The organism is Pantoea cypripedii (genome assembly GCF_002095535.1).
Lineage (GTDB): Bacteria > Pseudomonadota > Gammaproteobacteria > Enterobacterales > Enterobacteriaceae > Pantoea > Pantoea cypripedii.
The window spans coordinates 2,878,518-2,936,188 of the sequence record NZ_MLJI01000001.1; the positions used below are offsets into that span (position 1 = coordinate 2,878,518).

Annotated in this window: 40 protein-coding genes, 1 tRNA gene and 6 pseudogenes (2 of these 47 cut by a window edge); 21 read left to right on the forward strand and 26 right to left on the reverse strand. The window is 55.1% G+C overall.

Going from position 1 to position 57,671, the window contains the following annotated elements; translation table 11 throughout:
• The 3 genes and pseudogenes from yejM to HA50_RS13275 form a co-directional block, all read left to right on the forward strand.
• Positions 1-718, forward strand: a pseudogene (yejM, locus tag HA50_RS13265) (LPS biosynthesis-modulating metalloenzyme YejM); it begins 1,038 nt to the left of the window's first position.
• Between the two features lie 72 nt (positions 719-790).
• Positions 791-867: transfer RNA gene (locus HA50_RS13270), tRNA-Pro, on the forward strand.
• Between the two features lie 544 nt (positions 868-1,411).
• Entirely contained in the window at positions 1,412-2,440 is a 1,029-nt protein-coding gene (locus tag HA50_RS13275) for a glucosyltransferase domain-containing protein (RefSeq protein WP_244193582.1), read from the forward strand.
• 96 nt (positions 2,441-2,536) lie between these two features.
• Here HA50_RS13275 and HA50_RS13280 read toward each other — a convergent pair whose 3' ends face one another.
• Positions 2,537-4,492 (reverse strand): glycoside hydrolase family 127 protein, encoded by a 1,956-nt coding sequence (locus HA50_RS13280; RefSeq protein ID WP_084876080.1) that lies wholly within the window; start codon positions 4,490-4,492, stop codon positions 2,537-2,539.
• 10 nt (positions 4,493-4,502) lie between these two features.
• Positions 4,503-5,903 (reverse strand): MFS transporter, encoded by a 1,401-nt coding sequence (locus HA50_RS13285; RefSeq protein WP_084876081.1) that lies wholly within the window; start codon positions 5,901-5,903, stop codon positions 4,503-4,505.
• Positions 5,904-6,142: 239 nt separating this feature from the next.
• On the opposite strand from HA50_RS13285, the gene HA50_RS13290 reads away from it, so the two are divergent.
• Positions 6,143-6,961, forward strand: coding sequence for an AraC family transcriptional regulator (locus tag HA50_RS13290; RefSeq protein WP_084876082.1), 819 nt, complete (start codon positions 6,143-6,145; stop codon positions 6,959-6,961).
• A 9-nt stretch (positions 6,962-6,970) separates the two neighbouring features.
• Here the strand turns inward: HA50_RS13290 and HA50_RS13295 are convergent, their stop codons facing one another.
• Positions 6,971-7,759 carry a helix-turn-helix domain-containing protein gene (locus tag HA50_RS13295; RefSeq protein WP_158087405.1) on the reverse strand — a complete coding sequence of 263 codons (789 nt, stop codon included), beginning with the start codon at positions 7,757-7,759 and terminating at the stop codon, positions 6,971-6,973.
• A 290-nt stretch (positions 7,760-8,049) separates the two neighbouring features.
• Between HA50_RS13295 and HA50_RS13300 the strand changes: the two genes are divergently transcribed.
• The 3 genes from HA50_RS13300 to fhuB are packed head-to-tail and all read left to right on the forward strand — an operon-like array spanning position 8,050 to position 13,047.
• Positions 8,050-10,200 (forward strand): TonB-dependent siderophore receptor, encoded by a 2,151-nt coding sequence (locus HA50_RS13300; protein ID WP_084876084.1) that lies wholly within the window; start codon positions 8,050-8,052, stop codon positions 10,198-10,200.
• 4 nt (positions 10,201-10,204) lie between these two features.
• Complete coding sequence (locus HA50_RS13305; protein WP_084876085.1) at positions 10,205-11,077, forward strand: ABC transporter substrate-binding protein; 873 nt, start codon at positions 10,205-10,207, stop codon at positions 11,075-11,077.
• Positions 11,074-13,047: a Fe(3+)-hydroxamate ABC transporter permease FhuB gene (gene fhuB / locus HA50_RS13310; protein ID WP_084876086.1), complete on the forward strand. Its 1,974-nt coding sequence runs from the start codon at positions 11,074-11,076 to the stop codon at positions 13,045-13,047. Before HA50_RS13305 ends, fhuB begins: the two co-directional genes overlap by 4 nt.
• A 42-nt stretch (positions 13,048-13,089) precedes the next feature.
• On the opposite strand, the pseudogene HA50_RS32130 reads toward fhuB, so the two are convergent.
• The 3 genes and pseudogenes from HA50_RS32130 to HA50_RS13315 form a co-directional block, all read right to left on the reverse strand.
• Positions 13,090-13,299 (reverse strand): annotated as a pseudogene (locus tag HA50_RS32130) (putative T6SS immunity periplasmic lipoprotein); the annotation flags it as partial.
• Positions 13,284-13,508 (reverse strand): putative T6SS immunity periplasmic lipoprotein, encoded by a 225-nt coding sequence (locus tag HA50_RS32135; protein WP_420851464.1) that lies wholly within the window; start codon positions 13,506-13,508, stop codon positions 13,284-13,286. The gene HA50_RS32135 and the pseudogene HA50_RS32130, both read right to left, overlap by 16 nt.
• A 189-nt stretch (positions 13,509-13,697) precedes the next feature.
• Positions 13,698-14,249 carry a GNAT family N-acetyltransferase gene (locus HA50_RS13315; protein ID WP_084876087.1) on the reverse strand — a complete coding sequence of 184 codons (552 nt, stop codon included), beginning with the start codon at positions 14,247-14,249 and terminating at the stop codon, positions 13,698-13,700.
• Between the two features lie 213 nt (positions 14,250-14,462).
• Between HA50_RS13315 and HA50_RS13320 the strand changes: the two genes are divergently transcribed.
• A complete protein-coding gene (locus tag HA50_RS13320; RefSeq protein ID WP_013509840.1) occupies positions 14,463-14,666 on the forward strand; it encodes a hypothetical protein in 204 nt (67 codons plus the stop codon).
• A gap of 74 nt (positions 14,667-14,740) precedes the next feature.
• Positions 14,741-15,466, forward strand: a complete 726-nt coding sequence (locus HA50_RS13325; RefSeq protein ID WP_084876088.1) for a 4'-phosphopantetheinyl transferase family protein — start codon at positions 14,741-14,743, stop codon at positions 15,464-15,466.
• Positions 15,467-15,565: 99 nt separating this feature from the next.
• On the opposite strand, the gene HA50_RS13330 is transcribed toward HA50_RS13325, so the two are convergent.
• From HA50_RS13330 to apbE, 3 genes are all read right to left on the reverse strand, one after another.
• Positions 15,566-17,218 (reverse strand): multidrug ABC transporter permease/ATP-binding protein, encoded by a 1,653-nt coding sequence (locus tag HA50_RS13330; RefSeq protein ID WP_084876089.1) that lies wholly within the window; start codon positions 17,216-17,218, stop codon positions 15,566-15,568.
• Positions 17,219-17,304: 86 nt separating this feature from the next.
• Entirely contained in the window at positions 17,305-17,946 is a 642-nt protein-coding gene (gene alkB / locus HA50_RS13335) for a DNA oxidative demethylase AlkB (protein ID WP_084876090.1), read from the reverse strand.
• 14 nt (positions 17,947-17,960) lie between these two features.
• Complete coding sequence (gene apbE, locus HA50_RS13340; protein ID WP_084876091.1) at positions 17,961-18,998, reverse strand: FAD:protein FMN transferase ApbE; 1,038 nt, start codon at positions 18,996-18,998, stop codon at positions 17,961-17,963.
• Positions 18,999-19,394: 396 nt separating this feature from the next.
• On the opposite strand from apbE, the gene HA50_RS31545 reads away from it, so the two are divergent.
• Complete coding sequence (locus HA50_RS31545) at positions 19,395-19,544, forward strand: hypothetical protein (protein WP_167379249.1); 150 nt, start codon at positions 19,395-19,397, stop codon at positions 19,542-19,544.
• An 8-nt stretch (positions 19,545-19,552) separates the two neighbouring features.
• Here the strand turns inward: HA50_RS31545 and HA50_RS13345 are convergent, their stop codons facing one another.
• Positions 19,553-20,008, reverse strand: a complete 456-nt coding sequence (locus tag HA50_RS13345) for a nuclear transport factor 2 family protein (RefSeq protein WP_084876092.1) — start codon at positions 20,006-20,008, stop codon at positions 19,553-19,555.
• Between the two features lie 92 nt (positions 20,009-20,100).
• Here HA50_RS13345 and HA50_RS13350 point away from each other — a divergent pair, with 92 nt between their 5' ends.
• Positions 20,101-20,664: a TetR/AcrR family transcriptional regulator gene (locus tag HA50_RS13350; protein ID WP_084876093.1), complete on the forward strand. Its 564-nt coding sequence runs from the start codon at positions 20,101-20,103 to the stop codon at positions 20,662-20,664.
• A 27-nt stretch (positions 20,665-20,691) separates the two neighbouring features.
• Here HA50_RS13350 and ompC read toward each other — a convergent pair whose 3' ends face one another.
• Complete coding sequence (gene ompC / locus HA50_RS13355) at positions 20,692-21,798, reverse strand: porin OmpC (RefSeq protein ID WP_084876094.1); 1,107 nt, start codon at positions 21,796-21,798, stop codon at positions 20,692-20,694.
• Positions 21,799-22,875: 1,077 nt separating this feature from the next.
• On the opposite strand from ompC, the pseudogene HA50_RS13360 reads away from it, so the two are divergent.
• The 3 genes and pseudogenes from HA50_RS13360 to rcsB all read left to right on the forward strand — a co-directional run bounded on the left by HA50_RS13360 (position 22,876) and on the right by rcsB (position 27,364).
• Positions 22,876-24,031: pseudogene (locus HA50_RS13360) on the forward strand (MFS transporter).
• A gap of 23 nt (positions 24,032-24,054) precedes the next feature.
• Positions 24,055-26,712, forward strand: a complete 2,658-nt coding sequence (rcsD, locus tag HA50_RS13365; protein WP_084878527.1) for a phosphotransferase RcsD — start codon at positions 24,055-24,057, stop codon at positions 26,710-26,712.
• A gap of 1 nt (position 26,713) precedes the next feature.
• Positions 26,714-27,364 (forward strand): response regulator transcription factor RcsB, encoded by a 651-nt coding sequence (gene rcsB, locus HA50_RS13370; protein WP_013509853.1) that lies wholly within the window; start codon positions 26,714-26,716, stop codon positions 27,362-27,364.
• Positions 27,365-27,549: 185 nt separating this feature from the next.
• Here rcsB and rcsC read toward each other — a convergent pair whose 3' ends face one another.
• Together rcsC and gyrA are read right to left on the reverse strand one after the other, a co-directional pair.
• Positions 27,550-30,408 carry a two-component system sensor histidine kinase RcsC gene (gene rcsC / locus HA50_RS13375; RefSeq protein ID WP_084876095.1) on the reverse strand — a complete coding sequence of 953 codons (2,859 nt, stop codon included), beginning with the start codon at positions 30,406-30,408 and terminating at the stop codon, positions 27,550-27,552.
• Positions 30,409-30,575: 167 nt separating this feature from the next.
• Positions 30,576-33,215 (reverse strand): DNA topoisomerase (ATP-hydrolyzing) subunit A, encoded by a 2,640-nt coding sequence (gyrA, locus tag HA50_RS13380; RefSeq protein WP_084876096.1) that lies wholly within the window; start codon positions 33,213-33,215, stop codon positions 30,576-30,578.
• 177 nt (positions 33,216-33,392) lie between these two features.
• Here gyrA and ubiG point away from each other — a divergent pair, with 177 nt between their 5' ends.
• Positions 33,393-34,124, forward strand: a complete 732-nt coding sequence (gene ubiG, locus HA50_RS13385; RefSeq protein ID WP_084876097.1) for a bifunctional 2-polyprenyl-6-hydroxyphenol methylase/3-demethylubiquinol 3-O-methyltransferase UbiG — start codon at positions 33,393-33,395, stop codon at positions 34,122-34,124.
• A gap of 705 nt (positions 34,125-34,829) precedes the next feature.
• Here ubiG and lsrG read toward each other — a convergent pair.
• The 5 genes and pseudogenes from lsrG to lsrA all read right to left on the reverse strand — a co-directional run bounded on the left by lsrG (position 34,830) and on the right by lsrA (position 39,733).
• Positions 34,830-35,121: pseudogene (lsrG, locus tag HA50_RS13390) on the reverse strand ((4S)-4-hydroxy-5-phosphonooxypentane-2,3-dione isomerase).
• Positions 35,122-35,132: 11 nt separating this feature from the next.
• Entirely contained in the window at positions 35,133-36,140 is a 1,008-nt protein-coding gene (lsrB, locus tag HA50_RS13395; RefSeq protein WP_084876098.1) for an autoinducer 2 ABC transporter substrate-binding protein LsrB, read from the reverse strand.
• 5 nt (positions 36,141-36,145) lie between these two features.
• Positions 36,146-37,159 carry an autoinducer 2 ABC transporter permease LsrD gene (lsrD, locus tag HA50_RS13400; protein ID WP_084876099.1) on the reverse strand — a complete coding sequence of 338 codons (1,014 nt, stop codon included), beginning with the start codon at positions 37,157-37,159 and terminating at the stop codon, positions 36,146-36,148.
• Positions 37,083-38,198, reverse strand: coding sequence for an autoinducer 2 ABC transporter permease LsrC (lsrC, locus tag HA50_RS13405; RefSeq protein WP_084876100.1), 1,116 nt, complete (start codon positions 38,196-38,198; stop codon positions 37,083-37,085). Before lsrC ends, lsrD begins: the two co-directional genes overlap by 77 nt.
• Positions 38,198-39,733: pseudogene (gene lsrA / locus HA50_RS13410) on the reverse strand (autoinducer 2 ABC transporter ATP-binding protein LsrA). Before lsrA ends, lsrC begins: the two are co-directional and overlap by 1 nt.
• Positions 39,734-39,950: 217 nt before the next feature.
• Between lsrA and lsrR the strand changes: the two are divergent.
• The 5 genes and pseudogenes from lsrR (at position 39,951) to yfaE (ending at position 46,783) form a co-directional block, all read left to right on the forward strand.
• The gene (lsrR, locus tag HA50_RS13415) at positions 39,951-40,922 is read left to right on the forward strand and encodes a transcriptional regulator LsrR (protein ID WP_084878530.1); all 972 of its coding nucleotides are present in this window, start codon (positions 39,951-39,953) and stop codon (positions 40,920-40,922) included.
• Between the two features lie 48 nt (positions 40,923-40,970).
• A pseudogene (gene lsrK / locus HA50_RS13420) lies at positions 40,971-42,549 on the forward strand (autoinducer-2 kinase).
• A 476-nt stretch (positions 42,550-43,025) separates the two neighbouring features.
• The gene (nrdA, locus tag HA50_RS13425) at positions 43,026-45,311 is read left to right on the forward strand and encodes a class 1a ribonucleoside-diphosphate reductase subunit alpha (protein WP_084876101.1); all 2,286 of its coding nucleotides are present in this window, start codon (positions 43,026-43,028) and stop codon (positions 45,309-45,311) included.
• A gap of 78 nt (positions 45,312-45,389) precedes the next feature.
• Entirely contained in the window at positions 45,390-46,520 is a 1,131-nt protein-coding gene (nrdB, locus tag HA50_RS13430; protein ID WP_084876102.1) for a class Ia ribonucleoside-diphosphate reductase subunit beta, read from the forward strand.
• 2 nt (positions 46,521-46,522) lie between these two features.
• On the forward strand, positions 46,523-46,783 hold the full coding sequence (gene yfaE / locus HA50_RS13435) for a class I ribonucleotide reductase maintenance protein YfaE (RefSeq protein WP_084876103.1): 261 nt from the start codon (positions 46,523-46,525) through the stop codon (positions 46,781-46,783).
• Positions 46,784-47,090: 307 nt separating this feature from the next.
• On the opposite strand, the gene HA50_RS13440 is transcribed toward yfaE, so the two are convergent.
• Both HA50_RS13440 and elaB read right to left on the reverse strand, forming a co-directional pair.
• The gene (locus tag HA50_RS13440) at positions 47,091-48,287 is read right to left on the reverse strand and encodes a nicotinamide mononucleotide deamidase-related protein YfaY (protein WP_084876104.1); all 1,197 of its coding nucleotides are present in this window, start codon (positions 48,285-48,287) and stop codon (positions 47,091-47,093) included.
• Positions 48,288-48,420: 133 nt separating this feature from the next.
• Positions 48,421-48,729: a stress response protein ElaB gene (elaB, locus tag HA50_RS13445; protein ID WP_084876105.1), complete on the reverse strand. Its 309-nt coding sequence runs from the start codon at positions 48,727-48,729 to the stop codon at positions 48,421-48,423.
• 274 nt (positions 48,730-49,003) lie between these two features.
• On the opposite strand from elaB, the gene HA50_RS13450 reads away from it, so the two are divergent.
• Positions 49,004-50,662, forward strand: a complete 1,659-nt coding sequence (locus HA50_RS13450; protein ID WP_084876106.1) for a glucan biosynthesis protein D — start codon at positions 49,004-49,006, stop codon at positions 50,660-50,662.
• 28 nt (positions 50,663-50,690) lie between these two features.
• Here the strand turns inward: HA50_RS13450 and HA50_RS13455 are convergent, their stop codons facing one another.
• From HA50_RS13455 to nuoL, 6 genes are all read right to left on the reverse strand, one after another.
• A complete protein-coding gene (locus HA50_RS13455; RefSeq protein ID WP_084876107.1) occupies positions 50,691-51,140 on the reverse strand; it encodes a GNAT family N-acetyltransferase in 450 nt (149 codons plus the stop codon).
• 30 nt (positions 51,141-51,170) lie between these two features.
• Positions 51,171-52,283, reverse strand: coding sequence for an MFS transporter (locus HA50_RS13460; RefSeq protein WP_084876108.1), 1,113 nt, complete (start codon positions 52,281-52,283; stop codon positions 51,171-51,173).
• A complete protein-coding gene (locus HA50_RS13465; protein ID WP_084876109.1) occupies positions 52,280-53,626 on the reverse strand; it encodes an HdeD family acid-resistance protein in 1,347 nt (448 codons plus the stop codon). The genes HA50_RS13460 and HA50_RS13465 overlap by 4 nt, the downstream gene beginning before the upstream one ends.
• 121 nt (positions 53,627-53,747) lie before the next feature.
• Positions 53,748-55,211 (reverse strand): NADH-quinone oxidoreductase subunit NuoN, encoded by a 1,464-nt coding sequence (gene nuoN, locus HA50_RS13470; RefSeq protein ID WP_084876110.1) that lies wholly within the window; start codon positions 55,209-55,211, stop codon positions 53,748-53,750.
• Between the two features lie 6 nt (positions 55,212-55,217).
• Positions 55,218-56,738: an NADH-quinone oxidoreductase subunit M gene (gene nuoM, locus HA50_RS13475; protein WP_084876111.1), complete on the reverse strand. Its 1,521-nt coding sequence runs from the start codon at positions 56,736-56,738 to the stop codon at positions 55,218-55,220.
• 90 nt (positions 56,739-56,828) lie between these two features.
• Positions 56,829-57,671 carry the 3' portion of an NADH-quinone oxidoreductase subunit L gene (nuoL, locus tag HA50_RS13480; protein ID WP_084876112.1) on the reverse strand. Its footprint extends 993 nt past the window's final position, so the window shows 843 of its 1,836 coding nt (coding positions 994-1,836); the start codon falls outside the window, past its right edge; it ends in the stop codon at positions 56,829-56,831.

Below are 57,671 nucleotides of genomic sequence, written 5' to 3' on the forward strand. Positions count from 1 at the left end.
TGGCTTTAATCAGCCGTTATATCGTCAGGCACTGCTGGCGGATTACTCCCTGCCCGCTATGGACAGCCAGCCGAATAGCGCGACCGTCGCCCAATGGCAAAACTGGCTCAACGGGCAGAAGGACAACAGCACCCCCTGGTTCTCCTGGGTGGCACTGAATGGTGTCACCGTCACTGGCGACAGCCTGAAAGCGCAACAGCGTAGCTATTTACGTCAGGCTGCGGGTGTTGACGCGCAAATCGCCGCCGTACTGCAAACCCTGCAACAGCGCGATTTACTGAAGAATACCGTGGTGGTGATTACCGCTCAGCGCGCCATTGCGCTGGATGGTGATGACAACAATCCGGGCAACCGCGCGACCCTGCAGGTGCCGCTGGTGGTGCACTGGCCGAATACGCCAGCGCAGACTATCGATCGCCTCACCGATCAACAGGATGTGATGGCGACCTTGATGCAACGTCTGCTGCATGTGCGGACTAACCCGGTTAACTATTCTCAGGGTGAAGATCTGTTCGCCGCTCAGCGCAGCCATAATTGGGTAGCGAGCAGCGAAGATGGCAGGCTGGTGGTGACCACACCGGACATGACTCTGGTGCTGAACAACAATGGCAGCTACCGTGCTTATGATGCCCAGGGTAAAGCGCTGAAGGATCATAAGCCGCAGCTGGCGTTGTTGTTGCAGGTCCTGACGGAAGAGAAGCGCTTCATCGCAAACTGATTAAATATGAGGCAGTTAAACCGCTCGCATCTTGCAATCGTGCGCGGAAACGGTAGTATATGCCTCCACGTTCGGCACGTAGCGCAGCCTGGTAGCGCACTGTCATGGGGTGTCAGGGGTCGGAGGTTCAAATCCTCTCGTGCCGACCAAAATTCCCAAAAAAAAAGCAGCCTCTTACGGCTGCTTTTTTATTGCCTGAATATCGGGATGGCAACATCGTGGTCCAGCATGCTAACCTTTACGCCCCCAATTACCCTGCCATGCGTTGACCAGGATATACGAAGAAGAACAGGACATGATTAATACTTCAAGCGCAAACCATAATATTAAATTCTATGCCTTAATCGCCTTTTTCATATTAATAGGCTACAGCCCGATATACCTCTCAAATTATGCTTTTTCTGATGACTGGTTTTACGTATATGCATCAAATACGGACCCCAATAGCATATTAAAGTGGGATGTTTTATCTGGCAGGCCATTGTATGGTTCTTTTCGTTATCTTTTTTCATTTTTTATTAACGATGTTAATAGCCTTATCGTTCTGAGAGTATTTTCACTCCTGTCACTGATTGCTCTGGGATGTTACCTTTATTCTTTCACCAGCAAACGTCAGATTCTTGAGAATAACCTGCAACGCTTCACTTTCAGTACGATGTTATGCCTGCTGCCTTCGTTTCAGGTATACACGGCATGGTCGGTATGTTTCCCTTACGTACTTTCCGTCATTTTTCTGGTCTGAGTTATACCTGCCTCACCAGCCATAGAACATCATTAAGCAGATTATTATTATCAGCGATCTTTATTGCGGCTTCTTTTGCCATTTATCAGCCTGCTGGCATGAGTTTTTTATTCTTTGCGATGATTGACCTTTGTCTGTCAAAGCGAGAGATTGATCGCAAGATTATCATCAGGACGATATTAATGTTAGGCTTGGGTATGTTCAGCGCACTGCTGTTTGCCAAAGCGCTGCCGTACTGGCTTTATCATGAGACGCTGGGCAGAACCAATGTCACGCTGGAGTTGGGAACGAAATTATGGTGGTTTATCAGAGAGCCGCTAAAAAATGCCATTGCCAATTATGACTTAGGCAGAACGCTATTTTCTGTGATCCTCTCACTCATCATTATAGGTATCGGCATCGCTGCCATGAAAAAACAGGGCAGAAATAAACCTTATTTGTTTATCTTTTTCGTGCTTGCATCCGGATTGCCAAACTTACTGGTCAGTGAGAGCTGGGCAGCGTATCGCACCATCGTCGCCATTGCATTGATTACCACTGCAGCATTCATCTTTGGTCTATTGACGATTTTTAAGAACATCAGATATCCGCAGATACCTTATGTTATTTTTATCTTACTGACGGTATTTGTTAGCACCCAGAATATCCGCAATGGATTTTCACTACCTCAGCAGGAAGAATATCGCCTGTTCAACGCGGAAGTCCTGAGATCAGTTCCTGCAGAATTCAACGGCGGTTTGTATTACAACATCAACTCCGATAATTTACCGAGAGTTGCAAAATCCACTAAATATGATGAGTTCGGTGCCCTTTCATTAGGCATGCCCTGGGCATTTGCGGGCATGGCGTATTCAGTCAGAAAAGAGCACGCGATGAATTATGTCATTCCAGCAGCGCCGGTGATTAGCCTCAACAACACTTGTACTGAGCATTGTCTGGTGATCAATGCCAGCGCTGTGCTAAATCAGGGTGTGAAATAAGTCATTAGCCTTAAATCAAATTTCGCTATTTTATACCACCACCAGGATATCACCCTGGTGGTGGTCTTGCTCCAGTTCAGTGCTACAAATCAACCATCACCCTTCATTCACCCAAATCCGCATCTCCCCTGCTCCACGATTCGCCCAGCTAAACCACGGAATAAACGTTAAGGTCTGAGTTTGTCGGGCGGTGGGCGCACGATCATAATGCCAGAGCAATTGCTGCTCAGGGTCATGGGAAGCTTGCATGCTGCCCTCGGCCTGAATGAGCACCTTACGCGCGAACAACCCTTTACCCTCGAAAGTGGTAAAGGTGGCGGAGTCAGACAACCACAGGTTATGCAGTTGCTCGCCGTTATCCGCCTGTTCCAGACAATACACCAGCGGACCGCGTTGAATCGCCACTTTGCCAGCGACGTGACGTACCAGCGGATTGCCATACACACGACGTACCGGCATGGGCAGCGTCAGCGTCAGGGTGTCGCCTTCCACCCAGAGCCGATTGATATGCAGATAACCTTTGCGGATGTCATGCGCTACCGCCACACCATTAAGCGCCACCTGTGGCGCATCGCACCAGTCAGGTAAACGCAACGCCAGCGTATGCCGCACCGGCTGCGCTGAATCGATGGCGATGGTCACTTTTTCCTGCCACGGGAAGTTGCCGCTGATTCGCAGGCGAAGCGTTTGCTCGCCCACCGGCACTTCCACGCTATTGCCGACATAAAGATTGATGTAAAGCGCATCCTCGCGCGGTGTATAGATATAGTGCCCCAGCGAGGTCAGCACACGGGCGATATTCGGTGGACAGCAGGCGCAGCCGAACCACCGCTGGCGTACCGGTTTAACATGATCGTAGATATGGTTAAAACTGAGGGTTTTAGGATGTACTTCCAGCGGATTGACGTAAAAGAAATGTTTGCCATCCAGCGCCATCCCTCCCAGCACGGTGTTATATAACGCGCGCTCCATCACATCGGCGTACTGGCTGTCAGCTTCCATCTCCAGCATCCGCCGGGCAAACATCATCAGGCCAATTGAGGCGCAGCTTTCGGCATAGACGCTGTCATTGGGTAAATCGTAATCGCTGCTGAAGGCCTCCCCGCTGCTTTGCGAGCCAATGCCACCGGTGATATACAGCTGGCGCTGCGCCATGTTATGCCACAGACGCAGGCAATCCTGCCGCTTTGCTTCGTCCTGACTGAGTCTTGCCAGATGTGCCACGCCAGTCATCAGGTAGACAAAGCGTACGGCGTGACCAATCGCCGTCTGTTGTTCTGCGATGGGTTGATGGGCCTGACTGTAGGCCTTATCTTTGACCATCCATGCCGGGCCGTAAGTATTCCAGTAGGATGTTTCGCCCCGCTTTTGATACTCAATATCGTAGAAATGCGGCTGGGTGCCGCGCTGTTCGACAAAGTAGTTCACCAGTGTCATATAGCGCGGTTCCTGGGTTACCTCATGCAAACGCATCAGCGCCAGTTCAATTTCCGGATGTCCCGGATAGCCATGCAGCTGTGTGTCCCCCGGACCAAAGACGCTATCAATATGATCCGCAAGTTTGCAGACCACCTCCAGCAAGCGGCGTTTGCCGGTGGCCTGAAAGAAAGCCACACCGGCTTCAATCATATGTCCGGCGCAGTAAAGTTCATGGCATTCGGCGAGATTGGTCCAGCGATCCGCTGGCGCTTTGACCGTGAAATAGGTGTTGAGATAGCCATCGTCACACTGGGCCGCTGCCACCAGTTCAATCACCTCATCTGCGGTTTTCTCCAGCTCCGCGTCGGGTTTCTGACACAGCGACCAGGCGACAGCTTCCAGCCATTTCGCCACGTCACTGTCCTGGAACACCATGCCGTAAAACTCCCCTTGTTGCAGGCCCGCGGCGATACGGAAATTTTCGATGGCATGGCTGGGATCGGCTTCCGCGATGCGGTCATTGAGCGCATCCCACTGATAAGGGATCACGACATCGCGCACCAGTTGCTGGTACTGACCGAGGAACGGGTCGCTGATTTTAAGCTTATGCAGGTTAATTTCCATCACAGACATTATGATCTCCTTAAGACTGAACATGGCGGACATGCAGGTCACTGGCAATGCGCGCCATCATCGGATTATTGAGCTTGCAGGCACGAATGCTGAACGCCAGCAGCAGGTGAAATAAGGCGGGGAGCAAGGTTTCCATGATGGTAATCCCCTGCAATGAAGCGGCGGTTTGATTACCGGCACCCGGCTGATAGGCCACGAAGATAAACACCAGGCTGATGATCCCGGCGCTGGAAGCCCAGGCGAGTTTGATGCAGAACAGGTTGAAGGCAAAGTTCATCCCCGACGAGCGCACGCCGGTTTTCCACTCACCGTAATCATCGGCAAACGCCATCAGCGCAAAATGCAGCGGCAGCGTAAAACCGAGGATAATGCCGTTACCAAGGATTACCGCCAGCCACAGCGTCTGCCACGCCGCGCCAGTGGGCAGCAACCACATCAAAACCGCCAGGGCCGCCAGCACAATATTGGTGCGATAGTAAAGTTTGACGGTATCGATGCGTTTTGACAGCGGGCTGACGATTACTGAGCCAAGAATCGAGGCAAAGGTCACCATGGTGAAAAATAGCGAGGTATAGGCAGTGCTGCCCTTCAGCACATAGGTGATGAAGTACATATAACCACCACCACGGATGTTAAACACGTTAATCAGCAGGAAGGACATCAGCAACATCAGCAACAGTTGGTCATTGCGGCGTAACCCGGCCAGATGTTGCCGCAGGGTAAATTTGCCCATGCTGTCCAGCGGTACGCGCTCGCGCACCCAGAAGAAGCAACAAAGAAACATCACTACCGCCACGGTGCACAGCAGCCCAACGCCAGCCTGATAGCCGAGTGCGGCATTGCCTTTACCCAGCGCCGACACCAGCCACGGCAGGCCGACGGAGACCAGAAACCCCGCCACGCCACACAACACAAAACGCCATGACTGGCAGGAAAGCACTTCCGTATGGCGGGTAGTCATGGTGTTGATCAGCGCACAGTAAGGCACGTTAATCGCCGTGTAGCTGATCGAGAGCAGCAAATAAGTCCCGAAAGCCCAGGCGATTTTCATGTTCATGCTGACATCAGGGACGGTAAAGGTCAGTACGCCAATAATGCCAATCGGCACCGCAACCCACAGCTGCCAGGGGCGGAAACGTCCCCAGCGGCTCTGGGTGCGGTCGGCGATGATCCCCATGATCGGATCGGATACCGCATCAAACACGCGCAGAGCAATAAACAAGGTTCCGACCAGTGCCGGAGTCAGGCCAAAGACATCGGTATAGAAAAACGTGAGAAAATTCATAATCAGGCAGGTGATCACCGTGCCACCGGCGTCCCCCAGCCCATAACCGATTTTCTCGCGCATCGACAGCACATCGCTGGTGGCCTGCTGCGTCAGCTCGGTTTGCGTAATCGGGGTAGAAGTCATCGAAAACTCCTCGTCAGGGTCAGAGTACATTACCCGCATCATGGCGGGCTTATTGGTAGGTACCTGACTCATTCTGCCTGCAATCTGGCAACCAACAAGGGAACGGAAAAGTATAAAAACAGGGTAATTCCGACCTGATTTCTGAAATGTGAACTGGATCGGGCATCACCTCACTTTATGATGAATAATCAGACACAAAGTGATTTTATGGTCGCCAAAAAGCAGGAAATTGAATATCGATGTTCGAATTATCCATAGCGTTTCCGATTCAGGTGCAGAACGGCGGTTTGTTTATTTCCCGTGGCGTGGGAAGCCATCCGGCGCGCACCCTGGCCTCGTGGGAAGTCATCTTTGTCGAGCGTGGCGAGCTGCAAATTCGCGAAGAGGATCGGCTGTTTTCCGTACAGGCGGGTGAAAGTCTGCTGCTGCGGCCCGGATATCGCCATGTCGGGGAAGGAACATTTCCGCCCGATCTGAAATTCTACTGGCTGCATTTTGAATGGCTGAAAGGAGCCAGGGAATCGGGGTTGCATCAGGCGCTGTTAACGCTTCCGCAGCACACCCGCGTTGGCGATCCACAATACGTTATTGCGCTGTTTCGGCAGTTTCTTAGCGAACAGGAAAACATTCATCGCAGTATCGCGCTGGAGTGCATTTTGCTGCTGATTCTGCAACAAATCGCTGCCCCAGGTCCGCAGGAAAGCGCCGATGACAGCCCCGGCGTCGCCCTGGCATGGAAGGCGCATCAGATCATCCGCAGCCGATTCCATCTGCCGCTTTCCACTGCGCTGCTGGCAAAAGAGCTGCACTGCAATGCCGATTATCTTGGCCGGGTTTACCGTCGGACATTTCGCCTGACGCTGACGGAAGCCATCCATCGTCAGCGTGTGCTGGCAGCAGAAAAGCTGCTGATCAGCAACTCATTGTCGTTAACTGAAGTGGCCCGACAGTGCGGGTTCAGCGATACCAGCTATTTTCGGCAAATCTTCCGTAAGCATACCGGCCTGACGCCAGCAGGCTGGAAGCAACGCTACTGTAAAGAACACATTAATTCCTGATGTGCTGCCTCAATCCTGCCATGCAAAGTAGCGTTGCGGTGTCAGCCCCATTGCCTTGCTAAACATGGCAATCAGCGCGCTGCCATTGCAATATCCCAGCTGGCTGGCAATCTCCTCCACCGCTTCCCCTTGCGACAGCAAATTAATCGTCATGGTGATGGTTAACTGCTGACGCCACTGGGCAAAGCTCAACCCGGTATCCTGACGAAATAAACGGGACAGGGTTCGCGGGGTGATTCCAGCCTGGTGGCTCAGGCTCTCCAGCGTGTCGCTATTGCCGGGATGTTGTAACATCTGCCCGGTCAAGGCAAGCAACCGCGGCTCTTTTGCCACCGGCAGACAGCTCACCCGAGCCGATTGTGCCTGGCTTAATTCATTGAACAGCAACGCCAGGATAAGCAGATTGCGCCGCTGATGCTGGGGTAAATCATCCAGTTCGGTTACCAGCTGATGCACGAGACGGGTGATGAGCAAAGGGCAAAGTGCCTCAATACATTTTTTCTCACCCGCATCGGACAGATATAAATTATGCGTCTGCGTCCCTGCCTGCGCATGGGTTTGGTGCGTCAGCCCGGAAGGGATCCATAACGCGCGGTAAGGGGGTAAGGTCCAGCTTGCCTCGGCGGTATGGATAGTGACCGCCCCACTGCTGCAATATGTCAGCTGCGCCGTGGCGTGTGAATGCCAGGCCTGTGCCTGCTGGCGTGTGTAGAAATAGGACACGACAGAGGGAGCCGGAGTTAACATCTGCGGTTGCAGCTGCGGAATTTTACTTTTCAGTTTGAGTGCGCTATTCATTTCACCACCTGCCATCAGCTCTCCCCCGCCTGATACCCGAAAATTTCGCCACTATTTATCGATTACGACAACCTTTGTCGCTTTTTCAGGGTGACTTCTCCGAACACAGAATAACAGACAGCCACCATCTTTTAATAAGAAAAAAAATCATTATCATTCGCCTTCTCCTTGTCGGGATTGCCCGTTACGCTGCGGGTGCAGCTTTTGTAACGCGAGTCAAAAAAGCCTTATCCAGACAAACTTTTATGTGGTGAGCATTTATTTAACTTATTAAGAGATAGGGAAAATTGATGTGCAAGATGACAGGCATGGGTAAGGGTCCATTCGTACTGAGTGCGCTGGCGTTAGTGTTGATGGCGGCTAAAGTCAGCGCAGCAGATCAGCAAATGGTGGTGACGGCCAGCCAGTCTGCCCGGCAATCGACAGATGACACCAGCGTGGTGTCCACCAGCACCAGCAGCGCGACCAAAACGGCAACACCGAAAATTGAGGTGCCGCAATCGGTATCCAGCGTGACGCGTAAGCAGATGGATTTACAGGCAGCGCAGACCACGGCGGAAGCCTTGCGCTACACCTCCGGTGTGGTGTCAGAAATACGTGGCGCATCCAGCAACGGCGCGAGTTATCTGTTCAGCCGCGGCTTCTATCTGGAACAATTTCTGGATGGCGCCAGAATGCCGAGCGACAGCAGCTTCGGTTATGCGATTGCCAATTATGATACCTATGGCTTTAGCAACATTGAGGTGCTGCATGGACCGGCCTCGGTGTTATATGGTCAGGTCAATCCCGGCGGCGTGGTCAATCTGACCAGTAAAAAACCCACGGCAACGCCAGTCAACGAGGTGTTTGTTACCGCAGGGAGCCACGACCATCTGCAAACCGGTTTTGATGTCGGTGGCAAAGCCAATGACGATGGCACCCTGCTGTATCGCCTGACAGCCAGCGGCACCGACAGTAAAACGCAGGTCGATGATACGCGGCAAAAGCATGTGTATGTCGCGCCCGCACTGACCTGGAAACCCAACGAGGATACCTCGCTGACGGTGCTGGCCAAGTACCAGCGTGATCCGGATGTCGGTTATTACAACTTTGTCCCGGCAGTTGGCAGCGTATTCGGCACGGCGAACGGTAAGATCTCGCCACATACCAACCTCGGCGATCCCAACTTTGATCATCATTCACGTACCCAGTTCTCCGTGGGCTATGAATTCTGGCATCGCCTGAATAACACCCTGATGATGCGGCAAAATGTGCATTACAGCGATGTGAAAGATAACCTCGAAAATGTCTTCACCAACGGTTACGCCAGTGGTTCCAGCCGTGTGCTCAACCGCTACGCCTTCTTCAACCATGAACAGGCGAAAACCCTTTCAGTGGATAACCAACTGGAAGCCGATTTTGATACCGGCGCGATCTCGCACCAGTTGCTGTCAGGGGTGGATTTCCAGCGGGTGCTGTATCGCGAAACCGTGGGACTGGGAGCTGCGCCAACGCTGGATGCCTTTGCGCCAGACTACAGCGCCGTCACCATGCCCAACACCACCTCAGACGATCATATCCGTCAGAAACAGCTGGGCGTTTATACCCAGGATCAGATGCGTCTGGGCAACTGGAGCTACCTGCTGGGGATGCGTGAAGACTGGGCGCATGCCGATGACGTTAACCCGGTAACGGATTCCTCTACCGAACAATCTGCCCGTGCCTTTACCTGGCGCACCGGGCTGGTTTATCAGTTTGATAACGGCATTGCCCCGTATGCCAGCTTCGCCAAATCATTCATTCCTCAGGTTGGAACGTTATATGGTGGCGGCATGGCAGAACCCACCACGGCCAACCAGTATGAAGTGGGGGTAAAATATCAGCCGACCGGCTTTAACGGCTTTATCACCACGTCCTGGTTTGATCTCACCGAGAAGAATGTGCTGACCAGCGATCCGCAACATTCGGGGTATAACACGCAAGCCGGGCGCGTCAGATCGAAAGGTGTCGAGGTGGAAGCGCACGCCAACCTGACGCCATCACTGACGCTGATCGGCGCCTATACCTGGCTGAACGCGGTTACCATTGACTCCAACGACAGCGCCACCACGCTGGACGGCGGCACCACCTCACTGGAAGGCAAACGCCTATGGGGAATGCCACGCAATACGGCCTCGGCCTGGCTGGACTACACCTTCCATCAGGGGGTGATGCAGGGATTTGGTGTCAATGCGGGTGTTCGTTACATCGGAGCCAGTGAAGATACCTCAAACACCATTCGTGTGGCGTCCGCCACCGTGATGGATGCGGGTATTCATTACGATACCGGTGATCATTGGTTGTTTAGCCTCAACGCCAGCAACCTGCTTGACCGTCATTATGTCGCCTCGTGCTATAGCGCCACCACCTGTACCTATGCCGATGGCGCAAACGTACTGGCCAGCGCACGCTACCGCTGGTAATGGCATGAGAAGACGTACGTTTTTACAGTGGTTCGCGTTGCTCTCGCTGGTGGGGAGCACGCGTTATGTGAGTGCGTCTTCACTCCCCGCCCCACGTCTGGTGGTACTCGACTGGGGGCTGGTGGAAACGCTACTGGCGATAGGGGTGATCCCGGCAGGCGTAGCAGAGATTGAGGGTTATCACGACAACGTGGTGGAGCCAAGGGTTCCGTCGCAGGTAGCGGATGTCGGCCTGCGTCTGGCCCCCAATCTGGAGTGGTTACAGCAGTTAGCGCCGGATTATATCCTGATCAATTCCAGCCAGGAGTCGCAGCGCGAAATCCTTGAGCGCATCGCTCCGGTGCGGGCCTTCACCATTTACAGCGACACAGGGACACCCTGGCAACACGCCATCGAGGCCACCCGCCAGCTGGGTGAGCTGTGTCATCGCAAGGATGCTGCCACGCATCTGATAAGCGGTGCCGCAGAAACCTTACGCCGGGCGGCATCAGGCCACGCAACCGACTTAACCGTTTTCCTTATCCGCTTTTTCGATGCACGCCATATCGGTGTCTATGGTCAGCGCAGCCTGTTTCAGGATGTTCTCACCGCCATGAAAATCAATAATGGCTGGCAGCGAGAAACAGATTACTGGGGGATCAGCGTTGCCGGGCTGGATAGCCTGGCCCCGGCCACCGGGGCACAAATCCTTTATTTCACCCCGTTACCCGCCAGTATGCCGCACGGCCTGGCGGATAATGCTTTATGGCAGGCGCTCCCTGCGGTGCAGGCAGGCCATAGTGCGCCATTACCCGCCTTTTGGGGATTTGGCATGCTCCCCTCCGCCATGCGTTTTGCCCGGCAATTGTCCGCAGCGCTACGAGATCGTTCCGCATGAAGCCCCTGAACCTGCGCGCCCGGATAACATTGCTGCTGACGTTACTGCTGCCATTGGTGTTGCTGAGTCTGCATAACTTTGCCCAGTTACTGCCGATGCCAGCGCACTCAATCCGGCAACTGATCGTGTTGCAGGGATGGTTGCCGCGTCTGGTGATCAGCCTGTTATGCGGGGCAGCGCTGGGGCTGGCGGGTCTGCTGTTTCAGCAAACGCTGCGTAACTCACTGGCAGAACCGATGACGCTGGGAGTGGCTGCCGGTGCCCAGCTCGCGCTCTCACTGGTCACGATATTTCTCCCGCACTGGCTGGTGGCAGGGACGCAAACGGTGACGCTGATCGGGGCGATGGCGGCAGCCGGACTGGTGCTGGCCCTGTCAGCCTCGCGTGGGCTGGAGCCTTCGCGGGTGGCGATTGCCGGTCTGGTGGTGAGCTTATTCTGTGGTTCAGTGATCACCGTGCTGCAATTGCTGTACGCCCCTTATCTGCACAGCCTGTTTATCTGGGGAGCCGGTTCGCTGGTCCAGGCGGGCTGGGGATCGGTACGTCAGTTGGCCGGGCAGTTGCTGGTTGGCTGGCTGCTGGCGTTATTATTGCGACGTCCGCTGCAACTGCTGGGCCTGGGCGAGTTACACGCCAGCAGCCTCGGACTACGCACCCAATATGCCAGGCTGGCGGGCTTTGGCCTGGCAGTGCTACTGACTGCGGCGGTGGTCAGTGCGGTCGGGGTCATTGGCTTTGTCGGACTGGCGGCCCCAGCCCTGGCACGGTTGCTTGGCGCGCGTCGCCTGCTGCACCAGTTGCTACTGGCCCCGCTGTGTGGTGCAGCGTTGTTGTGGGGCACCGATCAGGCCGTCCAGCCTTTTGCCAATGCGCTGGGGGAGTTGGTACCAACCGGAGCGGCCACCGCGCTGTTTGGTGCTCCGCTGATACTATGGTTACTGCTCAGGTTGCGCACTACGTCCATGCCGCTGGCCCCGGTGTCTGCGGGTGCTGGCGAGTCGATCCAGGCAGATCATCGTGTCTATCCACTCAGCCTCGCTCTGTTTCTGCTGCTGGCGCTGTTTCTTCTGCTTTCGCTGATTTTTGGGCGATCCCCCAGTGGCTGGGCGTTTACGCCGCTTTCGCATCTGGCAGCGCTGTTGCCGTGGCGCGTACCACGAGAGGTAGCCGCCTGTGCCGCCGGGATGATGCTGGCCGCAGCGGGCGTTTTACTGCAACGATTAACCGGTAACCGGCTGGCAAGCCCGGAAATGATGGGGGTGAGTGCTGGCGCTGCTTTGGGGATGCTGGCATTAACGCTGATGGTGGGAAGCACATCCCATGCGCTGCGTCTGGGCGTTACCACCGGTGGGGCGTTGGTTACGTTGCTGATCATTTTATCTTTTTCCCGCCGTCATCATTTTTCCCCGGATCGCGTTTTGCTGGCTGGCGTGACCATCAGCGCGCTGTTCCAGGCATTGGTGGCGACGGTCATTGCAGCCGGTGATGAACGCGCCATCACCTTGCTGAACTGGTTATCCGGCTCGACTTACTCGATCATGCCGCGCGATGCAGCAGTCGCGGCAGGGATGGCGCTGATATTAAGTGTACTGACGCTGTTTTTCCGGCGCTGGCTGAGCATTTTACCGCTGGGTGCAACCTGTGCCGCCTCCGTCGGCGTCACTCTGGCGCAGGCCCGCCTGCTCACCCTGACATTTGTCGCCATGCTGACGGCATCGGCAACCTTGATCGTCGGCCCGGTATCCTTTGTCGGCCTCACCGCTCCACATATTGCGCGCCTGCTGGGTGCGCGGCGACCGGGGCAGCAACTCCTGCTTGCCCTGCCCAGTGGCGCGTTAATGATGGTCATGGCAGATTGGGCCGGGCGCACCTTGCTGGCCCCGCGTGAACTCCCCGCCGGGCTGGTCGCCACCCTGCTGGGCGCACCTTATATGATGTGGCTATTTACCCGGCGTGGTGAGAGATCATGAGAGAGGATGCTATTTTCCTGCCTTAGCACCCTCCTCGATTTATCAATCTCCCTCACCCGGTTGCTCAATGGTGACTTTCCCATTGCTGGATGTTAAGCGAAACTCAACGGCAAACTCCCGGCTGAAAGGCCATTCTCCGGCTCGTTCGCGTGCAGCAGAGGTGAGTTTAGTTGAGAAGTGATAAGTAACATTTTCCTCAAAAATATATCCGTTATCAGGAACACATCTGGCAGTATCTATCGATTCAGGCGGTGAGAAAAAACACTTTTTCTGTCATCCGGATGATCCACTCTATAAATCGATATTGCTTCGAGTTTTTCATCATGAAGTGGCTGAACAGTGACGCAGACATGATCATCTTTGAGGGTAACTCCGGCTTTTTCCGATAGAGGAATACGATCCTTTATTCCGGGACATCCCGTTAGTAAAAGGGATGCTGAGAAAACTGAAATCCTTTTCATTCGTGTATCTCCGCCTTAAAACCAAAAATGCCGCTCACAATCACTCCATGCAGGCCAGACAAACTGCAACTTCGGATTGCACTTGCCCGCACATATGTGTAGCGGCGCGATTTATCGCGCTATTATCAGCTGTATCCCTGCCAAAAGCGCGCAATAAATTGCGCCGCTACGACCTGGTGCGATATTGCATCACGGGGCAGATTTCTGCGCCAGCCACTCTTCCTGCGTGATTTCCCAGTTGCCCGCCAGCATTTCGCCGCCGACAAAGGCTTTACTGAAGGTGTCGATCAGCCGCATTCCGGTGCGTTCGGAGATGCGCCGCGATGCGAGGTTATCCATCGCTTTGGGCACACGCAGACGAGGTTGTTTCAGGGTCAGAAACCAGTAGTCAGTCACCACTGCACAGGCTTCGCTCATCAATCCTTGCCCCTGCCACTCTGGCACCAGCCAGAAACCCCGGTTATCTTCCTCACCGGCGCGCAGGGAGATCAGTCCAATCACTGTCTCTGGCGCGGAACGATGGCGTAAACTCCAGTGCCATGCCTGACCATCCACCATTGCAGGTAATGCGATGTGGTTAATGTAATCACTGGCCCCGTCCGCAGGGTATGGCCAGGGTACCGCGTTAGTCAGATGCCGTACGATTTCCCAGCGTGGGAAGATCTGCTGGACCTGGATGGCATCGCTGCTTTGTAGCGATTCCAGAAACAATCGTGGCGTTTCGAGCCGGGGTACTGTCATCTCAACCTCCTGTTGTCCAATCCCTTAATGGGTATCAGAAAATAGCCAGAATTAACATTGTTTATACCAGATAATCAGTAAGTTACCGGGCGTAATAAATTCTGCCCCAGATCACATTTTTGCCAAATTGTGACAGCAATTCATCTGAGTGAAACAAAACTGTCACACTATTACCCTAACCTTTAGTCTCCTGTTTTACGATGGAAAACCGTTATGGTCATCAAAGCAAAAAATCTGCAGGACGCTGAAGAACTCCTGCACTCCGGTATCAGTAAAGTCGAACTGGCTTACGATATTGGCAGCGACGATTTCTTCCGCCTGGCGTCTCGCTGGTGCGATCGCGGTGCGCGTATCAGTAAAGGCCATCAGCATTTTGTGGTATCGATCAAGAGTTTTGCCATTCCCCCTAATGACTAAAGGCGGTGAGCGCTGAGCTTGCCCTCTCTCCGGCTGACTGGTTAAATGCCTTTTTCCGTCAGCCGTGATTCCTTATGTTTACACCCGCCACACCGCTTACCGTTCCTGAATCACCCTTTTTGCTCGCCGCTGGCACTACGCCTGGCGATCCGCTGCTCGCCTGGTGTCAGTTTGACCAACAACACTGGCAGGCTGAGCTGCATCAACGCTGGCAATTGCCACTGCCTGCCGCACTGGAAAAGGCGGTGATTAAACGTAAATCCGAACATCTGGCCAGCCGCTGGCTGGCACGCGCAGTCATGTCGCAATTTGGCGTGGCGGATTTTTTGCTGCTCAGCGCTCCCGATCGTTCGCCCTGCTGGCCCGCAGGCGTGCAGGCCTCACTGTCGCATAGTCAAAATCAGGTGGTGATTGCCGCCACGCGTGAGCCGCTGTGCGTCGGTGTTGATGTGGAACAGGTGATGGCTGCCAGGACGGCACAGGAAACGGCGGATATGTTGATGAATGCGCAGGAACGTGCGCTGCTGCAACAGATTGCACTGCCCTTCGCGACGGGGGCGACGCTGTTGTTTTCACTGAAGGAAAGTGTGTATAAGGCGTTGTGGCCGCAGTTACACCAGCCAATGGAGTTTCTCCAGGCGGAGCTGATCCAGCTCGATCTGACGACCCATACCGCCCGACTGCGTTTAACCCAAGATTTTTCTGCGCAATTTAATCGGCAAACTCTGCTTCAGGCGCGTTTCAGCCAAAGTGAGCAGCGCGTCGTCACGCTGGTCACTCATCCTTTGGTGCCTCAATAACGACCCGGAACTGTAGCGGCGCGATTTATCGCGCAATGCCATGCGCGGTGGCGGAAAAAACGCGCGATAAATCGCGCCGCTACGGAACAACATCAGCCGTTAGTGGCCGGTATCGGTGCGTTTTACCGCATCCAGCGTCGCCATTTCACGTTCGCTACCGGTCAATTCACTCAGCTTACCGTCACGCATTTCCAGCAGGCGATCGGCGTGAATGAAATAGTGATCGTCGTGGCTGATAGCAAACACCGTTTTGCCGGATTCCTGTAACCAGGGCAGCAGTTCGCGATAGAAAATACGGCGGAAATGCGGGTCCTGATCGGCGGCCCATTCGTCAAGCAGCAGGATGTCGCGCTCCTCTGCGGCTGCCAGCAGCAGCGCCAGGCGCTTACTTTGCCCTTTCGACAGTTGCAGATTGAGTACCCTGTTGCCCGTCAGCTTCAGTTTATCCTGCATCTTCAGACGCTCCAGCCAAAGCTGTACCAGCGCCGGATTGGCGGGTTGACCAGCCTGGCCGATAAGACGATCAAACAGATGCACATCGGTGAACACCGCAGAGAAATGCTGGCGATAAGCGTCCAGATTGTGCCAGTCAACCGCTTTGCCATTCAGCAACAAGCTACCGGATTGCGGCTGATACAGGCCGGTCAGTAGCATCGCCAGCGTCGATTTGCCGCTGCCGTTCCCACCGATCAGGAACACCAGCTCGCCCCGACGCAGCGTTAGGTTGATCGGCCCCACTTCGAAGCCATGTTCGCCATAATGGAAGCAGACATCACGTAATTCGAGGGATTCCCACTCACTGGCAGTAGGCAAGGCTTTGAACTCCGCCTCATAAGGTGCGAGGTCAAACGTGTTGAGCTTACGAAACGCCACCTGGGCACTGAGCAGCGTAGGTAAAGCGCCCACCGCCGCCAGTAACGGCGTGCGCAGAAACAGCAGCGTCAGCGAGTAGGTTGCCGCGACGGCGGTATTGGCCCAGCCAAGACCGTTGGCCATCCAGAACACGATGCCAATCGCCCCGAGCATCATAATGTTTGACCAGTTCACCGCGCTGAGATGGAAGGTATCGGCACGCACGATATGGTGACGATAGCTTCTGGCGTTTTCCTGGTAAACGCTGTCGTAAATCTGCTGCGCACGATCGCGGTTCAGCTGTAGCTCTTTACGCCCTTCAATGATGGTTTGATAGTCACGATAGAGGTCATCTTCCACCTCGCGCAGCTTCGCCATATGTTGATAAACACGCGACACCAGTAACCAGCCCCCCACCAGCGTCACCACCAGCCACAACGAGGTCACCGCCAGCATTTTCGGTGATAACCACGCCATATACAGCGCGGAACCGAGGGTAATGATGATGCCCTGGATCAACTCCGGCAGACGGACAAAAGCAATGGTAATGGCACGCACGTCACTGGTCAGCCCGGCCAGCAGTTGCGCGTTGCCGATCTGCTCAATACGCTCTACGCGGGTATCCAGAATACGTTTGATAAATTCGCCACGCAGACGCCAGACGAAGTGATGACCCAGCAGCGTCAGCGACAGCTGTGAGCCGAGCGTCACCGCCATCAGCAGAAACAGCTGCAGCAGGAACGCCGGTAAAACGGCAACCGAGGTATTCACCGCCGTGATCAGCTCGTTATTAATCCAGGCAATCATGCCAATGCCGAGCGCGGCGCTAAGTAAAGTAAGAAGGATGACGCCAATAAAAGGCCAGCGGTACTGGCGATAGACAACCTGAAGCAGAGCCATTAAACGGTTCCAGCAGTAAACTTTTGCAGCCTGCAGTTTAATGGTGCGTCAGATGATAGCAAGAATAATTCTCATCCAACGCGCCCTTAATGGGCGCGGCGGAAAGTGAGGTTGTAGCGAAAGGCGCCAGCCTGCGGATGCACGCCCGGTTTGAGCGGCAGAATGCCGTGATAGCGCAGACGCGAAGGCCCGCCCCATACCACAATGTCGCCGTGTTCCAGTAACACACGTTGTGTGGCATCGCCGCGTTCGAACCCCCCAAACTGAAACACGGCGGGCAGCCCGAGCGACACCGAAACAATCGGCTGGCGCAGATCCTTCTCATCTTTATCCTGATGCAGCGTCAGTTTGGCACCCGGCTCATAACGGTTGATCAGACAGGCATCCGGGTTAAAACCGCTGAACCCGGCTTCCAGCGCCGTCTGTTGCGCCAGCTCGCGGAACAAGGTCGGCATCGGCGGCCATGTATGTCCGCTGAGGTTATCCTGCTCAGTGTACTGGTAGCCGCGCGCATCGCTTGACCAGCCCAAATTGCCGCAGTTGGTCATGGCGACCGACATACGGTGCCCACCCGGCGTAATGCGATGGGCAAACGGGTTAAGGGCGGCGATGGTATGAATTTCCGCCAGCAAGGCATCCGCCTGCTCGCGGGCGCGACGCCGCAGGATCACCGCTCCTTCAGCCAGCGGTTCCTGCCACGGCGCTTCCTCACTAAACAGATCCAGCATCTGCGCCTCCGTAATCAGTTATCATCCTGCGAAATCAGGAAGGGTTTAAACTGCGGCGACATCCAGTGACTGAAGCCGTCGCCCTGTTTGGTTATCAGATACACCGCCAGATGCTCCTTCAGCGCCAGCGCTTTCGCGCGCTCGGTGCCGAGCACCATCAGCCCGGTATCCCAGCCATCCGCTTCCAGCGCGGTGGTGGCGATCACCGTTGCCGACACCAGTTTATGCTGGATTGGCCGCCCGGTGGCCGGATCGATAACGTGCGAAATGCGTTTGCCATCCAGTTCATAATAGTTGCGATAGCTGCCGGATGTACTGATGCCGTGGCCCTGTAAATCCACCCGCGCTTCCACCGCATTTTCCCGGTCGGTAGGTTTCTGGATCGCCACCCGCCACGGTTGGTTCTGGGCATTCAGGCCGCGACTCAATACCGCTCCGCCCACCGACACCAGATAATCGGTGATGCCCTGCTGCTCCATCAGTCGTGCCAGATGGTCGGTTGCATAGCCTTCGCCCATGGTGGAGAGATCCACATACAATCCCGGCAGATCTTTTTGCAGCCACTGGCCGTCAACCGCCTGGATCACCCGCAGATGCTGTAAACCGGTCAGCGCTTTTGCTGCCGCAATTTCAGCGTCAGTTGGCGTATGCGCAGGTGGTTTGGTCGGGCCAAAACCCCACAGATTGACCAGCGGCCCGACGGTAATGTCCATCGCGCCCCCGGTTTTTGCGCCGATGCGCAGTGCTTCGGTAACGATATCCGCCATATCGGCACTGACCGGCTGCGGTGTGGTGCCCTGATATTGATTAAAGCGTGACAGCACCGAATCCGGCTTCCAGGTGGAGAGTTCACCATCATCACGATCCAGTTGCTGCTGGATCGCCTGCTGTAGCGCCACTTTACGCTGCGCATCGACCCCCGCCAGGCTAACCCGCCATACCGTTCCCATGGTTTTACCTTCCAGCACCAGGCTTTGCCGGCTGGCAGTTTGATCACAACCACTCAACCCGACCACTACCAGGCCAGTCAGCAGAATATTCTGAAAACGCATTTAATCCTCATCTGTAACGCTTTAAGTAAGCCTGTTACAAAGCATAACTCGCTTGTAAATCAGGCTAAAGCTGCTTGAAGTTGACTGAAGGCTGGCACAGGATAACCCGTTCCTGCACAACCGCGCATACGGGAGCGTCAGATGATTTATACAATTCTTGTGGTGGCCACTGGCCTGTTTTTCTACAGCAGCCTGCAATGCTGGCGGCATTATCGTCAGCGTAATATGCGTCATCTGCGCGGGCGTTAAATTTCTGCACCAGAACAACCCGCGTTGCACCGCTTCAGCGCTGGCGCAGTGTAGCAAAGTCAGCTCGATCCGCGTGGCGCTGAGAGCGGTGTTATGGCATGAATTCTGCAATGTTGAAGCTGAGTTGAATTTCGCGGAGGCAGCAGAATGGAAAAGTCAAAAACACAACATGGCAAATGGCAGCAGTGGCTGAGCTTCTCAGCTTTTACCCTCGCAGGTGTAGCGCTGGAAGGTAGCCACCCTCCAGCACAACAACAGCAAGCGCCAAAAGCGAAGAAGTGGCGTGCTGCGCAGTAATACTGCGTTTATAGCCCCAGTTCACTCAGGCCCGGATGATCATCCGGGCGTGTTCCCAGCGGCCAATGGAATAAACGCTGTGCCTCGGTGATTGCAAGGTCGTTGATACAGGCGTAGCGCGTTACCATCAAACCGTCTGCCCCGAAGTGCCAGTTCTCATTACCGTAGCTGCGAAACCAGTTACCGCTGTCATCATGCCATTCATAAGCAAAGCGCACCGCCAGCCTGTCGTTATGCCACGCCCATAACTCCTTAATTAGTCGATAATCCAGCTCTTTACTCCACTTGCGTTGCAGAAACGCCTCGACGTCTGCCCGTCCGTTGACAAACTCACTGCGATTTCGCCAGCGCGTATCTTCACTGTAAACCTGTGCCACCCGGTGCGCATCGCGGCTATTCCAGGCATCTTCCGCCATGCGTACTTTCTGCGTGGCGCTGTGTTCATCAAACGGGGGAATCAGCATCATGGTCTCCTTTTTATGTAGACAGGTCTGTCTACTTGATTCATCCTGCCGTATGTAGACAATTCTGTCTACCCCCTTTTTACGGTGATGCTATGCTCGCTCCTCTGACTTTCGATCCCCAGGCCGCTGCACGCGACCGCATTCTCGATACCGCCCAGCGCCTGTTTTATCAGCAGGGCATTCGCGCCACCGGCATTGATAAAGTCATTGCCGAAGCGGGCGTTACCAAAGTGACCTTTTATCGACACTTCCCCGCCAAGAACGCCCTGATTGTGGCGTTTCTGCAACAGCGCCATCAACGCTGGATGACAGCATTTCGCACAGCACTGGCGCAGCAACCTGCGCTGGTGGATGCCTTGCCCGCTGCATTGCAAAGCTGGTTTAACGAAACGGATTTTCGCGGTTGCGCCTTTATTAACAGTGCGGCGGAATTGGCAGACACTCTGCCTGAAGCCAGCGCGCTGATTCTGGAGCATAAAAGAGAGATGGCGGCGGTGATTGCGCAGCAACTCACGGCAGCTCAACAGAGAACGGTTGGGCAGATTGTCTTGCTGGTGGAGGGGGCGATTGTGCAGGTTCAACTGGGAGAAAAGGCAGAGCAGATTATCGCTGTGTTACGGGATGCGCTGACTACGTTGTTAAAAACCGGAGCGTGACCGGAAAGCCACGCCCCGTCAAACTTCTTAGAACTGGTAAACCAGACCCAGCGCCACCACGTCGTCGGTGTTGATACCGGCGGCCTGGGTGAAGTTGTTGTCGTCCAGCAGGTTGATCTGGTAATCAACATAGGTGGACATGTTTTTGTTGAAGTAGTAGGTCGCGCCTACGTCGATGTATTTTTTCAGGTTTTGAGTGCCGTAGTTCTGAACATCACCGCGTGAAGAGACGAAGGCCAGAGACGGACGCAGACCGAAGTCGAACTGGTACTGTGCAACCATTTCCCAGTTATCCGCGCTATCTGCATAACCAAACGCGGAGCTATCGCTGGCACCGAAGCGTGTTGCGTTGATAGAACGGGTATACATCGCGGCCAGGTAGATGTTGTTGGCATCATATTTCAGACCACCGGTATAAGCCTCGGCTTTGTTACCGCGACCCAGGATACCGTTGTAGCCACCGTTCTGCGAGTTGGTACGGTCAGACGACATCATCGCCGCACCGATACCAAAACCAGAACCCAGGTCATAGGTGGTGCTCAGACCAAAGCCATCACCATTCTCGCCCAGCACATCACGGCCAGATGAGGACTCAGTCGGGTTGTCATTTTTGCCTTGATACTGCACGGCAAAGTTCCAGCCATCCACCAGACCAAAGAAGTTGGTGTTGCGGTAAGTCGCCAGACCATTGCTACGCTGGAACATGAACTGGTCAGCGCCGTAGGTATCGCCACCGAACTCAGGCAGTACGTCGGTCCATGAACCGATGTCATACAGCACGCCGTAGTTACGACCATAGTCGAAAGAACCGGCATCACCGAATTTCAGACCCGCAAAGCCCACACGCGTGAAGCTGTTAGCTGTACCCTGGTTCTCGGTGGTATTCAGAGCTGCCTGATATTCCCACTGGCCGTAACCGGAAAGTTGGTCAGTTACCTGAGTCTCACCTTTGAAACCAAAACGCAGGTAAGACTGATCACCGTCACTGCCAGAGTTGTCAGAAAAATAGTGCAGACCGTCGACTTTGCCGTACAGATCTAATTTGTTGCCATCTTTATTGTAAATTTCCGCTGCGTTTGCAGCGCCTGCAACAAGAAGCGCAGGAATCATCAGGGAGAGAACACGAAGTTTCATTTTATTACCCTCTGTAATGTGCCTTTATTTATGCCACCGCTAACTGAACGATTAAAAATTCAGCCGGCAAGCCATTGTTATTTTATAGAGGGCAATAATCTATCACGAAAATGATACTAAATTTCCGAAAGTGTTTCATTGTATTAAATAAATATTTCAAAATGTAAATTTTGGGGAACTAATAAGCAGCACGCATCGGTAAAAAATATAGCACATATTGATAAACCGATTTTTAGTCATTTAATATCAGCAAGTTACATTAAAACCCCTTTCAGCACTGAATGATAAAACTTTTCAGCCATCAGAGAATACAATTACTCCCGCTATCATCATTTATTTCATTATTACCTTCATTCACCCCGAATGAGATGTTTACCCTAAATTCCCGCCGGACATGTTTGTCCGGCATTTTTTTGCCCGCAGTTTACCGCCCTTTTGTCATCTTCCGTAAACTTACTTGACCAGCCTTAATTAAGACAATCTATCAATCACATTATTTGTTTATTTCCGCACATTTTGTTCAATATCAAGTCAGGAATTAACCATGTTAATTTCCCGCTGCAACAAAGATCATCGTAATTATTTGCGGACCGTAATATTACCCCGACTACATCGCTTCTTTGACTTTATTCAGCAGGTTAAGCTCAACCTTCATTGCGTCATTGTGACCAGTTCAATTTAAACATCACTTGTTCAACCGGAGCGAAATAGCGACTTTGCAAATCGATACGGCGGCGAGATAACCTTATTGGCTATTTCTTTCCTGATAAATCGCTCAATTAATCTTCCGGATAAGCTGAATTTTTCTATTTATCTCGTGATCAATATCACAAATTAATCCGCAGCCGGAAAGGTATTTTTCAGCTAACCTATTGAATCAACTCATCATGATTTGAGTTAAGTTACGCACCTGCACAGTCCCGGTGCCAGGAAAGTTCTGGAAAAAAATTGCAGTGGCTGAAAAGTCGGTAAAATGCCCTTTTTCCGGTTAATTCATGGCATGGGACGAACCCTTAACCTGCCGTTGCAGCGGGTTGATGCTAAAATCGCCCTTTTGACGAGAAAGATAATAACTTCATGACAGCACTGGACGCCGCACAACATCCGCGAGACGCTCGCCTTCTGCACTGGTCAACACGTACCGTGTTTTTAATCAATGGTCTCGGCATGTCCGCCTGGGCTCCTCTGGTGCCGTTTGCCCGCGATCGTCTGCACTTAACCGGCAGCATGCTCGGCGCATTGCTCGCTGTGCCTTGGCATTGGTTCGCTGGCCGCGATGCCGATTACCGGAAAACTGGTGGCACGCCATGGTTGCCGACGTGTCATGCTCTGCTCCACTGCATTGGTGCTGCTGATGCTGCCACTGCTGGCAACAGCCAGCCAGACCGGAGTGATGGCACTGGCGTTGATGCTGTTTGGTGCCGGACTTGGCACGCTTGATGTTGCAATGAACTACCAGGCAGTAGAAGTAGAAAAGGCGGCGCGTCGTCCGATGATGTCCGGTTTTCATGCTTTCTTTAGTCTGGGCGGGATTATCGGTGCCGCGACAGTCAGCCTGCTAATGAGCGCCGGATTATCGCCGCTCGCCGCAGTGGGCGTGGTGATGGTGGTCATGGTGTTACTGCTGTTACGCAGCCAGCCGGGGATGATGACCACCCGCTTACATCAGCCCGACCAGCCATGGTTAGTGATTCCACGCGGCTGGGTGGCCTTTCTCGGCCTGCTGTGCTTTATCCTGTTTCTCGCCGAAGGCGCGGTGCTCGACTGGGGTGCCCTGCTGCTGTTACAAAGCCCGGAGATGCCAGCCACCTGGGCCGGACTGGGCTATGCGGTGTTTTCAGTTGCTATGACCCTCGGACGTTTTACCGGGGATAAAATCATCCAGCGCTGCGGGCGTTATCCGGTGATGCTGGGCGGCGCTCTGGCAGCGGCAGCGGGTATGACGCTGGCGGTGATGATCCCCTGGCCCGGCCTCGCGTTGCTGGCTTTTCTGCTGGTGGGGTTCGGTCTGGCCAATACGGTGCCGATGTTGTTCAATGCTGCCGGGAATCAACACGATATGCCGTCAAATCTGGCGATTTCCGCCATGACAACCTTAGGCTATGCAGGTATCCTTTCAGGTCCGGCTTTGATCGGATTAATATCCCAGTGGATCAGCCTGAGCGGCGCATTTCTGCTTATCGCCCTGCTGCTGCTGGCTGTAGCTGCCAGTGCCCGACTGGTTGCGCGATAATTTCAGGTGCCTGAGACGCTATGTTGCCTTACAAATTTCCTCTGACATCCGGCAATGTGACCCGCTTTTTTGTGGTGTTCAACCTGGTGCTGTTCCTCGCGCTGGGCGCGATGGTGCACAACAGCGTTAATGCCTGGATCACCGATAAGCGCTACGCGATGACCGATCTGGCGCGCGCCATGCAGAAGCGCATTGATGCCTACCGCTTCGCCACCTGGCAGATCTATGAAAACCTTGCGACCAGCGCTGCCGGTTCCGCACCGAACAGCAGCCTGCAGGAAACCCGTCTGCGTCCGGATGTGTATTACCTGGAAAAAACCCGTCGCAAAACCGAAGCGCTGATTTTTGGTTCCCACGACAGCAGCACGCTGGATATGACCATGCGCATGTCCAACTACCTCGATACCCTGTGGGGGGCGGAAAATCCCACCTGGTCGATGTATTTCCTCAATGGTCAGGATAACAGCCTGATTATGATCTCTACCCTGCCGCTGAAAGATATGGCGACACGCTATAAAGAAAGCGCGATCACTTCGCTGGTGGACAGCCGCCGTGCCGAGATGTTGCAGCAGGCTAATGCGCTGGATGAACGCGAGAGCTTTTCACCGCTGCGCCACTTTGCCTGGCAGAATGATCATTACTTCACCCTGCGCACCACCTTTAATCAGCCGGGCCATTTGGCCACGGTGGTGGCTTTTGATTTACCGGTCAACGATCTGATTCCGCGCAGCATGCCGCTGGAGAATTTCCTGCTACGTCAGGACACTACGCAGTCCAGCAGCAGCAACAGCGATGATGAAACCAGCGAAACCACTCATGTTTCACTGGTTAACCCGAATCTGGAGATTGCGGCATCGCTGCCAAGCACCTCGTTGCAGCTGGTCTACCGTGTGCCCATCACCAGCCTGATTATTGATAGCCTGCATAATCTGCTGTGGCCGTTACTGGTCAATCTGCTGCTGTTCCTGCTGTCGATAGCCGGTATCACCCTGCTGCGTCAACAGTCGCTTCGTCCTAACGAGAACCAAAGCGCGGAGCTGGATTCCCTGCGCATGCTGAATGAAGAGATTGTCGCCAGTTTGCCGGTCGGCCTGCTGGTGTACGATTTCGCCACCAACCGTACTTTGCTGAGCAACAAGATCGCTGAACATTTGCTGCCGCATCTGAATCTGCAAAAAATCATCAATATGTCCGATCAACATCAGGGCGTATTGCAGGCCACCATCAATAACGAAGTGTATGAGATCCGCCACGCGCGTAGCGTGCTATCACCGCATACGCAGCTGTTTATGATGCGCGATCAGGATCGTGAGTTGCTGGTCAACAAAAAGCTGCAAAAAGCCCAGCAGGTACTGGATCGTAATCACCAAATGCGTCAACAGCTGATGCATAACCTCGGCCACGCCCTGCACCGCCCTCTGGAAAGTATGGTGGCGCAGCTGGTCCAGCTCAGCCAACGCGATAGCGATGAAAGCGTGCTCGATCTGCTCGACGAAAGCCAGGGGCTGGCGCGTCTGGTGGATGACATCGTGCTGCTCAACCGTCTGGAAGCCCATGACTGGTCGCCAGATGCCAGCCGTTTCAACCTGCAGGAGTTGCTGGATGAAATTGCGCTGGAAAGCCTGCCGCTGCTGCGCCGCAAAGGTCTGGCACTGGTGGTGAATAATCATCTCGCCAACGATGAGATGCGTTTTGGCGATCGCCGTGCGCTGCGCAAAGTGCTGACTACCCTGATGCATTACTCGCTGACCACCACGCTGTGGGGCAAGATTTCCCTCGACATTAAAGCCAGTGAAAGCAAACCAGACCGCATTCTGTTGCAGCTGGTCGATACCGGTTCCGGTCTGACGGTTGACGAGCTGGCCAACGTCGATTTCCCGTTCCTTGGCGACACCACGCAGGATCGTTTTGGTCAGGCATCCGGCATGGCCTTTTTCCTGTGCAAACAGCTGTGTAAACAGATGGGGGGTTCTCTGGAAATTGTGGCAAAACCGGATATCGGCACCCGCTACAATATCCAGTTACCGCTGGCGCTGGAACAGCAGACCGAGCAGGAAGAGAAGCTGCTGGAAGGCGTCAATGTGCTGGTCGATATCGCCATGGAAGATGTGCATAAAATTGTTTGTCGCCACCTGGAGAACTGGGGGGCGAAGTGCCTGACTTCTGACGAACGTTTGTCAGGGCAGGAACATGATGTGCTGGTAACTGACGACCCTTCACGCCTCAACGGCTGGGCGTTGTTACTGGCGGGTGATGAGATGGGTCACCACGCGCTGAACGATCAACAATTCCGCGTTAACTTTAATCTCAGTAATGCATTACTCGATGCGTTGCTGGCATTGATCGAGAAGCAACTGGCCCATGATTTAATGGAGGAGACTAACGAAGATGAGGCTGCCACACCGCTACTAAGCGGAGGCTATTTTCAGCTGTTTACCGAGACAGTTCCGCCTGATGTCAAGAGACTGTATACTGAAGCAGCGGAGAAGGATTACCCCTCGCTTGCTCAGACAGCGCATCGCCTGAAAGGCGTGTTTGCCATGCTAAATCTGGTGCCAGGTAAACAGCTTTGTGAAGAGTTAGAACAGCACATTAAAGTATGTGACGATTCAACCATTAAAAATACCACCAGTGAAATTGACGCTTATGTCAATCAACTGCTGCAGCAAGGTAACCCATAAGATGAATAACCTGAATGTAATTATTGCCGATGACCATCCAATTGTTCTGTTTGGTATCCGTAAGTCTCTGGAACAGATTGAATGGGTCAACGTTGTAGGTGAGTTCGAAGACTCAACAGCACTGATTAATAGCCTGTCCAAACTCGATGCCAATGTCCTGATTACTGACCTCTCCATGCCAGGCGAGAAGTATGGTGACGGTATCACCCTGATCAAATACATCAAACGTCATTATCCGGACCTCTCGATTATCGTTCTGACCATGAACAATAACCCGGCGATCCTGAGTGCCGTACTGGATCTGGATATTGAAGGGATCGTGCTGAAACAGGGTGCACCGACTGACCTGCCAAAAGCGCTGGCAGCATTGCAGAAAGGCAAAAAATACACGCCGGAAAGCGTGGCCAAGCTGCTGGAGAAAATCAGTGCGGGTGGTTATGGCGACAAACGCCTGTCACCGAAAGAGAGTGAAGTGCTGCGTCTGTTCGCCGAAGGTTTCCTGGTCACCGAAATCGCCAAGAAGCTGAACCGCAGTATCAAAACCATCAGTAGCCAGAAAAAATCGGCAATGATGAAGCTGGGCGTGGATAACGATATCGCGCTGCTGAATTACCTCTCTTCCGTCAGCGCTACTCAGGTCGACAAAGAGTAATCTCTGGCAGGCGGTGCCAACGCACCGCCTGTTATTCCGCGCCACCCTTCTTTCATATCGCAACTCTATGTTTTATCACATGATACCGATCTGCTATCCCGTAGCGGCGCGATTTATCGCGCGTTTTTTCAGGAACGAAAATCCACAAGAAGCGCGATAAATCGCGCCGCTACAAGATCCTGCCATTAATCAGCATGCACACGTCCCTTACGCACACGTTCCGCATAGAGCGCCAGCGTGGTTTTCAGCACATCCAGCGTCACCGGTTTGGACAGGCAGTTATCCATGCCCGCTTCCATACAACGTTGCTTCTCTTCAGCCAGCGCATTCGCCGTCACGCCAATCACCGGGAAGGCATGTCCCAGCTGACGCAGACGTTGTGTCAGACGGTAGCCATCCATATTCGGCATGTTAACGTCACTGAGTACGATATCAATGTGGGTACGGCTGATGACATTCAGCGCATCAACACCATCCTGAGCGGTTTTCACCTGATAACCGAGCGTACTGAGTTGTTCTGAGAGCAGCATACGGTTGATCGGATGGTCATCGACGATCAGGATCATAATATCTTCATAACTGGCTTGCTCTGCTACTGCGCCCGGCAGCGCCAGTGGCGTAGTGGTTTCGCTATCAATCGCGATGCGATAGATACGTCCCAGCAACACCGGTAATTCGTGCAGCGTAGCGCTACTGTGCAGCCACTGCCCTGCGGCTATCTCCTGCGGCATATCGATGTGATCGCCGCTGATGCGGATACGCGCTCTGACGCTTTGCAGCGGCAGGTCTTCATGGTCACTGATGATCACATCGTCGCTACCGGCCTGTCCCTGATAACGGGCCACCTGCATGCCCTGTTGCAGCAGCAGGCGCAGCAGGAAGCTGGCGAGGTAATCGTTACGCAGGTCGAGCCAAAGCGCTTTTTCCTGCAACCCCTCCAGCAGAGGCGGCGCAGCCTGCTGCCCGGCGTAAATCGGGATACGTACCACAAACTGGCTGCCCATACCCGGCTCGGAATCCACCTCAATATCCCCGTCCATCATATTGATCAGCTTTTCACAGATCGCCAGACCGAGGCCGGTGCCCTGGAAGTTGCGCTGCACGCCACTGCCGACCTGGAAGAACGGGTCAAACAGCCGCGTCACTTCTTTCGCCGGAATACCGACGCCAGTATCACGCACGCGAAACGCCAGATAGCCTTCTTTCTCATAGGCATGAAGGATGATACACCCGGTATGGGTAAACTTGATGGCGTTATTCAGCAGGTTAGAGATGACCTGTTGCAGACGCAGTGGATCGCCATCCAGCGCCAGTGGTACATCATTTTCGATAAACACATACAGCACGAGGCGTTTGCGCACCACCAGCGAAAGGTAGTTGCCGACGATATGATTGATCACCTCTCGCGGCGAGAAAGGACGCGGTTCAATCTTCAGTTGCTCGGACTCAATTTTCGAGAAATCGAGAATGTCGCTGATAATTTTCAGCAGCAGACTGGAGGAGTTATTCATCGCCGTAACCAGCGAATCCACCCCTTTCGGCAGCACTTTGGTTTGCAACAGATCGAGGTTACCGATGATCCCGTACAGCGGCGTACGCAGCTCATGGCTGACGGTGGCGAGGAACATTGATTTTGATGCACTGGCCTGCTCCGCCGCCTGCGCCATCTCCTGCAACGACTGCTCCATACGCACGCGTGCCGAAACATCCACCAGCACGCAGATCGCCACGTTTTCATTGCGATAGCGCGAGTGAACAAAGCTGATTTGCAGGTTGGTATTGCTGCCCGTCAGCACATCAACAAAGTTCACCTGCTGGCCGCCAATGATTTCGTTCAGGCGCTGCCGGTCTTCCTGGGTAAGCAACGTCAGGTAATTGTGCGCCAGTTCATTGCTGAGGATATTGGTGCCGTCACTGGTACGCAGGATACAAATCCCCACCGGCGCGGAGGCCACAATCTTACGGTTGAACTGTTCATGTTCTTCCAGCCGATGTGCATTATCTTCCGCTGGCAGAAACATGCGGCGCTCAAATATCCACGCCAGAGTAAACAGCAATAATGCGCTGAGAATATTCAGCAGCAGCGCGTTAATCAGCATCAGTTTCAGCTGATCCACCAGCACATCGGTGGAAAGTGACCAGACAATATTGAGGTCAGACGGCGGCAACGGTTTTTTCAGCACCAGCTGACGGTAACCGTCCAGATAGCCGAACCAGGTTTTGTCGTCAGGCAGATCATCAAGGGAGTAACCCGGCCCACCGCGACGTGTGGTCAGCAGAGGGCGATAATTTTCATCAGTGATGGTCGCCACCAGCGGCAATCCACCCGGCTGAATAAATTCATCGAGGCGAATGTTTTGCTCCACCCCGAGCAGCGCCTGGAGTTTATTCGCCACATAAACCGGCATCACCATATAGAAACTGCCCACCCCTGGCTGGGTGCCTTCGGTGATCCAGTACATCGGGTTGCGACGTTCATCTTCGTTGCTGCTGCGATAGTGCAGCACCCGCTCGCGCAGTGCTTTCAGGCTGCGATCGCGATCGACTGTATTACTGCCAATGGTGAAATCGGCCAGGCACTGATTTTCCCCGCCGATAAAGAACACCCGATTCAGCTCATAGGCCGAAGCAAAGTTACTTTTCCAGTAATTGATGTAGTAACTGAGGGAATCGAGGGAGTTACGCCAGGTGCTGCTCATCGAGGTGCAATCACCGTCGGAAAACAGCGGCGTGAATTGCGGCAGCGTGCCTTTGCTGGTGGGCATGCCGTTGAGTACATCCAGACCACTGGCACTGCTGGTGAGGCGGTTTTCCGTGATGTACTTCAGTTCACGCATCACATCCGCCGAATGGCGAACATACCATTCCGCCTGACCGTAGTTGGCGTCAAACTCCTGGCGAACCGCATTCTCTTTCTCGTGCAGCACATTGATGATGTAAAAGGTGGTCAGCAACGCACCCAGCGACCAAAGCAGCAACGCCAGTGCGCGAAACAGGTAGCGCGAGATACGGAGCGTGGTACGGAAGGAGACGAGATATTTCAATGCAGGCTCAACTCACGGCAAGGGGTAAAGGTCAGGGAATTATTATGCCCATACACTAGCTTTATCATCCCGAAAAAGCCAGACGGAGCGCCGCTTCCGGCCAAAACTCAGAAAAAGAAACGGCAGGTCGGTTGCCCTGACCTGCCGTTGATGATCACCGAGACAGATTACTCTTCTTCGTCTGCTTCCGGTGCATCGTCGTCGTTGTCTGTTTCCGGCGCGATATCCTCTTCGCCTTCGGCAACGCTACCGTCGATGGCGTCGAGTTCTTCCTCTTCCACCGGTTCGACCACGCGTTGCAGACCCACCACGTTTTCATCTTCTGCGGTACGAATCAGAATCACGCCCTGGGTATTACGACCCACGATGCTGACTTCCGACACGCGAGTACGCACCAGCGTACCGGCATCGGTGATCATCATGATCTGATCGCTGTCGTCCACCTGCACCGCGCCGACTACCGGCCCATTACGCTCGGTGACCTTAATGGAGATCACACCCTGAGTCGCACGGGATTTGGTCGGGTATTCGCTGTTCGCAGTACGCTTACCATAACCATTCTGCGTTACGGTCAGGATGGCACCTTCTTCACGCGGCACAATCAGCGATACCACTTTGTCGCTTTCGGCCAGCTTGATACCGCGTACGCCTGACGCTGAACGCCCCATCGCACGGACGGCACTTTCAGCGAAGCGCACCACTTTACCGGCGGCAGAGAACAGCATGGTTTCGTCGCTGCCGTTGGTCAGCGCCACACCGATCAGCTCATCATCTTCACGCAGATTGATGGCGATGATGCCAGCACTACGCGGACGGCTGAATTCCTGCAACGCGGTTTTCTTCACGGTGCCGTCAGCGGTTGCCATAAAGATGTTGAAGCCTTCGGTGTACTCGCGTACCGGCAGAATGGCGGTGATGCGTTCGTTCGCTTCCAGTGGTAACAGGTTAACGATCGGACGGCCACGTGCACCACGGCTGGCTTCCGGCAGTTGATAAACCTTCATCCAGTACAGACGGCCACGACTGGAGAAGCACAGAATCGTATCGTGGGTGTTGGCCACCAGCAGACGGTCGATAAAGTCTTCTTCTTTGATACGTGCGGCGGATTTGCCTTTACCACCGCGGCGCTGGGCTTCATAGTCGGTCAGCGGCTGGTATTTGACATAACCCTGATGCGACAGCGTCACGACCACATCTTCCTGGTTGATCAGGTCTTCGATGTTGATGTCAGCGCTGTTGGCGGTAATCTCGGTGCGACGTTCATCGCCAAACTGGTCGCGCATCGCTTCCAGTTCTTCACGGATCACTTCCATCAGGCGCTCTGCGCTTGCAAGGATATGCAGCAGCTCAGCGATTTGATCGAGCAGTTCTTTGTATTCGTCGAGCAGCTTCTCGTGCTCCAGGCCGGTCAGTTTCTGCAAACGCAGATCCAGAATCGCCTGAGCCTGCTGCTCAGTCAGATGATATTGACCGTCGCGAATACCGAACTCGGCTTCCAGCCACTCCGGACGCGCAGCATCATCACCGGCACGTTCCAGCATCGCGGCCACATTGCCGAGATCCCACGACTGCGCAATCAGGCCTGCTTTCGCTTCTGCTGGCGTCGGGGCGCGACGGATCAACTCGATAATCGGATCGATGTTAGCCAGCGCAATCGCCAGACCTTCAAGGATATGGGCACGGTCACGCGCTTTGCGCAGTTCGAAAATAGTACGACGCGTCACCACTTCACGACGATGGCGAACGAAAGCTTCAAGGATCTCTTTCAGCGCCATAATCTTCGGCTGGCCCTGATGCAGCGCCACCATGTTGATACCGAACGACACCTGCAACTGCGTCAGCGAGTAGAGGTTATTCAGCACCACTTCGCCGACCGCGTCGCGTTTGATCTCGATAACGATGCGCATGCCGTCTTTATCCGACTCATCACGCAGCGCGCTGATGCCTTCGACACGCTTCTCTTTCACCAGCTCGGCAATCTTCTCGATCAGGCGTGCTTTGTTCACCTGATACGGCAGCTCGTGAATGATGATGGTTTCACGGCCGCTTTTCGCGTCCGCTTCCACTTCGCCACGCGCGCGGATATAGATTTTGCCGCGACCGGTACGGTAGGCTTCTTCGATACCACGACGGCCATTGATGATGGCGGCGGTGGGGAAATCTGGCCCCGGAATGTGCTCCATCAGCCCTTCAACGCTGATGTTTTCATCATCAATATAAGCCAGGCAGCCGTTAATCACTTCGCGCAGGTTGTGCGGCGGAATGTTGGTGGCCATACCGACGGCGATACCGGAAGAACCGTTTACCAGCAGGTTAGGGATTTTAGTCGGCAGAACCTCAGGAATCTGCTCGGTTCCGTCATAGTTAGGAACGAAATCGACCGTCTCTTTTTCCAGGTCCGCTAACAGATCATGGGCGATTTTGGCCATACGCACTTCGGTGTAACGCATCGCTGCGGCGGAGTCGCCGTCGATGGAGCCGAAGTTACCTTGACCATCTACCAACATGTAACGCAGGGAGAACGGCTGCGCCATACGAACGATGGTGTCATAAACGGCAGAATCACCATGGGGGTGATATTTACCGATAACGTCACCGACCACACGGGCGGATTTTTTATAGGGTTTGTTCCAGTCGTTACCCAGTTCGCTCATGGCAAAAAGCACACGGCGGTGCACTGGCTTCAGGCCGTCACGGACGTCGGGTAAGGCTCGGCCAACGATGACCGACATGGCGTAATCGAGATACGAGTTTTTCAACTCTTCTTCGATATTGACCGGTGTAATTTCTCTCGCAAGGTCGCTCATGGAGCCGCTATCCCTCTACATAATCCCGGAATTCAAAGGTGCGAAAGTATATCACATTGCTTACCCAGGGTGAATGTTAAGCGCGGTTTAATCCGGCTTTTCCTTTGTTCTGAGAGGTGCGCAGGCCGTGCTTAAGCGTTTATACTGAAGCCACATTTTGTCTGGAGTCATGATTCAATGAATGAACAACCGCAGGAAAGCCGCCAGAACGTCGATCACAACGAAATTGCCAAGTTTGAGGCAGTCGCATCGCGCTGGTGGGATTTAGAGGGTGAATTTAAGCCGTTACACCGCATTAATCCCCTGCGTCTTGGCTGGATTGCCCAGCACAGCAACGGTTTGTTTGGCAAGAAGGTGCTGGATGTGGGCTGCGGCGGCGGCATTCTGGCGGAAAGCATGGCGCGCGAAGGCGCAGAGGTCACCGGGTTAGATATGGGTGCCGAACCGCTGGAAGTGGCGCGTCTGCATGCGCTGGAGAGCGGTATCAGCGTCAACTACGTGCAGCAAACGGTGGAAGATCATGCCCTCAGCCATGCGGGTCAATATGACGTGGTGACCTGCATGGAAATGCTGGAACACGTGCCGGACCCACGTTCGGTGGTGCTGGCTTGTGCGCAGCTGGTGAAACCTGGCGGCGAAGTGTTTTTCTCCACCATCAACCGCAACCCGAAAGCCTGGCTGCTGGCGGTATTTGGTGCCGAATATGTGATGCGCATGGTGCCGCGCGGTACGCATGACGTGAAAAAGTTTATCCGTCCGGCGGAGTTGCTGAACTGGGTGGATGAAACCCCGCTGCGTGAGCAGGGGATGATTGGTTTGCATTATAATCCGCTGACGAATCAGTTCCGGTTGGGTCGTGGCGTCGATGTGAATTATATGGTGCATACGCACCGGCAGGCGGAGGTTTAGCTCCGCAGGGGTTCCGCCCGCCAGCAGCGGTTTAGCTCCGCAGGGGTTCCGCCCGCCAGGCTTTTGGCAGTTTCAGGGCCGCCTGTGCAGGCGGACGGGCAAAGGTCCGAGGGCGCGGACCTTTGCAATCCGCGCCATGCGGCGTCCTCGCGCAGCGCTACGCGCTGTCCCCCTCGCTTATCACTCAGGCCTGACGGACCGCGCGGATTCGCCCTCCATGGCTCATGCCGCGCTCTCGCCGCATCCATGCGACTCGTCCTGGCCTTCCCTCTGCACTCGGCGCTGTGGATGCCGCCAACACCGCCGTTTGCAGGACCAGCGCATAAAAATAAACAACAAAAGAAAACCCCCAGAAAGTCATTGCTGTTGCAGCGGGGGTGTGAGCGCCATCCGAACTCGCTGAGCGCGGGAACGATTCCAGGATGAGCCGCATGGATGCGGCGAAAGGCGGCGTTGAGCAGGAGCGAATCGACGCCGGTCCGTCGGAAGCGTGAGTAAGCGAAGGTACCGCGAAGCGGCGAGGAAGGCGGCGCAAGGCCGGGGAATGCAAAGGGGACGGCCAGGTCCCCTTTGCTCGGTCGCCGCACCGGCGAACTGCAACTACCTCAGCCCGTAGCGAACGAAAACACTCCATAGCGAATGAAACAACGCCGTGGCGAACGAAACCGTCCCGGAACCGAACTCCTCTCGGGCTAGCCCGCAACATTAAGGATATATACCTTTAAACACCGTTTTCTTTCTTGGTTCGGTCATCAGCGCCTCAAGCGCCTCCACACAAGCCAGATAATGCGGTGTTTTTTTATGGGCCAGCACCGCCGCCTCATCCGCATAAGCCTCATAAATAAAAAAACCGCGTCGGCACGTTGCTGTCCTGCAAAACATCAAAACGCAGGTTGCCGGGCTCCTGTACCGCCCCTAGATGATTTGCATGGAATACCCGTAAAAATTCGTCGATACAGTCGGCTTTTACGTTGATCTCCACCAGAGTGACTTCCATTCACGTTCTCCTTAAAAATCGTAGTTGTCGATGTTGTCTTTGGTAAACACCACGCGCTCAGGCAGCAGCACGATACCGTTGCCTTTGGCTTCATAATTGTAGCCCTGCACGCTGTTGTCGGAGACCGTCACTTTGCCCACATCCGGCACCTGTAAACTGTCTCCGGGATTGAGCTCGCCTTTCAACAACTGATTCGCCACCGCTATCGAAATCCGGCCCTGCTTCACCACATCCCACAGGCCGAACTGCTGCACCGTACCGCGCTTAACATAGGGCCGCATCACGTTCGGGGTACTGAAACCGACAATCGTCACATCCTTCCGTCCGAGATTTTCCGCCGCCTGAGCTGCGGCCGGTAACGCGTTGGCATCCGGGGCGATGATCGCATCCAGATCGCTCCAGGATTTCAGGATCCCCTCCGCCGTCTGCAATGATTTGGTGGCATCGTTGTAGCCATACTGCGTGGTGACAATCTCCCAATTAGGGTGATCTTTGGCGATCTTCGCTTTTGCTTCTTTTACCCATTGATTCTGATCGGTCACCGTCGGGCTGGAATAGAAGAACGCGACCTTCGCTTTATCCTTTTTCACCTGGCTGGCAGCCATATCCACCAGCATGCCGCCCAGCTGCGCAGGGGTGCCCTGGTTAATATAAATCGAGCGGCATTCCGGTTTGGTGTCGGAGTCCCAGGTCAGCACCTTCACACCGCGTTGCATGGCGCGTTTCAACGCCGGGCACAGGCCGTCTGGCGAAACCGCAGCCACCACAATGGCGTTATATCCCTGATTCACGAAGTTATTGATCATCTGCACCTGGCCGGAGACGCTCGGCTCGGTGGGGCCGTCATAGGTCACATCAACGCCGAGGGCTTTTCCGGCCTCGGTGGCCCCTTTGCCACCGCTGGTGAAATACCCTACCCCCACCAGCTTGGGGATAAAGGCGATACGTTCGGCTGCCTGAACGCTCAGACTGACACCGAGTACACAGCACAGGGCCAGAGATAACCGCTGCATTTTCATGATTTTTACTCCTGGTAAGATGCGCGATCGCGCGTGAATCGCGCACGCAAACGCCGGCTAAGCTGGCGCACAATGCCTGGATTCAGGCTCCAGGAGCGTCCGATCACCGCAAGAATCAGCAGTGCGCCAGAAAGCGCGCTACTGACCTGACTCGACACTCCCACCATTTGCAAACCCTGCTGCAAAAAGCCGATCAGCAGCGTAGCCAGCGCGGTGCCCAGCACCGAACCTGCCCCGCCGTAAATATTGGCACCGCCCAGCACCACCGCCGTGATCGCAGGCATTAACAGCGGCGCACCCAGGTCGGCACGCGCCGAGCCGAAGTACGCGCTCATCACCGCCGCCGCCAGCGCCGATGCCAGCCCGACCAGGCTGTAAAGCAGCAGCAAGGTGCGGTTGACCGGCAACGCGCCATAGCGCGCTGCACGCAGGTTCTGGCCGAGCAAAAACACATAGCGTCCGGTACGCGTCCGATGCATCAGCAGCCAGAACAGCAGGCAAAGCAGCGTAAATAACAGCAGCGGCATCGGGATACCGAGCGGGGTGAAATTGGCTAAATCGGTAAAGGTCGCCGGAAAATCCCCGATCCCCTCAAAGCCGGTCGCCCCGGCCAACCCGGAAAGCAGCAGCGCTCCGCCACCGTAGAGATAAAGCGTGCCCAGGGTGATCACCAGCGGGTTCACGCCGGTCCAGAGGATCAGCGCGCCATTGAGCCAGCCACACAGGCTGCCCAGCAACAGCGTACACAGCAAAGCAACCGGCAACGGCCAGTGACTTTGCAGCATGATACCCAGCGCGATAGCGCATAAGCCGGTCACCGCGGCAAAGGAGATGTCGATACCACCACTGACAATCACCAGCGTCAGCGGCAAGGCGACAATGCCGACGGTGATAAAATCGCTGGTGCTGAACAGCAGGGTGTCGATGTTCAGCATGCGTGGATTACCCCAGCCGAACAGCAGGATTTCCAGCACCAGCAGCAGCGCCAGCGCGCCTTCCCAGTTCAGATAGCGCTTCATTCGGTCGCTCCCCGGCGCGAGGCCGCTGTCGGCGGTGGTTTAACGGTTTTTTTCGTGCCGGAGGGGTTAAAAAACGGGCGTACCTTTGCCGATGCAGACGACGGGTCAACGCCTGGCGTAAGCGTCCGTCAATCACCAGCACCGCCAGCAGCACCAGTCCCGAGATAAAATCATTCCACCATGCCGGTAGCCTGAGCAGCACCAGCACGCTATCAATTTGCGTCAGGAACCAGGCACCGAGGATCGCCCCCAGCAGGGTGCCGGAACCGCCCAGTAAACTAACACCGCCCAGCACACAGGCCGCGATGGCTTTCATCTCCATCCCGGTGCCGGTTTGGTTGGGCACAAAACCAATTTGCGCAGCAAACACCATCCCGGCCAGCGCCGCCAGCGCGCCGTTGGCGGTAAAGGCGAGTAAGCGCACCTGATTGACCGGCACACCCAGCTGGCGTGCGCCCTGCAAATTATCACCGGTGGCATAAAAGTTGCGGCCGGCAGCGGTCCGCGCGAGGAACAACATCATCACTACCGCAATCAGCAAAATCATGATGCCCAGCGGTGACAGCCCCGCCACCACCGGCGCGGCCAGGGTTTTCAGTTGCTCCGGCAACCCTTCGATCCATTTGCCGCCCGTCAGCAACAGCATCAGGCCGCGATACAGCCCGAGGGTGCCCAGGGTGGCAACAATCGCCGGAATACGCAGCCCGGTGACCAGCACACCATTAAACAATCCGGCTAACATGCCGGTGCCCAGCGTCGCCAGACAGGCCAGCGGCAGTGCGACTCCCTGATTCAACAGAACGCCCAGCACCGCAGCACACAATCCCATGGTGGAACCGCAGGACACATCAATATTGCGCGTCAGCAGCACCAGCGTGGCCCCCATCGCCAGCAGAATGGCGATCTGCGCACTGCCAAAGATCATCCCCACCCATCGCAGGCTGACGTCCTGCCGCCCCAGCAGCCAGGGCAGCATAAACAGCACCAGGATCGCCAGCAGAGTGCTCAGCTCCCGGTGGGTTTGCAGGTATTTCAGCATCAGTATTCTCCTGCCGCCTGGGCGCTACGTCCCCAGGCCAGCTGAATGATATTTTCCGCACTCACCGCCGCCCCGGATAATTCGCCCACCAACCCTCCCTGATGCATCACCACCACACGATCCGCCAGCAGCGCGACCTCATCCAGATCCGAAGAGATAATGATCAGGCCGATCTGCTGCGCCACCACCGAGCGCAACAACTGATAGATATCGGCGCGGGCCGCCACATCCACCCCGCGCGTGGGTTCATCAACAATCAGGACTTTCGGCGTTGCCTCCAGGCAATTTGCCAGCAATAACTTTTGCTGATTCCCTCCGGACAGCGTGCGCGCCAGCTGGTCGTTGTGACTGAATTTGATCCCCAGCGCGCGCTGGTAACGCGTCAGCACCGCCCTCTCCTGCTGGGGTCGCAGCCACCAGCTGCGCCGTGGCAGCGTTAATGCGGTGACGTTCCACGCCAGCGGTGCATCCGGATAGAGGCCGGAGGTTTGCCGGTCTTCCGGCAGATAAACCAGCCCGGCGCGCAGACGCGCCGCTGTCGGCAGCGACAACAGATTCTGCTGCTGCAAACGCGCCGTGCCGCTGCTGGCGGGGCGTAATCCGTACAGCGTTTCCGCCAGTTCGGTGCGCCCGGCCCCGACAATGCCCGCCAGACCGAGTATCTCTCCCGCTTTCACCTGCAACGAAATCTGACGAAAACCTTCGCCACTTAACTCATCAACCTGCAACAGCACCTGGCCTTTTTGCTCCGCAGGCAGGTTACCCGCCTGTAACCACAGCTGCTGCTCTGCGCTCAACGGGGCTTGCCGTTCGGGCGGCATCATTGCCGCCACCAGCGCGTCATCATCCAGCGCGTCAATGCTGCCCTGTAACACCACGCAGCCGTCACGCATCACGCTGACCTGATGCGCCAGCGCCCGAATTTCCGGCAGCTTATGGGAAATAAACACCACCCCCACGCCCTGCCCGGCCAGTTGGCGCACCAGACGGAACAGGCGATCGGTTTCCACCGGGGTTAATGACGCGGTTGGTTCATCGAAAATCACCACTCTGGCGTCGCGCATCAGGCCACGCAGAATCTCCACCTGTTGCTGGTCAGCCACCGCCAGGGTACCGGCCAGTGCGTCCAGCGGCAGCGCGCTGCCCATCTGGCTGAGTAAGGTTTGCAGTTTTGGTTATCCGTCCTGCGCGCGCGGCAGGCGAAACAGGATGTTTTCGCGCACCGTCAGGCTGGGGAACAACAATGGCTCCTGCGGCACCAGGTAGATACCGCACTGGTGCGCTTTGGCCGGGGTCATTAACGTCAGGGGCTGATGCGCGAGGGTAAGCGTGCCGCTATCCGGTTGTTCGATACCGGCAATGATTTTCATCAGCGTCGATTTGCCCGCGCCGTTGCCACCGAGCAAGGCATGAATTTGCCCCGCGTACAGTTGAAAATCGATGCCGCGTAACACCGGCACACCGGAAAACGCCTTACAGACCGCAGCGATGTGTAACAGCAAGCTGGATTGCCGATTGATCTGATCCTGCACCATTGCCGCTCCCGATAAGAACAAATGATTTTCAAATAACATTATGTTCACAATCCTGGATAAGCTTTTTCGATAAAACTCTCGCAGCGGTCACAGATTGTTATTTCGCCAATATGGCGCGTATGATTGTGGCTGACTTGTTGTGCGAACTGCCAGCACGGTCACATTTTCTTCAACAGCCAAAACGAACAATTGATTTACTTTTTATAAAGTGTTCATCATGAAAAGCGATCTTAGCCCGGCAACGGGTCTCACTGTGGAAAACAGTATGAGTGAAGAAGAGCTACTGGCGCGTACCGCCTGGTTCTATTACCACGACGGACTGACACAGAATGAAATTGGTGAGCGACTTGGTCTGACTCGCCTGAAAGTGTCACGCCTGCTGGAGAAAGGACGCCAGTCCGGGGTGATCCGCGTACAGATTAATTCGCGTTTTGAGGGATGTCTGGCACTGGAACATGCCCTGCTCGAACGCTTCAGTCTGAAGCAGGTACGGGTGCTGCCGCAGCTTCACGGCCCGAATCTTAGCCAGCGACTCGGGGTGGGTGCCGCCCAGATGCTGATGTCGTTACTCCAGCCGCAACAGTTGCTGGGGGTGGGGTTTGGCGAAACCAGTATGAACACCCTGCAACATCTGAGCGGTTTTATCGCTTCGCAGCAGATCCGCATGGTGACGCTCTCGGGCGGCGTCGGGCCGTATATGACCGGCATCGGCCAGCTTGATCCGGCCTGTGGTATCAGCATTATTCCGGCACCGCTGCGCGCTTCCAGCGCCAGCGTGGCGCAAATCCTGCGTCAGGAACGCAGCGTGCAGGACGTGATGCTCACCGCCTGTGCCGCAGATGTGGCGATTGTCGGCATTGGTGCGCTCAGCCAAAGGCAGCAGGCCACCATTTTGCGCTCGGGTTATATCAGCGAGGGTGAACAGCTGATGTATGGCCGCAAAGGCGCGGTGGGTGACATTCTCGGCTTTTTTATGCGTCCCGATGGACAACTGGCTGAGTCCATGCCGATCCATGATGAACTGATTGCCGTCAGTCCTGCCGAGCTGGCGACGATACCTGTCGTGGTCGGCGTGGCAGGCGGCACTGAAAAAGCAGAAGCCATCATTGCCGCCCTGAAGGGGGCGCGCATTAATGCCCTGGTAACAGAAGAGGACACAGCCCGCGCGATGTTGGCGTTATTGCAGTAGCCCTGCGGCGGGGTCGATCCGGTCAGATTTCTAACTGGAGAAAAAGAGATGACGCTATCCCACGCCCCGCATTTAATGGCGCTCGACGCCGGCACCGGCAGCATTCGCGCGGTGATTTTTAACCTGCAAGGTGAGCAAATTGCCGTCGCCCAGGCCGAATGGCAGCACCTGGCCATTCCCGATGTGCCCGGTTCGATGGAATTTGACCTGAGCAAAAACTGGCAGCTGGCCTGCCAGTGCATTCGCCAGGCGCTGCAACAGGCGCAGCTACCCGCCAGCGCCATCCGTGGCGTGGCCTGTTGTTCGATGCGTGAAGGTATCGTGTTGTATAACAAAGCCGGTGAGGCGATCTGGGCCTGCGCCAACGTTGATGCCCGCGCCAGTCGTGAAGTCAGCGAACTCAAAGAAATACATCACGGCAAGTTTGAACGCGAAATCTACCAGTGTTCCGGACAAACCCTGGCACTGGGTGCGATGCCGCGCCTGCTGTGGCTGGCGCATCACCGTCCGGATATCTATCGCCAGGCCGCCACCCTGACCATGATCAGCGACTGGCTGGCAAAGTGCCTCAGTGGCGAGCTGGCGGTTGATCCTTCCAATGCCGGAACAACCGGTCTGCTCGATTTACGCAGCCGCAACTGGCGGCCGGAACTGCTGGAGATGGCCGGTTTACGCGGCAATATGCTCTCGCCGGTGGCGGAAACCGGTACCCCGCTCGGGTACGTCACTGCCGACGCAGCCAATGCCTGTGGCCTGGCACAAGGCACAGTGGGTGGCGATGGGCGGCGGCGATGTCCAGTTGGGCACGCTGGGGCTGGGGGTGGTCAGGGCCGGAGAGACAGCGGTGCTGGGTGGCACCTTCTGGCAACAGGTGGTGAATCTGCCACAGCCGCAGGTCGATCCGGCGATGAATATTCGTATCAATCCGCACGTCATTCCCGGCATGGCGCAGGCGGAAGCCATCAGCTTTTTTACCGGCCTGACCATGCGCTGGTTCCGTGATGCCTTTTGCGGTGAGGAGAAACTGCTGGCGGAACGGCTGGGGGTGGATTGCTATAGCCTGCTGGAGGAGATGGCCGCCCGGGTTCCGGCCGGTGCCTGGGGGGTGATGCCGGTATTCTCTGATGCGATGCACTTTAACAAGTGGTATCACGCCGCTCCGTCGTTCATTAATCTCTCCATCGATCCGGAACGTTGTAATAAGCAAACCCTGTTCCGCGCGCTGGAGGAGAACGCCGCCATTGTTTCAGCCTGCAATCTTGATCAGGTGGCAGAATTTTCCGGCGTACGGGCGTCGCATCTGGTGTTCGCAGGCGGTGGATCCAAAGGGAAGCTGTGGAGCCAAATCTTAAGTGACGTGACCGGCCTGACGGTAAAAGTGCCGCAGGTAAAAGAAGCAACCGCGCTGGGCTGTGCCATTGCGGCGGGCGTCGCTGCCGGACTTTACAGCAACCTGGCGGAGACCGGACGCGACCTGGTGCGCTGGGAACGGGAATTTCACCCCGATGCCGCTCATCATGCGCTCTATCAGCAACAAAAAGCCGTCTGGCAGAAGGTGTATGCTGACCAGCTGACGCTGGTGGATAACGGGCTGACCACATCAATGTGGAAAGCGCCGGGGCTGTAACAATGCCTTATCCTGCTCCCGTCGCGGCGTGATGTCTCGCACCGCGACGGACATCATGAGGACAACCGTATCTGCGGCCAGTCATAAATAATTCATAAGTTAACTCGGAAAAATCCGTATCTGCGTAGCTTATCCTGCCATTTTTTCACCAGAAATTTGAGTTGGTGGAGTAGATTGCATAAGAAATACGCGCTCGATCAAGTTCTGAAAAAAATCTGCATTCCGGTTGACATGATGTCGGGCCTTATAAGACAAGGCCTAAGAAATTTCGCAAAAATTACAACCCCTGCAAACATCATTTTTTCCTCTTGTTAACCCGCGCTAAAATACTAAAATATGCCTCCATGTTGTTATGGTTTTGCCCTTCACCCCCTAGATATAGTGTTTATCCACAACATTATTCACAATGAATATGCTGTGCATAAACCGGGATTTCTTTTAATTTTTGGATACTCACGCAAAGGTAAAAACGCGACATGAACCAAAGTCTGCTCGTTACTAAACGCGATGGCCGCCAGGAGCGCATTGATCTCGACAAAATTCACCGTGTACTGGACTGGGCAGCCGAAGGGCTGAACAACGTTTCAGTGTCACAGGTTGAACTGCGTTCTCACATTCAGTTCTATGATGGGATTCGGACCTCCGACATCCATGAGACCATCATCAAGGCCGCTGCAGACCTTATTTCTCGCGATGCCCCGGATTACCAGTACCTCGCCGCACGCCTGGCGATTTTCCATCTGCGCAAAAAAGCCTACGGCCAGTTTGAGCCGCCGACGCTGTTCGACCAGGTAGTCAAAATGGTCGAGATGGGCAAATACGATCGCCATCTGCTGGAAGACTACAGCAAAGAAGAATTCGAGCAGATGGACGGCTTTATTGACCACTGGCGCGACATGAACTTCTCCTACGCCGCAGTGAAGCAGCTGGAAGGGAAATACCTGGCACAGAACCGTGTGACCGGTGAAATCTACGAGAGCGCGCAGTTCCTGTATATTCTGGTGGCTGCCTGCCTGTTCTCCGGCTATCCGCGCGACACGCGCATGGATTACGTCAAGCGTTTCTATGACGCGGTTTCTACCTTCAAGATTTCGCTGCCGACGCCCATTATGTCCGGTGTCCGTACCCCGACGCGTCAGTTCAGCTCTTGCGTATTGATCGAATGTGGCGACAGCCTGGATTCCATCAACGCCACGTCCAGCGCCATTGTGAAATACGTTTCCCAACGTGCCGGTATCGGTATCAACGCCGGTCGCATCCGTGCGCTGGGCAGCCCGATCCGCGGCGGTGAAGCGTTCCACACCGGTTGTATCCCGTTCTACAAACACTTCCAGACCGCAGTCAAATCCTGCTCGCAGGGTGGCGTGCGCGGTGGTGCAGCGACCCTGTTCTACCCGATGTGGCATCTGGAAGTTGAAAGCCTGCTGGTGTTGAAAAACAACCGTGGCGTCGAAGGCAACCGCGTCCGTCATATGGACTACGGTGTGCAGATCAACAAGCTGATGTACCAGCGCCTGCTGAAAGGTGAAGATATCACTCTGTTCAGCCCGTCTGACGTGCCTGGCCTGTATGATGCCTTCTTCGCCGATCAGGACGAATTTGAGCGTCTGTACACCACTTACGAGAAAGACGACAGCATCCGTAAACAGCGCGTGAAAGCGGTCGATCTGTTCTCGCTGATGATGCAGGAACGTGCCTCAACTGGCCGTATCTACATCCAGAACGTTGACCACTGCAACACCCACAGCCCGTTTGATCCGGCTATTGCGCCAGTGCGTCAGTCTAACCTGTGCCTGGAAATCGCCCTGCCGACCAAGCCGCTGGATGATGTTAACGACGAAAACGGTGAAATCGCCCTGTGTACGCTGTCTGCGTTCAACCTCGGTGCGATTGACAGCCTCGACGATCTGGAAGAACTGGCAATCCTGGCCGTACGCGCGCTGGATGCCCTGCTCGACTACCAGGATTACCCGATCCCGGCCGCCAAACGTGGCGCTATGGGTCGTCGTACCCTGGGTATTGGTGTGATCAACTTCGCTTACTACCTGGCGAAAAACGGTGTTCGTTATTCCGATGGCAGCGCCAACAACCTGACGCACAGAACCTTCGAAGCCATTCAGTACTACCTGCTGAAGGCGTCTAACGAACTGGCGAAAGAGCAAGGTGCCTGCCCGTGGTTCAACGAAACTACCTATGCGCAGGGCATTCTGCCGACCGATACCTATAAAAAGGATCTCGACAGTATCTGCAACGAGCCGCTGCATCTCGACTGGGAAACGCTGCGTGAGTCGATCAAAACCCACGGCCTGCGTAACTCCACGCTGTCCGCGCTGATGCCGTCTGAGACTTCCTCGCAGATTTCGAACGCCACCAACGGCATCGAACCACCGCGCGGTCATATCAGCATCAAAGCCTCGAAAGATGGCATCCTGCGCCAGGTGGTGCCGGAGTATGAGCGTCTGAAAGATCAGTACGAACTGCTGTGGGAAATGCCTTCCAACGACGGCTATTTACAGCTGGTTGGCGTGATGCAGAAGTTTATCGACCAGGCAATTTCGTCGAACACCAACTACGATCCGAACCGCTTCGCCAACGGCAAAGTGCCGATGAAGCAGTTGCTGAAAGATCTGCTGACCGCTTACAAGTTTGGCGTGAAAACCCTGTACTACCAAAACACCCGTGACGGTGCTGAGGATGCGCAGGACGATCTGGCCCCGTCCATTCAGGATGACGGCTGCGAAAGCGGCGCTTGTAAGATTTAATTAAAGGGCGGAGCTCGCGGCTCCGCCCTCCTGTTTCGGGGTCGACAGCTGTCGGCCCGTTCACATTTGGACATCCCTATGGCTTACACCACATTCTCGCAAACCAAGAATGACCAGCTGAAAGAGCCGATGTTTTTCGGTCAGTCAGTCAACGTTGCCCGTTTCGATCAGCAGAAATATGACATCTTCGAAAAGCTGATCGAGAAGCAACTCTCCTTCTTCTGGCGTCCGGAAGAAGTGGACGTTTCCCGCGATCGCATCGACTATCAGGCGCTGCCGGAACACGAGAAACACATTTTTATCAGCAACCTGAAGTATCAGACGCTGCTGGATTCGATTCAGGGTCGTAGCCCGAACGTCGCGCTGTTGCCGCTGATCTCGATCCCGGAACTGGAAACCTGGATTGAAACCTGGGCGTTCTCCGAGACCATCCACTCGCGCTCCTATACCCACATCATCCGCAACATCGTTAACGATCCGGCGCTGGTGTTTGATGACATCGTGACTAACGAGCAGATCCTCGCCCGTGCGCAGGATATCTCGAAGTACTACGATGACCTGATTGAGATGACCAGCTACTGGCATCTGCTGGGTGAAGGCACTCACGAGGTTGCGGGCAAAACCGTCACCGTTGATCTACGCAGCCTGAAGAAGCAGCTCTATATCTGTCTGATGAGCGTCAACGCGCTGGAAGCGATTCGCTTCTATGTCAGCTTCGCCTGCTCCTTTGCTTTTGCCGAGCGCGAGCTGATGGAAGGTAACGCCAAAATCATCCGCCTGATTGCCCGTGATGAAGCGCTGCACCTGACCGGGACTCAGCATATGCTGAACCTGATGCGCACCGGTGAAGACGATCCGGAAATGAAAGAGATTGCGGCAGAGTGCCGTGACGAATGCTTTGACCTGTTCAAGAAAGCAGCCGAGCAGGAAAAAGAGTGGGCAGAATATCTGTTCAGCGGCGGCTCGATGATCGGCCTGAACAAAGACATTCTGTGCCAGTACATCGAATACATCACCAATATTCGTATGCAGGCGGTCGGTCTTGATCTGCCTTTCCAGACCCGCTCCAACCCGATTCCGTGGATCAACAGCTGGCTGGTGTCTGATAACGTGCAGGTTGCACCGCAGGAAGTGGAAGTCAGCTCTTATCTGGTGGGTCAGATCGACTCTGAAGTGGGCGAAGACGACTTCAACGATTTCCAGCTGTAAGTATGAGCCGTTCCGTCGTCATTCTGCGCAGCTCTGGCACCCGGCTGGAGTGCGCAGAAGAACATCCCAACCTGCTCACTACGCTCGAAGCGCATAACGTATGTGTTGAGTTCCAGTGCCGCGAAGGCTACTGCGGATCCTGCCGGATGCGTTTGCTGAAGGGCGAAGTGCAGTACGCTGAGACACCGCTGGCGTTTATTCAGCAGGGCGAGTTTTTGCCCTGCTGTTGTAAAGCCAAAGGCGAGATTGAGATCGAGCTGTAACTTTTGTTCGCTCTGTAGCGGCACGATTTATCGTGCGGGGTTTCCCGCACCGTGCGCCGGATTGCGCGATAAATCGCGCCGCTACGATAACTGCATAATTCAACTCCGCACTGAAATATCGCACCGGGCTGTAGCGGCACCGTGCGCCGGATTGCGCGATAAATCGCGCCGCTACGATAACTGCCTAATTTAACTCCGTAGTGAAATATCGCACCGGGCTGTAGCGGCGTGATTTATCACGCGGGGTTTAGCGGCACCGTGCGCTGCATTGCGCGATAAATCGCGCCGCTACGCGTGCATATATCAGCTACAGCTTCACGGTTTCCAGCACATCAATCCAGCCATGTCCGGTGCTGACTTCACTGCCATGCAGCCAGCGGCGCAGCATATTCATTGCCATCATCGCCACTACCTTCTGGCGAATCTCCAGATTATGCCGCCCGTGGTTGAATTTCACCCGCTGACCCCAGCTGGCTTGCGGGGTGTGCAGCGCAATCGACACTTCTCCTTCGCGCAAAGTCCCCACTGCCAGCGCCACATCGGCCTGCTGCTGCGTGGCAAAATCGCGGATGCGCTGTACCTGCTGCTCCAGCGTTTCCGTCTGCTCTGGCAACACATTACCAGCCCGTAACGGCACCTCAGCAGAAGCCAGCTGCCATTGCAGCAAGCCAGCGGTGTACGATTCGCTGATCGCCAGCGTCAACTCACGCGCTGCCAGCTCACGCGCCAGCAACGCCGGTAGGCCCTCGGTGCCGTGAAAAATGGTGCACTCCGCCAGTTGCAGTTTGACCTGCTGCCACACCTGCTCCATCGCCACACGCTGGCTGGCCGGACCGGTGAGTTTGATTTCAATAATCGGCATCGAGGAGCGATAGCCCATCACCACGCCTTCGGGTAACGGCAACGGCTCCAGTTCCGCCGCTAAATCGCTTTCGCCACGACCAAAGGTGGTCAGACGCAGGCACAAGGGTGGCTCCGGTAATTCAAAGCGTGCTTTCAGACGCGGCAGGATCTCCTGTTCGACCATCACTTTAAATTCGGAGGGGACGCCTGGGGTGAAGAAAATCCAGCAGCGATTGAGTTGCAGCGCAAAACCACAGGCGGTGCCGACCGGGTTATCAATCAGTTCAGCGTTGGCGGGAATTTCTGCCTGCTTACGGTTGCTCGGTGCCATGATGCGCCCACGTCCGGCAAACCAGGCTTCCATTTTTTCCAGCCATTCCTGATGCAGCACCAGATGGCTGCCGCTGGCCGTGGCCGCCGCGAGGGCGCTGAGATCGTCGCTGGTGGGACCAAGGCCACCGTTTACAATCAGCACATCGGCAATCTGGCTACGGCTCTGGAGCGCCTCCACCAGCGATGGCAGAGCATCCCCCACCGTGCTGCGGCTAGTCATCGGCAAACCGTGCTGAAACAACACATCAGCCAGCCAGGCAGCGTTGGTATCCACAATCTGCCCATGTAACACTTCATCGCCCGTTGAGAGCATTTCAACTCGTATCACGTTTATTCTCCTTATTCCCTGTCGCTTTACTGTAGGAACCAGGCGAGAGAAACACAATCACTGTGGGTGCGGAAGCAGAGGATTTTCAGTAAGACAGGATGAATGGGCGCGAAGAATTCACGCCCGAAAAGCATTAACGGCGGGCCAGCAGTAATCCTAAGAACAACCCGGCGGCGGCACCGATGCCAATCCCCTGCCAGGGCTTATCGTGCACATAATCATCGGCACGATAAGCGGCTTTTTTCGCCCGATAGTAGTAGCTGTCAGAGGCCTGGCTGACGCGTGATTTCACCTCTTCCAGCGCCTGCTCCGCTTTGGTTTTCAGTTCGATGTACTTTTGATCGGCTGGATCGCCTGACGAACGCAGCACTTCTTCCAGCGTTTCGGTCAGCAAGGCCAGATCGTCATCAAGACGGCTTTCAAATTGATCTGAAGATGACATTACGCAGTTCCTCCATGTATTTAACTTACCTGTCGGTTAACTATAGTCACTAAAAACCAGAAGCGGCCAGGAATCGCCCGAGTTTCGTCGCCAAAGCGTAAAGATCTGAAATCTGCTTCGCTTCCCTGATTAATCTGATAAATTTCTTCCGACTGAATTTTTTCATTCGGCGACTGTCGTATCCCCCTGTAGCCTGAAGCTATCAGGTCTGAAATGTGTGCATGATGCACGGCAGTCACCTTAAACCCGAGCAGCTAAGGATTAGATTTCTGGCATGAATCGTAGAAAGTTTATGAAAGCGTCAATGGCCCTCTCTGCCCTGAGCGGCATGACGGGTCTGTCCACGCTGTTTGCGCAGTCCGCCTGGGCCGATGATGGCATCGCCGACGGCACCGCGGTTCGCTTCGATTTCGATGTACTGAAAAAGAAAGCCGCCGCACTCGCCAAACAGCCCTGGGGTGGCGCGCCTGGCCCGCTGCCTGACACCCTGGCCAATCTGACCCCGCAGGCCTATAACGAAATTCAGTACGACGCCAACCATTCGCTGTGGAATAACATCCCCAATCGCGAACTGGATGTGCAATTTTTCCACGTCGGCATGGGGTTTAAACGCCGTATCCAGATGTTTTCTGTCGATGCCGACAGCCGCGAAGCGCGTGAAATCCACTTCCGCCCGGAACTGTTCAACTACAACAACGCCAACGTTGATACCAAACAGCTGGTCGGCAAAACCGATCTTGGCTTTGCCGGTTTCCGTGCGTTTAAAAAGCCGGAGCTGGCACGGCGTGATATCGTCTCCTTCCTCGGTGCCAGCTACTTCCGCGCCGTCGATGAAACTTATCAATACGGCCTATCTGCCCGTGGCGTGGCGGTGAATACCTTCAGCAACGGTCATGAAGAGTTCCCTGACTTTACCGCCTTCTGGTTTGAAACGCCGAAAGCCGAAGACACCACCTTTGTGGTATATGCCTTGCTGGATGGTGCCAGCGTCACCGGTGCCTACAAGTTCACCATTCACTGCGAAGCAGAACGCGTGGTGATGGAGGTGGAAAACCACCTGTTTGCCCGCAACGAGATCCGTCAGCTGGGTATCGCGCCGATGACCAGCATGTTCAGTTGCGGCACCAACGAACGCCGGATGTGCAATACCTATCATCCGCAGATCCATGACTCCGATCGTCTGGCGATGTGGACCGGTAACGGCGAATGGATCGCCCGTCCGCTGAACAATCCGCAACGTTTGCAGTTCAACGCCTATCAGGATGAGAACCCGCGCGGCTTTGGCCTGTTACAGCTCAATCATGACTTTAAAGATTATCAGGATGTGATTGGCTGGTATGACAAACGTCCAAGCCTGTGGGTCGAGCCGATTGGCAAATGGGGCAAAGGGGCCATCAATCTGATGGAAATCCCCACCACCGGTGAAACGCTGGATAACATCGTTTGCTTCTGGCAACCGGCTGAACCGGTGAAAGCCGGCAGCGAATTCAACTTCCAGTACAAACTGTACTGGAGTGGTCTGCCGCCGGTGCGTAGCGGTCTGGCGCGTGTTGATGCCACCCGTACCGGTATCGGTGGCTTCCCGGAAGGCTGGGCACCGGGCGAACATTTCCCGGATCAGTGGTGCCGCCGCTTTGCGGTGGATTTCGTCGGTGGCGACCTGAAAGCCGCTGCACCGAAGGGGATCGAACCGGTGATCACCGTGTCAGCCGGTACCATTAAACAGGTTGAGATTCTCTACGTGGAACCGCTGAATGGCTACCGCATCCTGTTTGACTGGTATCCGAACAGCGATTCCACCAAGCCGGTGGATATGCGCCTGTTCCTGCGTACCAAAGACGAGACTCTGAGTGAAACCTGGTTGTATCAGTACTTCCCGCCGCCGCCAGATCAGCGTAAATACGTTGATGACCGGCAGATGACGCCGGGCTGATAAACATGGCGAGGTGCAAACCTCGCCATTATTTTTGCATGTCGATATGCGGAATATCATCTTCCAGATAGACGTCACTCACCGCGACAAAGCCATGGCGACCATAGAAAGATTGCAAATGCGCCTGGGCTGAGAGGAATTGCGTATGTTGCGGCCAGTGCTGCTGGCAAGCCTGCAACGCCTGGGTCATTAAACGGTTACCCAGATTGATACCGCGTGCGCGATCCGAAACGATAACACGACCTATCTTCACCGGGCTTTGCGCATCCGCAGGTGATAACAGACGCGCGTAAGCCACCAGTTCATCGTTATACATGCCTAACAGATGACGATTCTCCGCCACCAGATCCTGCCCATCGACATCAAGGTACGGGCATTGCTGCTCCACCACAAACACTTCACTGCGCAGTGCCAGCAACGCATAAAGTTGTTGCAGGCTCAAATCACGATGATGAATATCCAGCCAGTTAATTTCCATAAAGCCTCCTTGTTAGGCAGTTAATTTACCTCACGTACGCCGTTGTTGTAGCGCAAAACCGGTAAAAAAAGCACACAACAACGCCGCCAGCCACGGCAGACCGTGCAGCGTCAGCGACATCGCCAGCCCACCCAATGCCGGGCCAATAAAGGCGCCAATTCCCCAGGCCACTGATAACGCGGCATAGGCCGCCGCCAGTTCCGAACCCTGAAAACGCTGCCCCACCAGGGTGATGATAACCGTGTAAATACCGACAAATACCCCACCCCAGCAAAACAGCAGCAACCGCGCCAGCCATAGCGATTGCAGCGCGAACGGCCAGGCCAGCGCCCCGAGGGTGGATAACGCCGCCAGCCAGACAATTAAGTGATGACGATCCATGCGATCGGCCAGCCAGCCGATCGGGAGCTGCAACAGGATTGCCCCGACCATTAAAATGGTGATCAACGATGTCGCCTGCCCTTCAGACCAGCCAAGATTGATGGCGTACAGCGCCAGCAGATTCATTCCTGCGGCTTCCAGCGCCGCATTGAGGAGGGTGGCCGCCAGCGCCAGAGGTAACAAGCGCAGCCAGCGCGACAGTTTTCGTGGTGTTCCCTCTTCCGCGCTGAATCGCAGTTTGCCGCTGGCGCATAACGTCAACACCGCAAAGGCAGATAAGGCCGCGCCAGTGATAAATGCGCCGTCACCACTGCCCTGTAACGTCAGAATAAAAGGACCGAGCGCGAATCCTGCTGACAGCATCGCGGTGTAAGTTGCCAGCATTTTTGCCCGGTTATGCTCCGCAGCTTGTTGATTCAGCCAGGTTTCCGTCACCACCAGAATCACTTCTGAGGCCATCCCCAGTAACAGCCGCAGCACGAAGCTGCTGCTAAGCGGCAGCACAGGAAAAAGGGTCAACAACAACACCGTGACCAGCAGCGACACGGTGAGTAAAAATTTCGGCGCAAAACGACGGATGAGAGCGGGCAATGCTGGCGCGATAAGCAGCACGCCCAGCGCATGCATTGCTGCGTTGATGCCGATTTGCGTTTCACCGTATCCCGCCTTTGATAACCGCAGCGCAATCAATGGCGCACTTAAGCCGTAGGTCAAACCAAAGATGGTAATGGCGATGAGGATCATTATGCGGTTACGCGTCATTTAACCACGCTGCGCGAAGGCGTCCGCTTCTGCTGCCACAAGGTATGACGTAAGCGCAAACTCTGCCACAGGCGTACGGGCCATAGCCTGATGGGTTGCGGTTCAATCACCCGCTTGAGCAGGCGTACATAATCCAGCACCAGGCCTGGTGTCCAGGCCATCTCCTCTGCCCTGCCGCGTACCACGCCTAATAGCCAAAAATTAGGGTCAGCCAGCAGACGTAAGCCAGCATACGGCTGCCGGGCCAGAATCCCCTCAATTGCCACATCCAGCGCCTGGATCACCGCAGATGAACAATTGCGCGCTGTCAGGTTGTAGGTGCTGTCCAGCCGGTAGCTGTGCCAGAAGTTTTGCAAGGCCTTAAAATTGTAATGCGAAAACAGGATCTGTTTATCGGGCTGACACCAGTCGGCCACCTCCAGTGACAGAGAGGCCAGGAAACGCCCCGCGACATCGTTATGCTCCCCCGAGCGCAACACAGCACGGAAGTTACTGCTATCGCGATCAATATCGTCGAGCGGATAGTGGCTGATATACAGATCCTCTCCGACAGCAAGCGAAGCGTGTCCGGTCGAAATCACCCCATGTTGATCGACCGCAGCGATATAACGATTGATCAGTTGGTAACTCTCGCGCAGCCTGATCGACCCTAATGGGGTCCAGACATAGACCTTAAGTATCCGGGCAGGCGGGCGATGCGGAAACGGCGGATGCACATACTGGCTGCTGTGCCATTGCCGCAACCCGCCCACTTTGAATAACGGTAACGTCGTCACCGTGCTGTTGGCCGTCAGCAGGTTCGCCTGACGGGCCATCTGTAGCAGCGTGGTACCGATACTCAGCAATAGCAACGCGAAACACAGTGGCACGGCGATGTGATGATGAAACGGCCAGTCACTGATGATCAGAATGCTGATAATCCATTCCACCACGCCGGTAACGCATTGCTTCTTCCAGCGCCACCCCCGCAACACGATAGCCGCCACAAAGCGGAACAAACCATCAACCATAAACGCAATGCCAAACAGCACTGCCGATACATCATTGTTATCCTGAGGAATATTGAGAATCAGAAAGCCAATGAACCACAAGCCCAGCGCCTTGAGCAGGGTCAACCCGTCAACACGCATTTCGCGAATAAAGGCCAGTGTCATCTGCACCATGCCTTCAATGATAAAAAATATCGCGAGCATATCCAGCGGAACTGAAAGCAAGCCGTCACTGGCAATATCGTAGAGGATCAACGCCGCTAACAGCAGCAACGCCATGCCAGCTAAAGCCAGCCAATACCAGCGCCGACGGATCACCTGGGCACCGGTCAGCAGAAAGATCAACTTAATCACATAACCTCAGCGCAACGGGAGGAGCATGACTTAAAAGTTAGCAACCGGTGGCGAGGTTGTCTGAGATAACAGGCAAAAAAAATCAGGCCCGGGGGCCTGATTTGTCAGTAACGTATCATGCTTACATCAGCGGCTGTGCCATTTGCACCAGCGAGATCAGCGGCTGCGGATAGACACCCAACAGCAGGACCAGAATGGCGGAAATCAGTACCACCACCCCACCGGCCGTGAAGGCCCAGTTGGCCGGGGTATCACGATCGCGCGTATGCAGTTCCGGCGGGCTGAGGTACAGACTCACCGTTACACGCAGGTAGTAGTAAAGACCGATGGCGCTACCCGCCACCACCGCGCCGGTCAGCCACCACAGGTGCGCATTCACACCCGAAGCGATGACGTAGAACTTACCGATAAAGCCCAGCGTCATCGGGATACCGGCCAGCGACAGCATCATGATAGTCATCACTGCTGACAGAATCGGACGGTGCCAGAACAGGCCACGATAAGAGTACAGCGTGTCGGCATCCGGGCCACGGTACGGGCTGGACATCAGGCTGACCACACCGAAGGCACCCAGGCTGCTGAACAGGTAACCAGCCAGATACACTCCGGCAGTTTCCAGTGACAGCTGATGGGTTTTCACCGAAATCAGTGCCACCAGCAGGTAACCCAGGTGGGCGATGGAGGAGTAACCCAGCAGACGCTTGATGTTGCTCTGCGATATCGCCATCAGGTTACCGAACAGGATGGAGACGAAGGCAATGACACCCAGCACAGTGCGGACGGCTTCGCTGTCAGTCACCGGCGCGTACATAAACAGACGCATGATCACGCCGAAGATAGCGATTTTGCTGGCGGTTGCCAGGAAGGTTGAGACCGGAGCAGGTGCGCCCTGGTACACATCCGGCGTCCACAGATGGAACGGCACCAGCGACAGTTTGAAGCCGAGACCGATAATCATCATGCCGAGGCCAACCAGCAACAGCGGCTGCTGCATCATGCTGTCGTTCAGGCTTTTACCCAGCTGAACAAAGCTCAGGCTACCGGAATCGGCGTAAATCAGCGCAATACCGAACAGCAGGAACGATGACGCTGCTGCCGACAGAATGGTGTATTTCAGTGCCGCTTCCAGCGAACGTTTCTGGCGGAAAGCGTAACCAATCAAACCAAACAGCGGCAGTGACAGCAGTTCGATACCGATAAACAGCGCCGCCAGATGGTTGGCACTGGCCAGCACGATACCGCCCAGCGCCGCAATCAGCACCAGCAGATAGAACTCATCTTTGTTGTCCGGGAAACCGGCCAGCCACGGGTAAGCGAAGGTGCAGGTCGCGAGACTCGCCAGCATCACCAGCCCGGTGTAGAAGATGGAGTAGCCATCGACACGCAGCATCGGCGTGACATCCATTGGCCCGACATGGGCAACAAACCACAGAGAAAGCAGCGCCAGGTTAAGACCAATGACCGTCAGCGTGGCATTAACAAAATGGTTGCGTCGCCACGCAATGGACAGCATCACAACCACCACCGTCAATCCGACGATCAACAGCGGCAGTAACGCGATCAATTGTTGAGGAGTTATTGTCATGGCGAATTACGGCCTTGTAGTTGAAATTGAAGCGGTAAACCACTGCTGAATGTTGCTCATTGCAGCATGGGAAGTGTCGAGGATCGGCTGCGGATACACCCCGAGCAGAACCAGCAGCACCACCAGAACCATAATCATAATGAACTCACGCGGTGACATGCCTGGCAGCGGCGTCTGTGATTTTGCTTCACCGTAATAAGCGCGCTGCATCATCACCAGCGAATAGACCGAGGCGAATACCAGACCAAAAGTGGCAATCACGATAATTACCGGCACCACCTGGAAACTGCCGGTAAGAATCATAAATTCCCCGGCAAAGTTACCGGTGCCCGGCATCCCCAGATTGGCAACCGCAAAGAACAGCGACAGTCCCGGAATCCATTTAATGCGTGACCACAAGCCACCCATCTGACGCAAATCACGGGTATGCAGACGTTCATACAGCTGGCCACACAGGATGAACAGCGCAGCGGCGGACAGACCGTGCGCAATCATCTGTATCACCGCACCCTGGAACGCCAGCTGGCTGCCCGTGTAGATAGCAATCAGTACGAAGCCCATGTGCGAGATAGAGGTGTAAGCGATCAGGCGTTTGATATCGGTCTGTGCGAATGCCATCCAGGCACCGTAGAAGATACCGATGACGCCCAGCCACATGGCAATCGGTGCAAACTCCGCCGAGGCATGCGGGAACAGCGGCAGACTGAAGCGCAGCAGACCATAGGCTGCGGTTTTCAGCAGAATCCCGGCGAGGTCCACCGAACCGGCTGTCGGTGCCTGACTGTGCGCATCGGGCAACCAGCCGTGCAACGGTACCACCGGCATTTTTACCGCGAAGGCGATAAAGAAGCCCAGCATCAGCAGATATTCCACGGTGTGGGACATCGGCGTTTTCAGCAATTCTTCGTAGCTGAAGGTCCACACGCCGGTGGCGTTGTAGTGCACAAACACCAGCGCCAGGATGGCAATCAGCATCACCAGGCCCGATGCCTGGGTATAAATAAAGAACTTGGTGGCGGCAGTGATACGGGTTTTCCCGTCCGACGCTTTATGACCCCAGAGCGCGATAAGGAAGTACATCGGCACCAGCATCATTTCCCAGAAGAAGAAGAACAGGAACATGTCGATGGAGAGGAACACGCCAATCACACCACCGAGGATCCACATCAGGTTGAGGTGGAAAAAGCCCTGATATTTCTCAATTTCTTTCCAGGAACAGAGTACCGCCATCAGACCGAGCAGACCGGTCAGCACCACCATCAGCAGTGACAGGCCATCAATCGCCAGGTGGAAATGGATACCGAAACGCGGGATCCACGGCACCGAATATTCCGATTGCCACTGCGGCATTCCTGTCGCCTGCGTCAGTGAATAGCCTCCCTGCAACCACAGCTGCATAGAGAGCACCAACGTCAGCCCCATAGTGATCAGGGCGATCCAGCGCGGCACCTTCGCGCCAAGACGCTCAGCCAGCCAGCACAGCAGCCCACCAACGAATGGGATTATTATCAGCCAAGGTAATAACACGGCATACTTCCCTTTTTTCTGCCTTTATCAGGCAATTTTTACTTTCTCGACTGGGGTGAGAAAACATCCTCACCCCCCTCATCAATCTTTTTAAACCACCAGCAGCAGAGCCAGAACGACCACAGCACCGACACTCATGGACGCCACATACCAGCGCAGATAGCCGTTTTCGCTGACCACCAGCCCCTTGTTGCCAACGCGTGAAATCAGCGCGGGCAGATTCATCAGCGAGTTCAGCGGGTCACGGTGCAACAGCCAGGCAATGCCGAGGAATGGCTTAACGAACACTTTGTCGTACAGCCAATCGAAGCCCCAGGCCGCAAACCACCAGGTGCCGAAGAAACGGCCCGGCGCACTGTTGGCAACGCGGGTCACCAGTTGACGTTTGCCCAGCCACAGCGCCGCAGCGATCAGGATACCGACGATAGCCACCACGCCAGAGGTGATTTCCAGCCCCACTTTGCCGCCTTCACCAAACTCGTTCTGCGGCAGAACACCTGCCAGCGGTGGAGTAATCAGCGCACCAATGAAGGTCGACAGCACCAGCAGCACAATCAGCGGCAGATGATGAGTAATGCCTTTACCGGCATGGGCATGAATTTTTTCTTCGCCGTGGAAGACGATGAAAATCATGCGGAAAGTATAGATAGAGGTCAGGAACGCCCCGACCAGACCGGCAACCATCAGATTGATGTGGCCATTGGCCAGCGCACCAAACAGGATTTCATCCTTACTGTAGAAACCTGCGGTAATCAGCGGCAGCGCAGCCAGTGCGGCACCACCCACCAGGAAGCAGGCATACACCAGCGGGATGCTCTTACGCAGGCCACCCATTTTGAAGATGTTCTGCTCGTGATGGCAGGCCAGAATCACCGAACCTGAAGAGAGGAACAGCAGCGCTTTAAAGAACGCATGGGTCATCAGGTGGAAAAT

What these genes read in the sequence shown, in the direction of transcription:
- ompC (WP_084876094.1), bottom strand. Translation starts at nt 21,798, where the DNA reads ATGAAACTTCGTGTTCTCTCCCTGATGATTCCTGCGCTTCTTGTTGCA.
- elaB (WP_084876105.1), bottom strand. Translation starts at nt 48,729, where the DNA reads ATGTCATCTTCAGATCAATTTGAAAGCCGTCTTGATGACGATCTGGCC.
- HA50_RS13350 (WP_084876093.1), top strand. Translation starts at nt 20,101, where the DNA reads ATGCTCGCTCCTCTGACTTTCGATCCCCAGGCCGCTGCACGCGACCGC.
- lsrR (WP_084878530.1), top strand. Translation starts at nt 39,951, where the DNA reads ATGAAAAGCGATCTTAGCCCGGCAACGGGTCTCACTGTGGAAAACAGT.
- HA50_RS13300 (WP_084876084.1), top strand. Translation starts at nt 8,050, where the DNA reads ATGTGCAAGATGACAGGCATGGGTAAGGGTCCATTCGTACTGAGTGCG.
- rcsB (WP_013509853.1), top strand. Translation starts at nt 26,714, where the DNA reads ATGAATAACCTGAATGTAATTATTGCCGATGACCATCCAATTGTTCTG.
- HA50_RS13280 (WP_084876080.1), bottom strand. Translation starts at nt 4,492, where the DNA reads ATGTCTGTGATGGAAATTAACCTGCATAAGCTTAAAATCAGCGACCCG.
- HA50_RS13345 (WP_084876092.1), bottom strand. Translation starts at nt 20,008, where the DNA reads ATGCTGATTCCCCCGTTTGATGAACACAGCGCCACGCAGAAAGTACGC.
- lsrD (WP_084876099.1), bottom strand. Translation starts at nt 37,159, where the DNA reads ATGAAGCGCTATCTGAACTGGGAAGGCGCGCTGGCGCTGCTGCTGGTG.
- lsrB (WP_084876098.1), bottom strand. Translation starts at nt 36,140, where the DNA reads ATGAAAATGCAGCGGTTATCTCTGGCCCTGTGCTGTGTACTCGGTGTC.
- HA50_RS13275 (WP_244193582.1), top strand. Translation starts at nt 1,412, where the DNA reads ATGGTCGGTATGTTTCCCTTACGTACTTTCCGTCATTTTTCTGGTCTG.
- nrdA (WP_084876101.1), top strand. Translation starts at nt 43,026, where the DNA reads ATGAACCAAAGTCTGCTCGTTACTAAACGCGATGGCCGCCAGGAGCGC.
- gyrA (WP_084876096.1), bottom strand. Translation starts at nt 33,215, where the DNA reads ATGAGCGACCTTGCGAGAGAAATTACACCGGTCAATATCGAAGAAGAG.
- HA50_RS13295 (WP_158087405.1), bottom strand. Translation starts at nt 7,759, where the DNA reads ATGAATAGCGCACTCAAACTGAAAAGTAAAATTCCGCAGCTGCAACCG.
- HA50_RS13285 (WP_084876081.1), bottom strand. Translation starts at nt 5,903, where the DNA reads ATGACTTCTACCCCGATTACGCAAACCGAGCTGACGCAGCAGGCCACC.
- HA50_RS13460 (WP_084876108.1), bottom strand. Translation starts at nt 52,283, where the DNA reads ATGACGCGTAACCGCATAATGATCCTCATCGCCATTACCATCTTTGGT.
- ubiG (WP_084876097.1), top strand. Translation starts at nt 33,393, where the DNA reads ATGAATGAACAACCGCAGGAAAGCCGCCAGAACGTCGATCACAACGAA.
- nuoN (WP_084876110.1), bottom strand. Translation starts at nt 55,211, where the DNA reads ATGACAATAACTCCTCAACAATTGATCGCGTTACTGCCGCTGTTGATC.
- HA50_RS13290 (WP_084876082.1), top strand. Translation starts at nt 6,143, where the DNA reads ATGTTCGAATTATCCATAGCGTTTCCGATTCAGGTGCAGAACGGCGGT.
- HA50_RS31545 (WP_167379249.1), top strand. Translation starts at nt 19,395, where the DNA reads ATGGAAAAGTCAAAAACACAACATGGCAAATGGCAGCAGTGGCTGAGC.
- apbE (WP_084876091.1), bottom strand. Translation starts at nt 18,998, where the DNA reads ATGCGTTTTCAGAATATTCTGCTGACTGGCCTGGTAGTGGTCGGGTTG.
- alkB (WP_084876090.1), bottom strand. Translation starts at nt 17,946, where the DNA reads ATGCTGGATCTGTTTAGTGAGGAAGCGCCGTGGCAGGAACCGCTGGCT.
- yfaE (WP_084876103.1), top strand. Translation starts at nt 46,523, where the DNA reads ATGAGCCGTTCCGTCGTCATTCTGCGCAGCTCTGGCACCCGGCTGGAG.
- lsrC (WP_084876100.1), bottom strand. Translation starts at nt 38,198, where the DNA reads ATGCTGAAATACCTGCAAACCCACCGGGAGCTGAGCACTCTGCTGGCG.
- HA50_RS13320 (WP_013509840.1), top strand. Translation starts at nt 14,463, where the DNA reads ATGGTCATCAAAGCAAAAAATCTGCAGGACGCTGAAGAACTCCTGCAC.
- HA50_RS13325 (WP_084876088.1), top strand. Translation starts at nt 14,741, where the DNA reads ATGTTTACACCCGCCACACCGCTTACCGTTCCTGAATCACCCTTTTTG.
- HA50_RS13450 (WP_084876106.1), top strand. Translation starts at nt 49,004, where the DNA reads ATGAATCGTAGAAAGTTTATGAAAGCGTCAATGGCCCTCTCTGCCCTG.
- nrdB (WP_084876102.1), top strand. Translation starts at nt 45,390, where the DNA reads ATGGCTTACACCACATTCTCGCAAACCAAGAATGACCAGCTGAAAGAG.
- fhuB (WP_084876086.1), top strand. Translation starts at nt 11,074, where the DNA reads ATGAAGCCCCTGAACCTGCGCGCCCGGATAACATTGCTGCTGACGTTA.
- HA50_RS13305 (WP_084876085.1), top strand. Translation starts at nt 10,205, where the DNA reads ATGAGAAGACGTACGTTTTTACAGTGGTTCGCGTTGCTCTCGCTGGTG.
- HA50_RS32135 (WP_420851464.1), bottom strand. Translation starts at nt 13,508, where the DNA reads ATGAAAAGGATTTCAGTTTTCTCAGCATCCCTTTTACTAACGGGATGT.
- HA50_RS13330 (WP_084876089.1), bottom strand. Translation starts at nt 17,218, where the DNA reads ATGGCTCTGCTTCAGGTTGTCTATCGCCAGTACCGCTGGCCTTTTATT.
- HA50_RS13455 (WP_084876107.1), bottom strand. Translation starts at nt 51,140, where the DNA reads ATGGAAATTAACTGGCTGGATATTCATCATCGTGATTTGAGCCTGCAA.
- HA50_RS13315 (WP_084876087.1), bottom strand. Translation starts at nt 14,249, where the DNA reads ATGACAGTACCCCGGCTCGAAACGCCACGATTGTTTCTGGAATCGCTA.